The organism is Idiomarina sp. Sol25 (assembly GCF_033052775.1).
Classification (GTDB): Bacteria; Pseudomonadota; Gammaproteobacteria; order Enterobacterales; family Alteromonadaceae; genus Idiomarina.
Window position 1 is genome coordinate 170,549 of sequence record NZ_JAUPEW010000003.1, and the last position, 56,906, is coordinate 227,454.

Consider the following 56,906-nt stretch of genomic DNA (forward strand, 5'->3'; position numbering starts at 1 on the left):
TTCAATAGCATATTTAACCCGGCCTTGCTTGAGCGATAGGCATACCAGCCGCCTAAATAGTTATCCTCAATACTGCCGACTTTTGCTGACAACTGTACCCAGAAGCGGGTTTTCTTTCTGTCAAGAATTGGTAGAAAGGCCTTAAGAGCCAGCATGGGTTTCACTGCGTTAACGGAAAATAACTTATTCAAATTGTCTGCCGTTATATCGGTGAGTTTTTTCTCCGGAAACGTTTCTTCGTCATGTAACATGCCTATAGTTGAGATAACGCCACTGAGCTGTTCATCCTTATTTTTAAACTCACGAACCCAGTCACCAAGCGTTTTCTCATCATAGTCTTCTATTTGGCAATACGTTACGTCTGTCGATTCCGATTCCGACACTTCAGCCCGCCGCGACAGCGCGAATATGGTCTCATCGGGATATTGCTTGCTTAATTCCAGTGTGATTGCCCGGCCTAATCCTCCGCCGGCACCTAATACCACCATTGCCATTTGCACTACTCTCTATCATGATAGTTATTACTTCCCTACGTGAATAAAACTGGATTAGCTCAATACACCATGAAGCAAATTGAATGGAAATCGTATTTCAACCACACCTTAGGCTTTCTAAAGTACTTTGGAAAAAGGTTTAACAGCGACAATACCAATATCACCGCAGGCCACCTGACCTACGTCAGCATGCTGTCGTTGGTACCCCTTTTAGTTGTTATGTTCACGGTTTTTTCTGCTTTCCCCATGTTTGAAGAGTTACAGGAAAATCTGGAACAGGCAATATTTGCTAACTTACTCCCCACCTCGGGTGAACAGCTGGAGCAATACCTTAACGAGTTTGTGACCAATGCCTCTAAAATGACAGCCATTGGTGTCGGTTTCCTGTTTATTGTCGCCATTATGCTCATGTCGGCCATTGATAAAGCGCTGAATAATATCTGGCGGGATTCAAGCAAACGCCATTGGTTGGTGTCTTTTGCCGTTTACTGGATGCTGCTGACATTAGGTCCGGTTCTGATAGGCTCAGGACTCGCCGCAACATCTTATTTTATTTCACTCAGTCAGTTCGCCGACGAATACGTATCCGGCGTGCAGAATTTTGTTCTGTGGTTTGTACCAATTGTTACTTCGTTTGTGTTCTTTGTTTTGATGTATCAACTGGTACCAAATCGTCAGGTTAAATTTCGCTATGCGGCCTTTGGTGCGGTTATTGCGGCACTTCTGTTCGAACTGAGTAAGCAGTTATTCTCCCTGTACATTACTTTTTTCCCGACTTATCAGGCTATTTATGGTGCACTGGCAACCATTCCGATTCTTATCGTATGGATATATCTGTCATGGTTAATCGTACTTATTGGTGCCGTTTTAACAGTGAGTTTAGAGGAATACCAGTTAAAGCAAGCTGAACCGAAGTCTGATTGACCTGTTCAGAGTTTTCACCGACCATAGCCGTTCTGTTTCTGAAAGGTATATATTCATGATCGGACTCATTCAGCGGGTTAGCCGTGCCAAAGTCACTGTTGCCGATGAACTGACCGGTTCTATCGGGCCGGGGCTGTTAATATTATTAGGTGTTGAACACAAAGACGACGAAGCCAGTGCTGCCAAATTAGCTCAGCGCATAGCCAATTATCGCGTATTCAGTGACGCTGAAGACAAAATGAATAATAGTGTTATCGATGCGCAGGGTGAAGTCTTAGTGGTTTCTCAATTCACCTTAGCGGCCGATACTCGTAAAGGTCGGCGTCCCAGCTTTTCTTCAGCAGCGACGCCCGACCAGGCACAGCATTTATATCAGGTTTTTTGTGAACAACTGTCTGCGCAAGGCTTGCCAGTAGAAACCGGACGCTTTGCAGCAGATATGCAGGTTGAGTTGGTCAATGACGGCCCGGTCACATTTGAATTGAAGGTGTAACACCTATGTATCGCGTTATGACTCCGGAAACAGACGAGCAGATTGAACGATATTACTATCTTCGGTGGCGGGTTCTTCGCGAGCCTTTTCAACGGCCACTGGGCTCTGAACAAGACGAATACGATCAAGTGGGTCATCACCGAATGGTCGTGAATGAAGCTGAGGAAGCCGTTGCAGTTGGCCGTCTTCACTTTAACAGTCCGGAAGAAGCTCAAATTCGCTTTATGGCAGTTGCTCCCGAATACCGAGGGGAAGGGCACGGGGTCGCTATTATCTACGCTCTTGAGCTTGCTGCGCGCAAAGAAGGCGCAACGCATGTGGTTATCAACTCACGCGACAACACCATTGGCTTTTATAAGAAGTGTGGCTACGAGGTGGCGGAAGAAGCCGATACCGTAAATAACCCGATGGCAGAACATCATTTACGTAAGTCCTTTACTGAGTACAACCGCATTATTTACCGGCCAGAATGGTGCGCCGAGCTACAAAAAACCTGGCAGGAAGACATTCCTATTTCCGATGCCATGGGCATTAAAATCCATCAGTACACGGGCCGTGTATTCGAAACCCGCGCAGTACTCTCGCGCAACATTAATGTACACGGCACCATGTTTGCCGGCAGCATTTACTCACTGGGTACTTTAACCTGCTGGGGACTGTTGCATTTACAGTTGTTAGAGCGGGAACTGGAAGGAGCCGTGGTATTAGGCGATGGCAACATTCATTATCACAAGCCGGTTACCCAGGAACCTCGGGCAATAGCGCGTTTGAGCGATGTGACCGGTGACTTTTCCGCGTTAAAACAAGGGAAAAATGCGCGTTTGACGATTAAAGCTCAGATACTGGATGAAGAGCAGCCGGTAGCAGAATTTACCGGCCGCTTTGTGGTCCTGGCAAAACGGGACTAGCCCGCATAATCAGGCTTCAGACAAAATATGCGGTAGTTTCATCACTGCCGCTAAATCACCATTTTGAATCAGGTCACTGGCGGCTTTAATGTCCGGCGCAAAGAAACGATCCTCAGCATAGTAAGCTACTTGCTCACGTAAACAGTTAAATGCCGTTTCAACTGCTGCTGCACCTTTTAAAGGGCGACGGAAATCCAGTCCCTGTGCCGCTTCTAACCATTCAATGGCAATAATATCGCTGACGTTTTTAGCAATGTCCGTTAACCGGCGTGCTGCAAAAGTTGCCATCGACACATGGTCTTCCTGATTTGCTGAAGTTGGCAGGCTATCTACCGACGCAGGATGAGCCAGGGTTTTATTTTCTGAAGCCAGTGCGGCTGCGGTAACCTGCGCCAGCATAAAGCCCGAGTTAACCCCACCGTCGTTTACCAGAAATGCTGGCAACTTGCTCAAGTGACTGTCTATCAGAAGGGCACTACGACGCTCTGACAAAGCACCAATTTCGCTGGCAGCAATAGCCAGAATGTCTGCTGCCATAGCGACTGGCTCTGCGTGGAAGTTACCACCGGAAATAATGTCCTGCTCTTCGCTGAACACCAGTGGGTTGTCAGTAACACCGTTAGCTTCGCGCACCAAAATACCCGAGGCATGCTCAATCTGGTCTAAAACCGCACCCATAACCTGAGGCTGACAACGCAGAGAATACGGATCCTGCACTTTCTCGCAGTCTTCGTGGTCTTTGGCAATTTCAGAACTGTCAGTCAGCACATGACGCAGCATTTCGGCTGCTTTAATTTGCCCGGGTTGTCCGCGTACCGCGTGAACACGTTCATCAAACGGCGCCCGCGAGCCCATAGCGGCTTCAACAGAGGTCGCACCCACCACAATGGCGGCATGGAAGTTACGTTCAATGCGGAACAAACCTGCTAAGGCCAGCGCGGTTGATGCCTGAGTGCCGTTCAGCAAAGCCAGACCTTCTTTCGGCGCCAGCTCAAAGGGCTCAATACCCGCTATTTTCAGACCTTCTTCAGCGTTTAGTACCTCGCCGTTATGGCGCACCTTACCTTCGCCTACTAGCGGCAATACCATGTGAGCTAACGGGGCTAAATCGCCCGATGCGCCTACGGAACCTTTTTCCGGAATGCAGGGGTACACTTCGGCGTTCAATAGCTTGATCAGCGCATCAACGAGCACCGGACGCACGCCCGAAAAGCCGCGCGACAAGGAATTTACTTTCAGCAGCAGCATTAAGCGTACAACCGCGTCTTCCATTAAGTCACCGGTGCCGGCGGCGTGCGATAACACAATACGGCGCTGAAGATCGGTCAGACGCTCCGGAGGAATACGAGTATTAGCCAGTAGCCCAAAGCCGGTATTAATACCGTAAACTACACGGCCCTGCTCCAGCACATCCGCAACGGTTTTCGCCGAAGTCGCAATGTTGTCTTTCGCTTCATCAGACAGCTTTAACGTCTGGTGCTGATAAAACCAGTTGCGCAGTTCACTTAACTGCAACTGTCCTGGCTGTAATTCAAAATGACTCATGCAACCTCCTTACTTCGTATCCAGCATAGGTAAATCAAGCCCTTGTTCACGGGCGCAGTTTTTCGCAATATCGTATCCGGCATCGGCATGACGCATAACGCCCGTACCTGGGTCATTCCACAGCACGCGACTTAAGCGCTTGTCGGCTTCTTCGGTGCCGTCGGCTACAATGACCACACCGGCGTGCTGTGAGTAACCCATACCCACGCCGCCGCCATGATGCAGGCTAACCCAGGTCGCGCCGCCAGCGGTATTCAGCAACGCATTCAGCAACGGCCAGTCCGATACTGCATCAGAGCCGTCCTGCATAGCTTCGGTTTCACGGTTAGGGCTGGCAACGGATCCAGAATCCAAGTGATCACGGCCAATAACGACCGGTGCTTTTAGCTCACCACTTTTGACCATGTCGTTAAACGCACGGGCAATGCGGGCACGGTCTTTGAGGCCAATCCAGCAAATACGTGACGGCAGACCCTGGAAGCTAATGCGTTCTTTGGCCATATCCAGCCAGTTGTGCAAATGCTCGTTATCCGGAATCAGTTCTTTGACCTTCTGGTCGGTTTTGTAAATGTCTTCCGGATCACCGGAAAGCGCTACCCAACGGAATGGGCCAATACCTTCACAAAACAGCGGACGAATATAAGCGGGTACAAAGCCCGGAAAGTCAAAGGCGTTATCAACACCAACGTCTTTGGCCATCTGGCGAATGTTGTTACCGTAATCCAGTACTGCCGCGCCTTCTTTCTGGAAATGGAGCATAGCGCGCACCTGTACCGCCATAGATTCTTTCGCGGCAGTTACCGTGCTGGTGGCATCGCTTTCCTGCTTGGCTTTGTATTGTTCCAGTGTCCAGCCCTGTGGCAAGTAACCATGCAGAGGGTCATGGGCTGAGGTCTGGTCAGTCACTACGTCCGGCGTTACACCGCGCTGTTGCAAGTCCGCATAAACATCAGCAGCGTTACCCAGTAAGCCGACCGAAATCGCTTCGTCTTTTGCCATAGCGTCATGAATCAGTTTTAACGCATCGTCTAAGTTAGTGGCTTTATGATCCACATAGCCGGTGCGCAAACGGAAGTCGATACGTGACTCGTCACATTCAACCGCCAGCATACAGAAACCGGCCATGGTTGCCGCCAATGGCTGAGCACCACCCATGCCGCCAAGGCCACCAGTAAGTACCCACTTACCTTTTGCGTCACCGTTAAAGTGCTGACGCGAGACCGAACCAAAGGTTTCGTAAGTGCCCTGCACAATGCCTTGTGAGCCAATGTAAATCCACGAGCCCGCGGTCATCTGCCCGTACATCATCAGGCCTTTTTTATCGAGCTCGTTAAAGTGCTCCCAGTTTGCCCATTCAGGCACCAGGTTAGAGTTCGCAATCAATACACGCGGCGCGTCTTCATGAGTCGGAAATACACCCACCGGTTTACCCGACTGAATCAGGAGAGATTCGTTTGGTTTCAGGCGCTCTAAAGTTTCAATAATTTTGTCATAGCATTCCCAGCTGCGCGCAGCACGCCCGATACCACCATAAACGACCAGCGCCTGTGGGTGTTCGGCAACTTCGTCATCAAGGTTGTTCATCAGCATCCGCTTTGCAGCTTCTACCTGCCAGTTGCAGGTGGTTAGCTCGGTTCCATGAGGTGCGCTTATCTTGCGACTTTTATCCAAACGGGTGAATGACATGACTTACTCCTTAAAGGTTAAATGGCCGCCTAACTTAAAACGGGAGCCGGGGTGAGTCAGCGTGGCGAAAGTCACCACGCCACCTGAGCTCCAGGTGCGGCGCAAAATTCTGAGACAAGGTTCGTGACGGTCGATACTTAAGTATTGGCACAGAGTATTGACCGGCAGAATAGCTTCAATTTGATGACTGGCTTCGGTAAGCGGGCTGACCACGCATAAATATTCGTGCGGAGTCACCTTGCTGTAGTCCTGCTTTAGATAGTCGGGAACCAGTTTCGGGTTAACAAAACGCTCTTCCAGCTGCACCGGCAGGTCGTTTTCGAAATGGGTGATTAACGAATGAAACACCGGGCTGCCTTCTTCCAGTTCCAGCGCTTCAGCTACCTGAGTTGAGGCTGGTTGTTCTTTCAGCATATGCACTTTGGCGCGGTAGTCGTGACCACGTGAACGCACTTCATCGGCAATATTGCGAATGGCCATAAATGAGGTTTGCGACTTAATTGGTGCAACGTAGGTACCAGAGCCCTGGGTACGAATGACCAGACCTTCGTCGGCCAGTTCCTGTAGCGCGCGTCTTGCCGTCATTCGACTGACAGAAAACTGCGCCGACAAGGCGTTTTCTGAACTGACAGGGTGGTTTTCAGGCCACTCACCGGATTCTATCTTCAGATAAATATGCTGTTTTATCTTTAAGAATTTATTCATTCCGATCCCAACATGTAAATGACATGACTCGATATTTTTGAGGTTAAAAGTCTAGTTCAGAATAATTGTATATACAAGCAGCTTTTGCTACTCTTTTATCAGAACCAACCTTAAAGGACTGTTATGCAACGCATAGAAAATATCAACGCAGCGACAATGACGGATGATAAGGGTTATGGCCTTATCCAGGGCGCTACAGTCATTATTAATAAGGGCAAAATTGAATTTGTGGGTGCTGCTTTTGACGCCCCCGCTACCCCGACTGCGGAAGTGATTGACGGTAACGGCGGCCTGCTGACTCCCGGGTTAATTGATTGTCACACTCACCTGGTTTGGGCCGGGTCCCGCGCCAACGAATTCGCACAACGTCTGCATGGTGCCAGCTATCAGGAAATTGCCGAGCAGGGCGGTGGTATCAAAAGCACCGTAAAAGCCACTCGGGAGGCATCAGCAGAAGAGTTACTGACACTGGCTCTAGAGCGCGCAGAAACACTTATGTCGCAAGGGGTGACGACCATAGAAGTGAAGTCCGGTTATGGTCTGGACTTAGAGAACGAGCGCAAACAATTAACCGTGGCGCGTCAGTTAGCCGAGCAGTTACCGGTGAACATCAAAACCACCCTGCTGGCGGCTCATGCGATACCACCAGAGTTCAATGAGAACGCCGACGGCTATATTGAAGAAATTATTCAAAACATTTTACCGACGCTGGCTAATGAAGGCCTGGTCGACGCCGTTGACGCCTTTTGTGAAAGCATTGGGTTTAGCCCTGCACAAACCGAAAAAGTGTTTAAAGCAGCAAAAGAGTTAGGGCTACCAATTAAGCTTCACGCCGAGCAAATCACCAATCAGAAAGGTGCTAAACTGGCCGCAAACTATCAGGCTTTATCGGCTGATCATCTTGAACAACTGGATGAAGAGGGTGTGAAAGCCATGGCTGAAAATGGCACTGTGGCGGTGTTATTGCCCGGAGCATTTTACTTCCTGCGTGACACGCAAAAGCCGCCGGTTGAGTTACTGCGAAAACATTCTGTACCCATGGCCATTGCCACCGATGCAAACCCGGGTTCATCGCCAATTCACAACCTACCTTTAATGCTGCAAATGGCTGCGACCTTTTTCCACATGACCCCGGAAGAGTGTTTGCGCGGAGTAACGGTTAATGCTGCCAAGGCCCTAGGCGAGACAAAACGCGGCGTTATTGCAGAAGGCTGTTACGCAGATTTAGCACTATGGAATAGCAAAGACGCCGCTGAGCTCACTTACCAGTTTGGCGTGAACCCGCTAAAAACCTTGTGGTTTAACGGCGTCGCTCACGACCGTGTAAGTAAGCCGTGGTCAGCTCGCTAAGCAACTGTCCGCATATTTTCATACCTTCGTCGAAGCCTGCACTGCACAATGACGGCGCGGCTTCGGCAAGGTGTAAATAACGCGCTTCGTTCACCTCAGCTAAACGCTTAACGTACTGAAAACCCTGGCCCAGACTTAAGCCAACATAGTTTACAGCACTAGCCGGTACGGCATTTAAGGCATCAACATCAACTTCAATACCCAGCGGTCGCTGCCAGGACATGGCTTTCGCGACCACTTCGTCCATTACCTCGACAAATGACCGCTCATATAAGCGGTGCAGGGTATGGTAACGCATACCGGCATCCTGCAGTTGCCTTAGGCTGCTGGCGGAGTTTTTGCCCTGATGCAGGCCAACAATATGGTAAAACTCCAATGCACCTTCCATGTAAGCGTAACTAAAGCCATTGCCCGAGTGGCGGCCTTCGCGCGGACGGAAGTCTGCATGAGGGTCTAAATTGACCGCACCACAAGCTTCCTCTGTCACTTTATGCAAACTCTTCAGCAGCGGATACGCATTATTGTGCCCCCCGCCGATAACAATGACCTCAAAACCCTGCTCGAACAACGGTGTCAGAATGTTCTCGACGCGGGCATCAACCTGCGCACACAGCTCCCGTAAAGTAGCAAGATCATGAGCGTCTGTAGCATCGAGTTCAGCGGCCTTTTCGTTTAAGTCGTCACAATTAACCGCTCCAACCAACAACAGTTCGTGCGTAGAAAGTAGCCCCGTTTTCTGCAAGTTAAGGAAGCTTTTCAAAAAAGCCTGCCAGCCGTCATCGGCACCAGCGCGACCAAGGTTGGCTCGCACACCGATACTCTCGGGAATACCCACTAGCGCTACACGCTGTCCGTCGCCCCAGGCTGCCGCCAGACTCTCTTCGTAAGTACCCTCTTCAGAGAGCCCCCGAATAGCCTGACCAATTTTAGTTTCCTGCTCACGTACCGTGACCCATTTTGCCGGGTCAGTCAGTTCTAAGTAAGAGATGTCACTCATCATTCAATATCTAATGGTTCCGGAGACAAGATAACGCCAGTAGTATCAACATACAGGTGGTCTTCCGGCAAAAAGGTTACGCCGCCAAAATTTACCGGTACGTTCAGCTCACCCACGCCCTCGCTAATAGCGCCAACCGGAATAGAAGCAACACCCAGAATACCAATATCCAGCTCTTCCAACGCGTCAACTTCGCGCACGGCGCCGTAACAGACAATACCTTCCCAGTCATTATCCATGGCTTGCTCAGCAATGGCAGCATCAATAAGAGCGCGGCGTGATGAGCCACCACCATCAATCAATAAAATCTTACCACCACCGTCGGCAGCAAGGGTTTCCTCAATTAGCCCTTTATCTTCGTGACACTTGATAATAACCAAGCTTCCGCCAAAAGAGCTGCGGCCTCCGTAAGACTCAAACATGGGTTCAACCACATCGACCATATCGGGGTATAAATCGCAAAGTTCTGAAGTGTTGTATTCCATGATTGCATTCCTGACGTTGCTGTAGCAGTAGCTGGCAGTATACCTTCTATCCAGTGCAGACAAAAGTAACCTGATAGCGACAACGAAACCCTTGAATTATAGAGTAAAAACCCGTTTAATCTAACCAACCATAATAATAATAAAGTGAATTGCTATTTTCATGCCCCAGCTTGACCTCATGACCAGTCTGGCTATAGAGACCTTTGCGCATTCAATACAGGCAGTTTTCCTGCTCGGATTTGCCGCCTTACTGATGTATTACCATAGATACTATCAGCGCGATTATCTAGGCTACTGGGCTTTCGCCTGCTGTGCATTCGGTCCTGGCGAAATCATCAGAGCCTTCCTGGCCGGTAGCGCCATGGTTGCGCCCGAGTCTGCGCTTAGCTGGTCCAATGGTTTACAGGGGGTTGCTTTAACCTTTCAGTACCTCGCCATTTCTTTTGTTGCCTTAGGAGCCTCTTGCGCCGTTTTTAATAAAAAACCACAAAACTACTGGCAATACATAGCTTATGCAGTATCTCTACTGGGCGGCGTTATTTCGTACTTTTGGCTGGAACCAACCATCAGCTACGCTGGTAGCACGCCTAATGCCGGGTTTATGAGGTTTCTGGTCACAGGCTCCGTTTTAGTAGCGGTCAGCTTGTTTATGTGGCGCAAGCTAGGGAACGGTCTCGGGCCAAAACTGGTATCCGGTGGTTTCTTCAGCATTGGTTTTAAAAACTTTATTGTACTCGGCGCTATTTTCTTCTTGCCCGGCAACGCCATTGACTGGCTCCTCAGCTTTCAGGCGCTGTTCACCGTTATACTTGTTGCAGCCGTCATTGTCGGCATCATTATTTGGCTACTGGAGTCTGAACGTAATACCGCCGTGCACGCCATTCAAAGAGCCGAGTATCTGCACACCCATGACGCACTGACGGGAGTTTCTAATCGCGATCAGCTAGTCAGTAAAATTCCGTTATTCATCGAGTATTGCCGCAGCAACAACCGCCAGTTAACCATCATGCTTATTGGCATCAGTCGCTTTAAGGTGGTTAACGAGACTATTGGTATTCGCGGTGGAGACCAGGTTTTAAAAGAAATTGCGCGACGCCTGCAAAACTTTAGCAAACAGCCTCTGGCGGTATCCCGCATTAGCGGCGATGTCTTTGCTCTTGCCTTTGATCACTTAAAAAGCCGAAGTCTTATAAAAGATTTGGCTGCAGAGCTTCAGGACACACTGAGTAAGCCCATTGAGGTGGGTGAGAAAACGCTAAATGTTGCTGCTGGTATTGGTATTTCTCGTTACCCTCAGCACGGCAGTCGCTCAGAAGCTCTGCTTAACAAAGCAACCATTGCGTTGACTCAGGCAAAGCAGTCACATCAACCCAGTGTTACCGTTTATGAACGGGGTATGGATGAGATGTACTCCTATCTGGTTGATATGGAACCAACTTTGCGACGCGCGATGCGGGAAAATGAATTCACTCTGTACCTTCAGCCTCAGTTTGATTTTGACCATCAACAACTTTGCGGCTTTGAAGCCCTTATCCGTTGGCAACATCCAGAGCGCGGCCTGCTGAGTCCGGCAGAGTTTCTCCCATATATTGAGCAATTGGGGCTTTCCACTGAACTGGATGACTGGGTTCTTAATAATGCGGCGGCTATCCTTGCCTCCTGGAAACAAAGGTTTGGTCTCTGCTGGCCCATAGCGGTGAATTTATCCGCGCCGCAATTTCAGCATTTTCAGTTAATAGAAAAAATGCAGCAACTACTGGAAGACTACAGTATTTCTCCCGATTGGCTGGAACTTGAAATTACCGAAAATGTTGCCATGTCCGATTTACACAATGGCATGAGCGTTATCCAGCGCTTGCGGGAAATGGGGTTTGGTATTTCTATTGATGACTTTGGTACCGGCCATTCCTCACTGGCTTACCTTCGCTCCTTACCAATTAACAAAATTAAAATAGACCGCAGCTTTGTCAACGAACTGCAGCAAAACAATAACGATGTCACCATTCTGAAAGCCATGATCCGCCTGTCTCACGGTCTGGGTAAACGCGTTATTGCCGAAGGAATTGAAACCGAAGAACAACAGGACATGTTGCAAATGCTGGGTTGCGACATGATGCAGGGCTATTTCTATTCACCGCCAATGCGTCTGCAATTTGCCGAGCAATTTATTGAACGCCAAATTCAGGGCAACAAAAAGCCGTTGCCACCCGGAGAGTTTGCAACGGCTTTCTAGCTCTACAATTTCTGCAGAGTCTTTTTACAGGATGAAGCGGCTTAGGTCTTCGTCCTGTGACAACTCACCAACATGTTGATTCACGTAGTCGGCATCAATAACCAGCTTTTCACCGCTGTGGTCAGTTGCATGGAACGAAATTTCTTCCATTAAGCGCTCAAGCACCGTATGCAAGCGACGCGCACCGATATTTTCTGTGGTTTCGTTTACATGGAATGCCACTTCAGCAATGCGCTGGATACCTTCCTCAGTAAAGCTCACCTCAACGCCTTCAGTGTTCAGCAGAGCATGATACTGAGTGGTTAGCGACGCGCTTGGTTCGGTCAGAATACGCACGAAGTCGCCACTGGTCAGAGCTTCCAGCTCAACCCGAATAGGCAAGCGCCCCTGTAATTCAGGAATAAGGTCTGACGGCTTGCTCATCTGGAATGCACCAGAGGCAATAAACAGAATATGATCGGTTTTTATCATACCATGCTTGGTATTGACTGTAGTCCCCTCAACTAGCGGCAGTAAGTCGCGCTGCACACCTTCGCGGGAAACATCTGGCCCGCTGGTATCACCGCGTTTACAAATTTTGTCAATTTCATCTAAAAAGACAATGCCGTTCTGCTCAACAGACTCAATAGCGGCCTCTTTAACGTCGTCAGGATTCAGCAGCTTCGCAGCTTCCTCATCAACCAACTGTTTGTAAGCGTCTTTAATGCGCATTTTGCGCGCCTTGGTCTTGTCGTTGCCCATGTTCTGGAACATGTTCTGCAATTGCGACGTCATTTCTTCCATGCCCGGCGGTGCCATAATTTCAACACCCATTTGTGGCATAGCTAAATCAATTTCTATTTCTTTGTCATCCAGCTGGCCTTCACGCAATTTCTTACGGAATACCTGGCGCGTGCCACGTTGGTCATCGTTTTCCGGTGTCTCTTCCTGTTGCTGAGCCCAACCAGAAGAAGACTTCTTCGCCGGTGGCAGCAGTACATCAAGAATGCGCTCTTCCGCCGCTTCTTCAGCACGGTAACGTACCTTTTGCATCATTTCTTCGCGCGTTTGTTTCACAGCAACGTCAGTTAAATCCTTAATAATGGATTCAATTTCTTTACCCACATAACCCACTTCTGTGAACTTAGTCGCTTCAACTTTAATGAAAGGCGCTCTCGCTAATTTAGCCAGACGACGGGCAATTTCCGTCTTGCCCACACCGGTAGGGCCTATCATTAAGATATTCTTGGGCGTTACTTCCTGACGCAGCTCGTCGTCCAGCTGCATCCGGCGCCAGCGGTTACGCAGGGCAACGGCGACAGCACGTTTGGCTTTATCCTGACCAATAATATGTCGGTTTAATTCGTCTACAATTTCTCTTGGGGTCATCTCAGACATCTTATTTTTTCCCCTGCTTCGTTTTGTCTTCAGCAATTGACTCTTCTTCTTCAATGGTCTGGTTGCCGTTGGTATACACGCAAATATCGCCTGCAATGGTCAGTGCTTTTTGCACAATGTCGCGGGCATTTAAGTCAGTATTTTCCAGCAAAGCTCTTGCTGCCGACTGCGCAAACGGCCCACCGGAGCCAATCGCAATCAAGTCATTTTCCGGCTGCACAACATCGCCATTACCGGTAATAATTAATGACGTTTCTTTATCCGCAACTGCAAGCAATGCCTCCAGTCGGCGCAAAGCACGGTCGGTACGCCAGTCTTTTGCCAGCTCCACAGCCGCCCGCATCAGGTTCCCCTGATGTTGCTCAAGTTTGGATTCAAAGCGTTCGAACAGTGTGAAAGCGTCAGCAGTGCCGCCGGCAAAGCCTGCCAGCACTTTATCGTGGTAGAGGCGACGCACTTTGCGCGCGTTGCCTTTCATTACGGTATTACCCAGAGAAACCTGGCCATCACCGCCAATAACAACTTTATCGCCGCGGCGAACAGATACGATAGTAGTCAAATCAAGACCCTCTTTTTTGTCTTAGTGACGTCGATGACAAGTATTTGAGGGTCTATATCGTATTTTTCAATGGTGAATATCGACTAATCGATATTCCAGTTCCAGATTGCGCAGCCAAACACCTGGTTACGCTGCAATTTATGGCGATCACGTTCGGCATCGCGTTTGGTTTCATAAGGACCCAGAATAACCCGGTACCAAAGCCCGTTACTGCCTTCAGTCGAGCGCACCTGAGATTCAAGCCCCGCCATCGCAATTTGTGCACGCAACCTTTCGGCGTCCTCCTGCTGACGGAAAGAGCCACATTGCATGAGTTTCGGTGGACCCACTTCACGTTCCGGCACATCCACTTCTACTTCTTTACTTCTTAACTCTTCAATATAACGCCAGCGCTCAGCCGATTTTTTCGGCAATAAGTCCGCCGGAGGTGGTTGCACCTGCGGCTGTTCAACCTGTTCAGACTTACCGCTAATTTGCACCAGAATATAGGCAAAGAAAGCAATGAGACCAATGGCAACAGCGACCACAAACCAGGGCACCGGTTTTCGCTCAGCAACCGGTTTTGCGCCGCGTTGCTGTTTTTTATTGGTTCCTTTTTTCTTAGTCGGCTTACGTTTCGGCGACTTTGGCTTACGATTCGCGTAATCCATAGTGCGTTACATTTTCTCCAGAGTTGGAATGCCCAGCAATTCCAGACCTTGCTTCAGCACATTAGCCGTTAACATCGACAATTTCAGGCGGCTGTTACGAAGCGCTTCGTCTTCCTGATTCAAAATTGGGCAGGCTTCGTAAAAACTGGAGAAGCGACCGGCCAAATCAAACAGAAAACCACATAAGAAATGCGGCATCGCTTTATCCTGAACCTGATGCAGTACTTCGTTAAAACGAACCAGCTGATTGGCCAGCGCCAGCTCACGTTCATCACTCAGAATAATGTCTGCGCCACGATCAAAAGCGGTGTCACCCAAGCGATCAAAAATACTGTTCACACGGGTGTAAGCATAAAGCAGGTAAGGTGCCGTGTTGCCTTCAAAGGTCAGCATGTGGTTCCAGTCGAAAATGTAGTCGCTGGTACGGTTTTTCGATAAGTCCGCGTATTTAACCGAGCTAATCCCCACCACTTCAGCAACTCGTTTCTGCTGCTCTTCGGTAAGGTCGGTAGTTTTTTGCTGCAATAACTCCAGCGCACGACGTTCGGCTTCATCTAATAAGTCAGCCAGTTTGGTCACACCGCCGTCGCGACTTTTGTAAGGTTTACCGTCCTTACCCATCACGGTACCAAAGCCGTAATGGTTCAGCTGTATATCGCCTTCCACAAAACCGGCTTTGCGAGCCAGCGTGAATATTTGATCGAAATGCAGCGACTGACGGGCGTCCACAAAGTACATCAAATGATCACCGCCCAGTTCTTTCTGACGGTATTCAATGGCGGCTAAGTCGGTAGTGGCATAAAGATACCCTCCGCCTTTTTTCTGCACAATAATAGGCAGCGGCTCGCCTTCTTTGCCTTTGTATTCTTCAAGGAACACGCACTGCGCGCCCTGATCTTCAGTCAACAGGCCTTTCTCGCGAAGGTGCTCAATAACGCCCGGCAATTTGTCGTTGTAGGCACTTTCTGCCATTACATCGTCACGAGTCAGCTTAACACCCAGGCGGTCGTAAACGTCCTGACAGTGGCTCAATGACACATCAATAAACTGATTCCACAGCTTCAGACAATACTCGTCGCCCGACTGCAGTTTAACCACCAGCTGACGTGCACGGTCAGCGAATTCTTCGCTTTCGTCAAAACGCTGCTTGGCGGCTTTATAAAAGGTTTCCAGGTTGCTCAGCTCATATTCTGCCGACTGGTTATCCAGCGCTTCCATGTACGCTAAAAGCATACCGAACTGCGTACCCCAGTCACCCACGTGGTTCTGGCGAACGACTTTATGACCTAAAAACTCGCACACGCGTGACACGGCATCACCAATAATGGCTGAACGTAAATGGCCCACGTGCATTTCTTTCGCCAGGTTAGGCGAAGAGTAGTCAATAACAATAGTTTTGCTTTCGTCAGCCACATCCACGTTCAGGCTGTCGCTGTTCAGCATAGCGGTTAGCTGGTCTTTCAGCTGGTCCTGCGAAATAGTGAAGTTAATAAAACCCGGACCCGCAATGTCCATTTTCGACAGCAGAGTGTTTTCCGGAACCGCAGCAACAATGGCTTCTGCCAACTGTCGCGGATTCGATTTCGCCGGCTTTGCCAGCATTAATGCCAGATTCGTCGCAAAGTCACCGTGCGACTTATCGCGGGGTCGGTCCAACTGAATGTTTACTGAGTGATCCGCCGGAATTGTGCCCTGTGCTTTAAGTTGACCAATGGCTTCGGCCAGTAACTGTTCAAGTTGTTCTTTCATTAATGCGACTACCTGTATGAAAAATCGAAGAGGAAATTCAAAGCGCTTAGTTTAATCGCTACGCTCGATAAAAAAAACCGCTTAGTTGTTAATCAGCTGAAGTCTTGTGGATCAATATCCAGCGACCAGCGCACTTTTTTCAATAACGGCAAGGCGTTAATTTGCGGCAACAAATGTTCAATAAGCTGAAAACGCAATTTTCGCGACTGACAATGTAACAGCAATTGATAGCGGTAACGACCCGCTTTACGCTCCATTAAGGCTGGCATCGGCCCCAGTAAAAATGCACCGTCCACCTGCGGCATTAGCTGTTGAATCTGAGTCATGGCCTGTACCACTGAATCTCTGTCGGTTGCTTCGCCACGGAACAGCGCCAAATAAGAGAATGGCGGCAGCTCGCTTTGCTGGCGTTCGGCAAGCGCGGTCAGGGCAAAGTGTGAATAGCCGTTGTTGAGTAAGTCCTGAATTAAGTCGTGTTCGGGATGATGGGTTTGCAATACCACCTTTCCGGCTTTGTGCTCCCGCCCGGCGCGACCCGCCACCTGAGTATAAAGCTGGCCCAGGCGCTCTGCTGCCCTGAAATCCGCACTGTACAGCGCACCATCGACATCCAGCAGCGCCACCAGAGTGACATGCGGAAAATGATGGCCTTTGGCCAACATCTGCGTGCCTACCAACAAGGGGTACTCGTTATTTGTGGCTTTTTGCAGGTAATCATCCAGTTGGCCTTTGCGGCGGGTGGAGTCCCGGTCAATGCGTAACACGCCGCGCCCGGGAAACATCTCTTTCAGGCTGTGCTCTAACTGCTCGGTACCCACGCCGTGCGAAATTAAGTGCGTGGAACCACAGGAACCGCACTGCTTAGGTATGCGCTGCTGGCTACCGCAATGGTGACACTGCAACTGGTGATGAGCTTTATGTACGGTGTAATAAGCGTCACAACGATGGCACTGCGCCAGCCAGCCACATTCGTGACACATTAACGCCGGTGCAAAACCACGACGGTTAAGGAACAGCAGTACCTGGTTACCGCGTTCAATTTCTACCTGAATTTGTTCCTGCAATGCTTTAGAAACGCCGGCTTTAATGGGCTGCTGTTTCAGGTCAATAAGTTCGTGTTTAACCATTTGTGCGCCACCAGCTCGCTGCCCCAGCTTAAGCCAGTGAAAACGCTTACTAACCGCGTTATTCAAAGTTTCCAGCGAGGCCGTTGCACTACCCAGCACCAGCGGAATATTCAGCAACGACGCCCGTTTAATGGCAATGTCCCGGGCATGGTAACGAAAGCCGTCCTGTTGTTTGTAGGACAAGTCATGTTCTTCATCGACCACAATAAGCCCGAGTTTCTGACAGGGTGTAAACACCGCCGACCGGGTACCGATAATAATTGCCGCATGACCGTGTTTTGCATCCAGCCAGGTATTTAAACGTTCTCTGTCACTCATACCTGAGTGCAGCATGACCACCGGCGCGTCAAAGCGTTCTTTAAAGCGCTGCAAAGTCTGTGGGGTCAGGCCTATTTCCGGTACCAGCACCAACACCTGCTCTCCGCGCTCCAGCATCGGCTCCATAGCCTGCAAATACACTTCGGTTTTACCACTACCGGTAACCCCTTCCAGCAGCAGCGCACTGTGCTTTTGCTGTTGGTTAATGGTTGAAACCGCGACTGCCTGCTCGGTATTTAGCGCATGACCCTGCTCTTTTAGCACCGATGATTGTTCTTGCCAGCCCTGATTCTTAATCGGAGCCTGCTCGCGCACGTCAATCCAGCCTTTATCCTGCAAGGTACGAAGCACGGCTGAGGTTACGCCCATGTCGGTTAAATCACTACGCCTGAGCGGCTGATTCTTGAGCGCCGCCAGCACCTGCTGTTGTCTTGCAGCCCCTTTTAAATCATTAATGGATTGAGCCCGGCCTAAATCGGTCAACGCATAAAAAGTTTCGGTCAGGTATTCCGCCGCATCGCCTTTACGCAATAAAACTGGCAGGCTATTGGCAGCAACGTCACCCAACGAGTGGTGATAATAATCAGCTGACCAGCGAACCAGTTGCCAGATATCACGCGGCCACAGTCGCTGCTCATCCAATACCGAAACAACCGCTTTCAGTGCAAATTCTGGCGGTTCGTCAGTGGCTTCGGCCACCACATACCCCACTAACTGACGCTGGCCAAAAGGCACACGCACGCGGACTCCCTGCGGCAGTGGCTCGACACTTTTGCACAGATAGTCATAGGTTTGTCGAAGAGGTAGCGGCAGTGCGACTTTATAACGTCGTTCGCTGCCGGTGTTGGCTTGCTTCATGGCTCTATTCTGGAACGCTGCCGCGCAGAATACAAGGCAGCAGATTCTGCTTGATCACAGACGCAGGATCACATAAAATGCGCGGCTCTTAATTCATTGATGTTTTTTTGCGCATGGTGTTCGGCTTTGGATCGAATGGCGATGCGGCCCATAACTGAGGTAACCCCATGAAACAAGGTATTCATCCTAAGTACGAGACTTTAAAAGTCAGCTGTTCTTGCGGTCACACGTTCGAAACGCGTTCAACCCGCTCAGAAGATCTTCACCTGGACGTCTGTTCAGAGTGCCACCCGTTCTACACTGGTAAGCAGCGTGTAATGGACACTGGCGGTCGTGTTGATAAGTTTAAGAAACGTTTTGGCGCTCTGGGCAAGAAATAAGCCTGAGAAAACCTATAGAAAACGTTGCTTAACAGCAGATGTTAAGAGAAAGGCGCTAAACAGCGCCTTTTTTTGTGTCCGCTCGCCTAAACCTCCCGTTGTTAAAGAAAAGTTAACTGGTGTACTTTTAAACACTCGTTAAATTTAGTTAGCCTTATTAAGAGCATAAAGACGCAGGTAAGATTTGTTTCTTAGCCTAAAAGCGATAGACTAATTAGCATTCTGATAACCAGACTCAGGTATCACCGCATGACAGATTTTCGCCAACAAGCACTGGATTACCACGAATACCCGACTCCGGGTAAAATCTCGGTTGAACTGACCACTCCTGCTGAAACCAGCAAAGATCTAGCTCTCGCCTACAGCCCGGGCGTAGCAGAACCGGTTCGGGAAATTGCTCAGGACCCGGACGCTGCTTACCGTTATACTGCCAAGGGCAACATGGTGGCGGTTATTACCAACGGAACGGCTATTCTTGGTTTGGGAAATTTGGGACCACTGGCGTCAAAACCGGTAATGGAAGGTAAGGCTCTATTATTCAAGCGCTTTGCCGGACTGGACTCTATTGATATTGAAGTGAGTCACCGTACCACGCAAGACTTTATCAATACCGTTGCTAACATTGCCGACACTTTTGGTGGTATTAATTTAGAAGACATAAAAGCGCCCGAATGCTTTGAAATTGAACAAGCTTTAATAGAGCGTTGCAATGTTCCGGTGTTTCACGATGATCAGCATGGTACTGCTATTGTGACTGCCGCCGGTATGCTGAATGCACTGGAAATTCAGGGCAAAACGCTATCGGAATCTCGCATTGTGTGTCTTGGTGCCGGTGCTGCCGCCATCGCCTGTATGGAACTTTTAATTAAATGTGGCGCGCAACGTGAGCACATTTATATGCTCGACTCAAAAGGCGTTATTCACACCCGTCGTGACGATTTAAACGAATACAAAGAGCTGTTTGCCAACAATACCGATAAACGCACGCTAAGAGATGTTATCGAAGGTGCCGATATCTTCGTGGGTGTTTCAGGGCCAAACTTACTCAGCGCAGAAGAGTTGAAACTTATGGCGCCAAACCCCGTTCTATTTGCCTGCTCTAACCCCGACCCGGAGATTAAACCAGAAACCGCTATGGCGGCACGTGATGACCTGATTATGGGAACCGGGCGCTCGGACTACCCGAACCAGGTGAACAACGTTTTATGCTTCCCGTTTATGTTTCGCGGCGCGTTAGATGTGCGAGCTACAGCGATTAATGACGAAATGAAGGTTGCCTCAGTAGAGGCCATTCGCCAGCTGGCGAAAGAGCCAGTGCCGGAATCAGTATTAAAAGCAGCCGGCGTCAAAGAATTAACCTTCGGTCGTGATTATATTATTCCTAAGCCAATTGACCCGCGCTTGTGCTCACGGGTCTCGCGTGCCGTTGCGGAAGCTGCGGTGAAGTCCGGCGCAGCTAAAATCGATTTACCGAAAAATTATATGCAGGATTAATCGTCGAGCTCTTCGTCGGTCGGAATAGGTAATCCCCGGGCTTCCAGCTCTTCGCGCACGGCCTTGGGGATTTTATTCGGATTGGACTTTTGTAAGTCTTTATCTTCCGGCAGTGGCTGACCGGTAAAAGCATGTAAAAACGCCTCGCAAAGCAGTTCGCTGTTGGTAGCATGGCGAAGATTATTAACTTGGCGACGGGTTCGTTCATCGGTCAGTACCTTTAATACACGCGTGGGTATTGAGACCGTAACTTTTTTCACCTGCTGACTCTTACGACCGTGTTCAGCATAAGGGTAAATATATTCGCCGTTCCATTTCATTGTTACTATCCCACTATATAACAAAACCACATAAGTTATAATGAATTGTACCCGAATGAGCGACCCCGTCAAATTTTATCCGTCTAGATGGCTAAAAGTTACTGACATTTGCCTGACAATATTTTAGCCTTAGTAGCAGTTACCTAATTTAAGCGAGTAGTTAAGGAAGGCGGAATGACAACAACTCAGCTCACAGAAGAGCAAAAGCAAGCCGTTGCCGACAGCGTTCAGGTGCATAAGTTTGGTGGCAGCAGTCTTGCCGATGCGTTCTGCTATCGCCGCGTTGCCCGTATTGTAACCGAGTACGCCGGTGCCAGCGACCTAGTCGTCGTTTCCGCAGCCGGAGACACAACCAACCGCATTCTTGCCATTATTAATGCCAAAGCACAGCCGGGCGACACCGCCAGCATTCTGCTCGATCAATTAGAGAGTTTTCAGCAAGGGCTGATCACCGAATTATTAAGCGGTAACTTACAGCAGCAACTGCTGCAACAATCTCAGCAAGACTTCATCCGCTGGCGTCAATGGTTAGAGGGCGACGAAATCATTAACCATAATGCCGAGTTACTGTCCTACGGTGAGCTTTGGTCCGCCCGCTTGTTATCAGCTTTACTGCAAAAACAGGGCACCCGCGCCGACCACATTGATGCCCGGGACTTTTTACTCGCCGCAGATGCCCCTGAGCCCGTTATTCAGGTAGAACACTCTCGTGAAAAGCTATTACAAAGAGTAGCTCCTCACTCGGGCACCCGCTTTATTGTTACTGGCTTTATCGCCCGCGGTTTAAACGGCGAGAGCTTAACTCTGGGGCGTAACGGCAGTGACTATTCAGCGACCTTAGTCGGCAGTCTGCTGGATACACGCCAGGTTACTATCTGGAAAGACGTGGCCGGCGTTTATTCGGCAGACCCGCGTAAAGTTGAGCGCGTAGTCAGCTTACCGACATTAGACTGGACCGAAGCCGAAGAACTAGCGCGTCTTGGCAGCCCGGTTTTGCATCCAAGAACCTTTCAGCCGGTCGACCGCCAGCGCATGGTCATTTCCGTTCGCTCCAGTTTGAAAGTAGAAAATCAGCAAACGCGTATTGGTCAGTTCCAGAATACCCAGCCTCGCGGAAAAGTCTTCACTTCACTGTCTGAGGTGGTGCTCTTTAAGGTTGAGCTGCACGATAAAGCCTTAGTAAAACGTCTGGACGAACTGGAGTTAGAGCCGCTGGTCAGCTGGACCGAGCCGGAGAATCATCAGCAATATCTGGTGTTTCATCAAAACCACTTAGACTACCTGACCGGCTGGTTAGACAGTCTGGGGGCCGGTGACGCCATAACTCAAATTCGCGGATACTCTATGCTGGCCATTGTCGGTAACCGCATTCAGGAAACCGACCAGTTCTCGACCTTTAAACTGCAACTTTCCGAACAAAAAGTACGACGCTTTGCTCTGACGCAGAGCGGTGACTCTGCTGTTGCTATTCTGGAGCAAAAGCTTGATAACCGTTTACTCAATCGTCTGCACAGCCAATTATTTAACTACCGTCGCAGCCTGGGCGTGCTGGTTATTGGTCGCGGCAACATTGGGACAGCCTGGCTGGAACTGTTCCGCCAGCAGCGTGACCGTATTAATCAAGTGATGGACGTTCGGGTTATGGGCATCGCTAACTCCCGGCGTTTATGGCTGGATTACAATGGCGTAGAGCTCACTCAGTGGGCCGAAGACTTCGACCGCCTGGCACGACCCTATGTACTCACGGAACTGCTGCGCGAGCTCCCCAATGCGCCATACGACGAACTGGTGGTGATTGATTTAACCGACGCCCAACAAGTCGCGCAGCTGTATCCCAGCTTGTTCGCAAACGGCCTGCATATTATCAGCGCCAATAAGCGCGCGGGCTCTGCCGACGAGGCGCTGTACCGGGAAATTCGTACCATTCAGCACGAGTACAAGCGCGAATGGCTGTACAACACCACGGTGGGTGCCGGATTACCGCTGAATTATGCCATAAACGACTTGCGTAATTCCGGCGACGAAATTCGCAGCATCTCCGGCATTTTCTCAGGCACCATGTCCTGGCTGTTTGAGAATTTCACCAAAGGAGTCACGTTCAGTTCACTGGTAAAAGAAGCCAAAGAGCGGGGTTACAGCGAGCCTGACCCCCGTGAAGATTTGTCCTGTCAGGACTTGGTGCGTAAGTTACTGATTCTGGCACGCGAAATTGGCTTAAAACTGGACTGGCAGGACATTGAAGTAAAAAGTCTGGTGCCGGAACATTTACGTGACTTGCCACTTAGCGAGTTTATGCAGCGCTTATCGGAACTTGATGAGCCTATGACAGCCATGCTGGACGAAGCGGCTAAAGACGGCAAAGTACCGCGACTGCTGGCCAGCTTTACCGTCAGTGACGAACAAAGAGTTACTGCTCAGGTTGGTATTGAGTACATTCCGGAAGGAGACATGCTGGCTAACTTAATACCCGGTGAAAACATCTTTGTTATCTACACCGACTGGTATTCAGAAATGCCATTAGTTATTAGCGGGCCTGGCGCGGGTAAACACGTTACCGCCGGTGGCGTGCAGTCGGACCTAAATCAGTTACTGAGTAAACTGGCAGTGGGAGCTTAACGCTCCCACTAATTTGTTATTACACAGATTTTATCTGGCTAGAATAAGTCGTCATCATCTTCTTGAAAGATATCGCCATTAGACTGACCGTTATCACGACTGTACTCCGTTGGTTCTGTACCACGTATAAAGTATTCAAACCGCGTGGTGTAGTCACTTTTGTGTGATAACTTTCCACTTTCTAAGTCAATACGGACATTCACCACTCCCGGCGGAATGCCAAAGTCACTCGACGGAAACAATGGCAGTGCTTTTTCCATAAACAAGATCCAGCCCGGCAACGCGGTTTTCGCACCCGCTTCACCGCCGGTGATTGCCTGCTGACTGGAATCAACTTCAGGGTGCTTCGACGTGCGTCCCAGTTTACGGGAAACGTCATCAAACCCCACCCACACAGTTGTCGCAAGGTTTGATGTAAAACCTGAGAACCAAGTATCACGGACATCGTTAGTGGTACCGGTTTTACCGGCAATGTTGCGACCAACAGCTTCATTAATGGGTTTAGAACGCTGAATACGCCAGGACGTACCGTTCCAGCCTGTGCCATTCGCCCAGCTGCCACCGCCCCATACTGCTGAGTTCATTGCCTGCTCAACCAAAAACGCATTTTGCTCGCTAATGATCTGCGGAGCTGGCTTGTCACAGTCAAAACAGGCGCGCAGCGGGTCGGTTTCCTCAATCACGTTGCCGTCGGCGCCTTCAATGCGTTTGATAAAGTAGGGTTCTACCAGAAAACCGCCGTTAGAAAACGCCGCATAAGCACGAGCTACTTGCATGGGGGTCATTGACAAAGAACCCAGAGAAAGCGATTCGTTTTCAGGGATTTTTGAGCGATCGAGACCAAACTTAGCCAAATGATCCGCCACTTTTTTAACCCCCAATTCGCGAATTAAACGCACCGAAACTACGTTCTTGGACTTAGCCAGAGCTTTACGCAAACGGATAGGGCCTTCATAGACTTCCGGCGAGTTTTTCGGTCGCCAGGCTACGCCAGAGCCAGGGTTCCACTGATTAATGGGTGCATCGTTCACCAGCGTAGCCAGGGTTAAACCTTCTTCAAACGCGGCTGAGTAAATCAAAGGTTTAATATTAGAACCTACCTGACGCTCTGCCTGCAACGCACGGTTGTATTGGCTCAGCTGGAAACTGTAACCACCCACAACAGCGGCAACAGCGCCATCGTCCGGGCGCAAAGATACCACTGCAGAACTTGGCTCAGGAATTTGCGCCAGTCGCCATTCGCTGTCGTCATTCACCCGGCGCAGCCAAATAACATGACCCGGTTGCATAATTTCATCTGCGGTTTCCGGTGGCGGTCCCTGGCGTTCCTCGTTCAGATACTCTCGAGCCCAGTGCATCGCTTTCCATGGCAGGGTTAACTTGCCCTCACCCTTAACTAATACCTCAGCCGACTGCTCTCCGACTGCGGTCACAACCGCCGGCGTTACTGCACCAATAACACGCAACTGCTCCAGATACTGTCGTATAGCAGGTTCTTTAACAGGCTCTTCGTTTTTCTCTGCAGACCACAATATGCTGACGGGACCGCGGTAGCCGTGTCGCTCATCATAACTGTGCAGGTTATCCCAGATAGACTGACGTGCAGCCAGCTGTACGTCACTTCTTATGGTTGTGTAAACTTTGTAGCCTTCGTTATAGGCTTTGTCTTCACCATAACGATCCACCATTTCCTGACGCACCATTTCCGCCAGATAAGGCGCATTAACTGTCACTTCGGCACCGTGTCGACGGGCTGTAACGGGTGCATTAGCAGCTTCTTCAAACTCTGCGCGCGTAATTTTCTTTTCATCGAGCATGCGCAATAGCACAACGCGGCGACGCGCTTTAGAGGCGATGGGGTTTGAGATGGGGTTCAGGTTAGATGGCGCTTTAGGCAAACCGGCAATAGTTGCCATTTGCGCCAGCGTCAGTTCGCTTAGCGGCTTACCGTAATACACTTGGGCGGCAGCACCAACACCATGGGCACGGTGGCCAAAGGTAATTTTATTCAGATAAAGCTCAAGAATTTCATCTTTACTCAGCAGCTGTTCAATGTGAACCGCAATAAAAGATTCTTTCACCTTGCGCATCCAGGCCCGATCAAAGCTCAGGAAAAAGTTTCGCGCCAGCTGCATGGTAATGGTACTGGCACCTTCCTGAATTTCACCGGTGGTGAGCAATACGCTAAAGGCACGGGCAACACCAATTGGGTCAACACCGAAATGTTGATAAAAGCGACTGTCTTCGGTTGCCAGAAAAGCATCAATAAGAGGTTGGGGGACGTCTTCTAAGTCCACCGGAATGCGACGTTTTTCACCAAACTGCGAAATCAACTCACCGTCTGCGGTAAACACCTGCATAGGTGTTTGCAAACGCACGTCCCGTAGGGTTTCCACACTGGGTAGCTCGGGCTTAACATATAAGTAAAGGCTACCAACCGTTACCCCGCCAAGAAGAATACACACCAGCAAGGTGTAGATTAGCCGCTTAAACCACTTCAATTATCTGCTCCATGACTTCATTTTATTACGCAAGAACTTAAACCAAAAATTACACCTGAGTGTTGAAACCGAAATTGCCGACATAAATTAGCTCATAAGTCTTACTGACTATTATGGAGGATTTTTGTTCACAACACTACGCTTGCATCTGGCTTTTCTACAATAAGGATATTGTCTAATGTCATTACTTCGGCAACAACCACTTGCTGTGCAAATTAATCGTGAAAACTGTCTGGTTTTACAATTGTCCCGCAGGGGGCGGCATTTTGTTGTCGAACATTTTTCGCAGCAGCACCAGAGCAGTTTAACCGACAAGGGCTTAAAACCAGACAGCATTGTCTCGGCACTGGACTACAGCGCAACCCACTATCAGAAAATTTCGTTAGACAATAACCAGCAAGTTGAAGAGCAATTACTAGAGAAATTACCACCACAATTAAAACGCAATACCGGCATAAGCTACGACTACTGCACTCATAGCCACGGGCAAGAAGCAGAAGCGATTATTGGCCAGCGCTCGGCACTGGAGAATTTATTGGCATTACTGGCACCACTGAAAATGCCGGTGCAGGTGATTGAACCCGTATATCAGTCAGTAGTACGGGCAGCTAATGCGGTATTGCCTTACCTTTGGCCTGACAATACCAAGTTCGAGACCAACATGAAGTGGGTAGTCGTTGATCTCCGTCAGCAACAATCCACTTTGCTTTATTGTAAAAACGGCGTCTTTCAGCGGCTGGACTCTGTCGACACCAACAATTTAGTGAGCTTTTTGCTTAAGGCTCAGCTTTCTCATCAATTCAGCTGGGTAATGAGTTTTGGCGATAAAGCCATTCAGTCGCAACTTGAACGACAACTTTCTAATCAGCAACAACTGAAGCATCTGGCGCTTTCTACGGCTCCCTTTTTCCAGAACAACGTCGCCCCCATTATTTCAGCCCTGGACAACGAGCTAGTACTACTGGGTTTAGCTTTGCGGGGGTTCAGTCAATGGCATCGCTAAACCTGTTGCAGTGGCGGGAACAAAGCGTATGGCTGCGCTACCGCGCACTGCATTGTCTGGGTATTCTCCTGCTGCTTATTATCAGCATTTTATCTGTACAGTGGATCATTTCTTATGAGAGCTACCTGAGCAACTTAAATCACCAGCTGGCGGAGCAAAAGCTGGTACTGGAAAAGCAGAACGCTCAACGAAAACGCTGGCAGCTTTACCAAAAACAGCAACAGTTGCAAAAGGCCTTTATCCACCGAAAGCATACTAGCCACGAGATGCTCAACGCATTTTACGCTCTGCTTGAGCGAACACGGCACCAATTCCAGCAGCGCGAGCTTTCCTTAAGCCAATCACAAATGAAGCTCACCGCCATCTACCGGCAGATACAGCAGGTTAATGAACAGTATCTATGGCTGGAAAAGCAGTTAGTAAAACCCGGACTAAGACAGCAACTACTGCCTCAGCAAGGTGTGGTGTTCTCCTACACAAGTCCTCAGAAAAACGTGGACAGCGGAGCTGAACAGAATGGCTGAATCATTTAAAAAACCCCTATGGTTATGGGGCAGCGCTGTTCTGCTTTTCACGGTAGCGGCTATTAGTGTCAGCTACTTTCTTACCGGCTATCAGGCAAGCCAGCTGAATGAGCAGCTTAGGACGCAACAGAAACAACTACAGCAGTCCGTTCCTGAGGTTCCCCAACAAACCGAGCCAGTTTTGAAGGAGCATCCAGAGACGGATGTCTCCACTTTATTAACGCAGGCGGCAAGGCAAAACAATGTCGATCTTTATTATCAACAAAGCCCGGAAAACGCTGAGCAGTGGCTGGTTGGTGCTAACGGAACTTACCAGAACGCTTTGCGGTTGGTCGCTTCTATCATGCAGGCGCAGCAGGAAATGCGACAGCCGTTCCCGTTTACGCAAACATTAAAGTGGCGTGACACCGGGGAAAACAGCGGCAAATTAAGCTGGCAATTTCTCTGGTTATCGGCTGGCAGCCCAGCGCCCTCAGAACCTAGCGCCCATTCGTTGTTTAAATCAGACTTCCCGGACGTTATCGCAGAGCCTATCGAGTGTTTGGGCAAACCTGAAATGCAAAGTGATATTCACATTAGCGACTGGTCGCTGGTGCAGTTAATTGCTACTCAAACCTCTCCGGTTAAAAAAGCTCTGCTGAAAATACCGAATCAACCACCGCTGACACTCACGGAGAGTAGCTGGATAGCTGACCCACTCATACAGCTGCAAGACGTTAACGGCGAATACGCCGAATTTAAGCATTGGCAAAAGCAAGCGGGATGCTGGTCAGCAAAGCCGCTGAAACTCCATTTAACTAAGGACAGTTCCTCACAATGATACCAACACGACTCTCTTTTTATGTCTTTTTACTGCTGGCTACTCTGAGTTTGCAGTTTGTGTCGCCTGTCTATGCAACTGAGAAGAACTGGCAAAGCCTGCTTAGCGAACAGCAGCGCTTACAACCAGTGTCACTCAACACTCGCAAAATGCCACTGCGGGAACTCATACAATTATTAGCGGATCAGCATCAGCTGAACATATTGATGACGGACAACGTGATAGGTGAGTCCAGCCTGAAACTCAATGGTGTCGCGTGGCAGGACGCGTTTGCAACGTTAATTGAGAGCCATGATCTCGCTATTCGTTTGCAGGGCTCTATGCTGCGCATTGATGTTGCGGGTGAACACCCCACAGATAGCAGCGAGTATCGTTCTATTTTACTCAGCGTTAACTTTGCAAAAGCCAGCGACTTAGCCAAGCTGTTAAAGAACGAGGAGCAGAGCTTTCTCTCACCAAACGGTGCGGTAAGCGTCGACGAACGTACCAACACCCTCATAGTAAGGGACACACCAGAACAGCTGAACTCCATACGTCAGTTAGTTAATGACCTGGACGTGCCGGTTAAGCAGGTGCTGATTGAAGCCCGCATGGTCACCGTAAAAGCGAATGTCAGTAAAGAGCTAGGCATTCGCTGGGGCGTTTCGGAATACGGTCTGGCGATACCCGAGGACGCAGGCAGTTTTGTTAAAGGCATGCAGGTAGACCTGCCTACCGCCGCACCCGCCGGTACTTTTTCTGCCAATTTGGCGCGGCTGAGTGACGATATTCTGCTGGATCTCGAACTCACTGCGCTGGAGCAGGAGAACAAAGCAGAAATTATTACCAGCCCAAAAATTTTCACGTCGAACCAACAGCCCGCTTACATAGAGCAAGGCACCGAAATACCTTATGTTGAAACCGCCGCACATGGTGCTACCGCCGTGCAGTTTAAAAAAGCGGTTATGGGCTTAAGCGTTACGCCGCAAATTACCCCCAATAACCATGTTTTAATGGAATTGACCATTACTCAGAACACGCGCGGCGATACCGTTGCCACCCCAACCGGCCCCGCTGTTGCTATCGACACTCAGGAAATGTCGACTCGGGTGCTGGCAAAAAATGGAGAAACTATCGTTCTGGGCGGAATCTTTCAGGAACATAACTTGAATGATGACAGTCGCGTCCCCATCTTAGGGACGCTGCCATTAATCGGGAAATTGTTCTCTCATCAGCAGCAACGCGATGAAAAGCGGGAACTTATGATTTTTGTAACACCAACGATATTGCCACAAAGTTAGTCCAAAAGCCGATTACTATTGCTAAAGTGGGCTCAAGTTGCGATAATCGCGCTTCTTTTCGTTGGGTTGGGGGACGTCTCCAGACACTCCGGATTCGTGAGTTACAGCTAATTTTAACCAATGATGTAAGCAGGAATATGGCTGAGAAACGTAATATTTTTCTTGTTGGGCCCATGGGGGCTGGCAAAAGTACGATTGGCCGTCAAATCGCCAGACAATTACATTTAGAGTTCTACGACTCAGATTCTGAAATTGAGCGCCGTACCGGTGCCGAAATCAGTTGGGTGTTCGAGCTCGAAGGTGAAGAAGGCTTTCGTGCACGCGAAGAAAAAGTGATCGAAGAGCTTACCGAAAATATGGGCATCGTCTTAGCGACAGGTGGCGGCTCGGTCATGAGCAAAGAAAGCCGTAATCGGTTATCGGCTCGGGGTGTGGTAGTGTATTTAAAAACCCCTATCGAGAAGCAGTTGGCTCGTACTCAGCGTGATAAGCGCCGGCCTCTAATTGCCGAAGCTGAAGACCCACGCAAAGTGCTTGAAGAGCTGGCACAAGAGCGCGATCCTTTGTACGAAGAAATTGCCGATATCACGGTGCAAACCGATGAGCAAAGTGCAAAATTCGTCGTCAACGACATTATCGATCAACTCGAATCTATTACCGGTCTCGGGTAAGATTAGGAGCTGCGTTCATGGCTGAGGTTAACGTCTCTTTAGGTGAACGCAGCTACACTATCTACATTGGTAACGCCCTGTTACCCAACTATGTAGAGCGCCTTCCGCACAATCTTAATCAACAGCTGCTGGTCATCACCAACCCGACCATTAGTCAGTACTACCTTAAGCCGTTATTAAAAAGCCTTGCCGGTCACCAGGTGAAAGTGTTTGAAATGCGCGACGGCGAGCAGTTCAAAAGCCTGGACAGCTACGCCGAGGCCATGGATATTCTGATAGACGCAGGCTTTAACCGCGACTGTGGCATCATCGCCTTAGGCGGCGGTGTGGTAGGTGATTTAGCCGGCTTTGTGGCGTCAACGTTTCAACGCGGTGTCGATTTTTACCAAATTCCGACCACGTTATTGTCGCAAGTTGACTCTTCCGTGGGTGGGAAAACGGCGGTTAATCACCCTCAGGGCAAAAACCTGATTGGCGCTTTTTATCAGCCTAAGTCTGTGGTTATCGACATTGACTGCCTGCAAACCCTTACCGAACGTGACTACCGTAGCGGTTTAGCCGAAATCGTAAAATACGGCGTTATCTACGACGCCGACTTTTTCCAATGGCTGGAACAACATACCGAAGAATTAAATCAACAAGACCCGGCCGCACTGACCTACGCTATTCAACGCAGTTGCGAAATTAAAGCCGACGTTGTGGCGATAGACGAGCGCGAGAAAGGCCTGCGGGCATTGCTGAATTTAGGCCACACCTTTGGCCACGCCATTGAAGCCGCCACCGAATACGGCGCCTGGACACACGGCGAGGCTGTAGCTTCTGGCATTATAATTGCATCTAAGCTGTCAGAAGTGACACAGCGGCTCAATTCGTCAGATTTTCGACGCATTAAAGATTTACTGCTGGCACTTAGCTTGCCAACAAAGGGGCCACAAATGCCCTGGCAGGACTGGTTAGATTACATGCAGCGCGATAAGAAAGTAAAAGACGGTCAGCTGCATTTTGTTCTTCCGGTTGCTATTGGTCAGGCTGAAGTCGTCAGTACTGTAGAACACAATACCGTTGCTGCTGTGATCACTGAATGTTGCTAACGCCAACGCGTTATCTCTATTCGGCTGACAGACAGGAACAGACAGATGCAAGCACTTGCAAGCCCACAACATATTGTTGCCGCGCCGGTAAAAACCAAGCCGAGCCAACAGCAGGTTATTGACCAGCTGCACGAGCAGTGCCAGCAGAGCGTGTCGCTTATTATGCTGCACGGTAAAGAAGGCAGCGGCAAAACCACCATTGCTGAAGTCTTTCTTGAACAAGCGTCAGAATACGCTGAAGTCGCTTTTATCAGCGCCAACGAGCGTTCCACCAATGACCGGCTCCGCGCCCAAATTCTGAACCAACTGTTCGGTACTATCAGCATTAACGACGAGTCGTTAAGTCGCCAAATTCAACGCCAGCGCCCGCTAAAGCACGCCATTGTTGTTATTGATAACGGTGAACAGCTGTCCGAAAGCTTTATGGCCGAATGCATTTCTACCGTTACCCAACTGAGTGCCATTGGTCAGCGCACCAGCATTATTATTACCGGCGACAGTCGCTGGGCTCAGCAGCAGCGTCCGGCACCACACCTGCGTGTGCAGGGACCAACTATGATAGAAGTTCAGCCGCTTAGCCATGACGAGCAAATTCGCTTTGTGCAGGCTTTATTGCCAGAAAAACAACGCAGCTTCTGGAATCTGGAACGCATTCAGCAATTTTTAAATTCCATTCATGGGTTTCCCGGTGAAATTCAGCAACGTCTGCAATTTACTCTGACCACTCAAGCTGCCCGTTATCGGGACACTCACACAGATGAGAATGCGGACGATAAAGACGCTAGCGAACAAAGCACAGCGAAACATAGCCCGGAACAAAACAACCGTCGGAAAATGCGCCTTTGGCCCATTATTTTAGTTACAGTAGTTATTAGTCTGGCTTTTGCCGGCTTTTTGAATAAAGAACAGTTAACCGCCTATTGGCAGCAAGTGAATCCTGAATCAGCGGCACCGGCAGAAACGACCGCAGGAGACGCTGCAAACAACACGACAGAGCGCGCAGCTGAAACAACAGCAGAAGCAACAGAGCAAGCCACCAGCCTGCCAAGTTTTGAGCCTTTAACCGAGCGCTCTTTAGAACTGGTTCCTGCAGAATTAGCGGCGTCTTACCGCAATGCGTTAGGTACATTAAACACCGTCGCGGCCTCTGAAATTACAGAGGGCGAAATTTCGCTGGGCTTTATTAAAAAACAACAGCCACAGGAAGCCGAGCCCGTTGGTTCATCTGACCAACCGTCCGCAGCTGAGTCGGGCATTGATACCGTTGTAGCCGAGCCGGAACCGGAAATTCAAGCAGAACAACCTAAGCCGCAACCGCAGCAGCCCCAACGTGCGCTACCGTTCCAGACCCAATGGGCGCTGGATCAGAGCTCCGGTAACTATACGCTGCAAATCAGCATTATCAGCGACCCGCAGCTACTGCGCGATTTCCGTAACGACTACGACATAGCCGGAAATACCCAGGTTTACCAGCGTGCCGACCAACGTTATGTGGTTATCTTTGGCAGCTACCCCAGCATTGAGCAAGCACGTGCAGCCGCCACGCAGTTGCCAGCTGAAGTGCAGCAAATGGAACCCTGGGCTAAGTCGTTTGCCAGTGTACAAAGCGACATTAATAGCCAGTAGCGGGACGAATCACGCAGTCAGCAATTTTCATCCCCCGGCCTTTGGGTTACAATCCGCAAAGGATAAACCAACGGCCGGCGCATGAAGAAGAATCGGGCATTTTTAAAATGGGCAGGCGGTAAGTACTCACTTATCGAGCCGATAACAGCACGCTTGCCGCAAGGTAAAAAGCTCATCGAGCCTTTTGTGGGCGCCGGTTCAGTCTTTCTGAATACCGACTACGACAGCTACCTGCTTAACGACATTAATCAGGACCTCATTACCCTGTATCAGTTTGTGAAGCGCCGTCCGAAAACTTTTATTCAGGACGCCCGCAAACTCTTCGTTGATCGTAACAACCAGGCCGACGCTTATTACGCCCTGCGCGCCGCCTTTAATGCCAGCAGCGACCCTTACTTTCGCTCTTTGCTTTTTTTGTATATGAACCGGCACGGTTACAACGGTTTGTGTCGCTATAACAGCAAAGGCATTTTTAACGTGCCCTTTGGTGACTACCGCAAACCGTATTTCCCGGAAAAAGAACTTGAACACTTTGCCGAGAAGGCGCGCAAAGCTAAGTTTATTTGCCGCCCGTTTGAGCAGGTGTTTCGACGTGCGCGACAAGGCGATGTAATTTACTGCGACCCACCCTATGCACCGCTGGACCAGACCTCTAACTTTACCAGCTACGCCACCGGTGGCTTTGGCCTGACTGACCAGGACGAATTAGCTCGCCGCGCGGTGCAGGTTGCGAAAAAACGCCATATTCCGGTACTGATAAGCAACCACGACACCGACCTCACCCGCGCCTTGTACAAGCATGCCGATATCAGCAGCTTGTCGGTTTCGCGCAGCATCAGTCAAAAAGGCGACGGTCGCAAACCCGTAGCCGAGCTGCTCGCCTTATATGATAGCGAAGTCAATAAAAGTAACGTGGTTTCTCTTAGCAACTCATTGAAGAAAGTAGGCACATGAACTGGCATTTAAAAGCATTTAACGACCTTTCACTGCACGATCTCTACGACTTACTGAAACTTCGGCAGGAAGTTTTTGTGGTGGAGCAAGCCTGTCCTTACCTGGACGCTGACGGCGCCGATGAGCAGGCCTTACATTTGTACGCCCGCAATGAGGCTGACGAGATGATCGCCTACGCCCGGCTATACCTGGCCACCGCGGACACCGGCTATTCACGTATTGGCCGAGTGATAACGCACGAAAAAGTGCGAGGTCAGAAGCTGGGTGTTGAAGTTATGCAGCGCAGCATCGACTATCTTGAAGAGTATGCCCCCAAAGCCCCAATTCGGGTAGGCGCACAGGTTTATCTGCTGAAGTTCTACCAAAGCTTTGGCTTTGACGCCATCAGCGAAGAGTATCTGGAAGACGATATTCCACACATTGATATGCAACGCAAGGCTGCGCAGTGACAACTACGGCTCGGGTTCCCATTCTTGCAGACAGCGATGCTGAAACCGTTGAGGTAAAAGCCATTGCGGAGCGCTGGGGACTGCCGTTTGAAACCACGGATAATGACGTTTTTCAGCTTTGGCTGATCGACGGGGTACTGGCACTACACTGGCTGCAAAGCCCACAGAAAATGTCGCCTTTAATCGTCGATTTTCATCAGGGTAAAGCCGCCTACCGCGCTCAGAACACACAGTTAAAAAACGAAGCTATTGCTAAAGCAGTTGGTGTCACCGGGCAGTTTAAACCATCGGTTGTCGACGGCACCGCCGGCCTGGGGCGGGACGCTTTTGTTCTGGCAGGCTTAGGTTGTAATGTGCAGCTTATTGAACGGCATCCGGTTGTCGCAGCGCTGCTCGATAACGGCCTGCACAGAGCCCAACAAGAAGCCGACTTCATTGGTGAAACCTGCCAGCGAATGCATTTAATCGGTACTGACAATTTATATACGGGTAAAGGCTTCACCCATGAGCCTGACGTGGTTTATTTAGACCCCATGTACCCAAAAACCGGCAAGCAAAAGGCCCAGGTAAAAAAAGACATGCAAATGTTCCAGCAGTTGGTGGGCAGTGACGAAGACTCTGATACTTTGCTGGAACCCGCCCTCGCCCTGGCCAAGTTCCGGGTGGTGGTTAAGCGCTCGAACAGCGCACCTTTCCTGGCCGGGCGTGAACCAAACAGTCAAATTAAGAGTAAAAAGCATCGCTTTGATGTTTACATAAAACGAGGTTTTCATGAGTCAGCAAATTAAAGAAGGCGATAAAATTCCATCAGGTTCACTGACCAGCAAAGGTGATCTTGGCATTCAGAACTATGACCCGGCAGAGATATTTGCCAAAGGCAAACACGTACTGTTTTCAGTCCCTGGCGCCTTTACTCCGACCTGTTCGGAGAAACATCTGCCCGGCTACGTAGAACACGCCGAAGCATTAAAAGAAGCAGGCGTTCTGAGCATTAATTGTGTGGCTGTAAACGACGCCTTTGTTATGAAGGCCTGGGGCGAGTCGCTAGGGATCGGAGAAAAGGTTCGGTTATTGTCCGACGGCAATGGCGCGTACAACCAGATAATGGGCCTTAGCATGGACACCGGCAACTTCGGTGGTATACGTTCTAAGCGCTACGCGATGATCATCACCGACGGCAAAGTCAAAGGCGTGTTTGTAGAAGAGGACAAGTCCTTTGAAGTAAGCAAAGCCGAGTACATACTGAAGCAGTTGCAAAAATAATGTCGAAGTGGGATGTGATTATTATTGGTGCCGGCGCGGCGGGGCTGCATTGCGCCGCCCATGCCGCACAGAGCGGTAAGTCGGTGCTGGTATTGGATCACGCCAAGCAGGCAGGTAAGAAAATTCTGATTTCCGGTGGCGGTCGCTGCAATTTCACCAATATCTACACCGGCCCCGAGAATTTTCTGTCTTCCAACCCGCATTTTTGCAAGTCGGCACTCAGCCGCTATACCCAATGGGACTTTATTGGCCTGGTGGCTGAATACGGCATTGCCTACCACGAAAAAACCTTAGGCCAGTTGTTTTGCGACGACTCCGCCAAAGACATTGTGCGCATGCTGATGAGCGAATGCGACCGACACGGCGCCAAAGTTCAGTTACGCACCGAGATTGTGTCGGTAGACTACGACGACAACTACCGCATTGAAACCAACCGCGGCGACTATAGCTGCGACAAACTGGTTATTGCCTGTGGTGGGTTATCTATGCCCAAATTGGGCGCCACCCCGTTGGGGTATCAAATTGCCGAACAGTTTGGGCATTCCATTGTGCCGGTACGCGCCGGTTTAGTGCCTTTTACTCTGCAGGACGACGAAAAGGCCCGCTTTGCCGAGCTTTCAGGTGTGGCCGTACCCGTAAGCGCAGAAGCCCACGACGGCTATTTCCGCGAAGCCATGCTGTTTACCCACCGTGGCGTCAGCGGACCGGCCATTTTGCAAGTGTCTTCCTACTGGCAACCCGGCGAAGCCGTTACTATTAACCTGCTACCCGACTTAGACGCCTTTGAGTGGCTGAAAACACAACAGCAGCAACAACCCAAAACCCAGCTTAATACCGTATTACAGCAACACTTCCCCAAACGAGTGGTGACCGCATTAGCAGAGCACCACCAATGGCCGCTGAACAACAAACTGGCCGACACCTCGAACGCACAGTTTCAGGTTATAGCCGACAACCTTAACCGCTGGCAGCTAAAACCCAACGGCACAGAAGGCTACCGCACCGCCGAAGTCACCTTAGGTGGCGTAAACGTCGACGAAGTCAGCTCCAAAACCATGGAAAGCCAGAAACAACCCGGCCTGTACTTTATTGGCGAAGTGCTGGACGTAACCGGCTGGTTGGGAGGCTTTAATTTCCAGTGGGCCTGGAGTAGTGGTTATGCTTGTGGGTCGGAGTTGTAGGTGGTCCTTAATATTCAGATAGAAAACCCGAACTGTGTTACACTCTCAACATAGCTTTTTTAGGTTCACAAGCTCCAGTTTTCTCGCATTTACAATCAAAACCTATTCTCCACATCAAAGTACCTGCACATTTCATTCTCGCTTGCAGTAAGAATTGCCAACCACTGTTGGTTCAAACGCTCAAGCACAAGGCAATACCATGAATATGACTTCACTAGGCGTTATTGGCAGCTCTAAAAAGGAAGATGAACGGCGCGTGCCGATACATCCGGAACATTTATCGAGGATCCCCGAAAAAATACGTAAGCAACTCATTTTTGAAACAGGCTATGGCGAACGCTTTGGTATTGATGATGCTGAACTTGCCGCTCAGGTGGGAGGATTAGCACCAAGAGACGAGTTGTTAGAAACCATGAACACGGTTGTTATCGCCAAACCAGTACTTGCCGATTTTGAGCAATTGCGGATCGGCGGCGTACTCTGGGGTTATCCTCATTGCACACAGCAACGGGAAGTCACCCAGATTGCCATTGATAGAAAACAGACTTTAATCGCTTTTGAAGATATGTATGTCTGGGGCCCCCAAGGCCAGGTTGGCCGCCATACATTCTATAAAAATAATGAAATGGCGGGATATTGCGGGGTTATCCATGCGCTCCAGCTTAAGGGCATAGACGGCCATTATGGTAATCAGCGTAAAGCTCTTATCTTCAGTTTTGGTGCTGTCAGTCGTGGGGCTATTTATGCACTCAAAGCCCATGGCTTTCGCGATATTACTATCTGCATTCAGCGACCTGATCATGAGGTCCGTGAAGAAGTCCTCGATTGTCATTATGTTTGGTTAAGAGCAGGCGCTGCCGATCAAGCAAGAATGATGGTGGTTGAACATGACGGTACAGAAAGGCCACTGTGTGATTTGATCAGCGAATCGGGGCTCATTATCAATGGCATCTATCAAGACACCAATAACCCTATCGACTTTGTCATCGAACAAGAAAAAGCTTGTCTCAAACCGGGCTGTTTGATTATTGATGTCAGTTGTGACGAAGGTATGGGTTTTTATTTTGCTAAACCAACCACCTTTAAAAATCCCATGTTTCAAGTTGAAAAAGTGGATTACTACGCCGTTGATCATACGCCCAGCTATTTTTGGGAAAGTGCCTCACGCTCCATTTCCGCTGCATTGGTTTTCCATTTACCGGCCATAGCCGCAGGACCGGATGGATGGCAGCAAAATGAAACCATACGTCGGGCCATCAATATTGATAAAGGCGTCATTCAAAAACCAGATATTCTGGCTTATCAAAACCGCCAACAGGCTTACCCACACCTGCCAATTTAGTGGCTCCAAGCCCATTTATTTGGGCTTCCAAATGGAGCTGTTTTGATGATCCGTTTTTCGCTCATAGCGGACGAGTATAGACGATACCAACTTATGAGCTCTTCGATACTTCAGCAGCGGTGGTAGCGTCGCACCCTTTAACCGGCAAAGAGAAAATAGAGGAAGCTAAAAATAGCGACTGAACCTACAAAAAACATTACAGTTAAAAATTTTGACTGGGTTATTGATCTGAAAAAAGCAATGACAGTCGAGGCTCCGGTTACTCCAAGAGTATAATTAACAGCGTCTTCATGGTCTCTTCGTTTCATCTATTTCTCGTGTTAAATATCCTCAATACTTTTAATAATACTAGCGCCATCTTAACGACTTTCTAACTCTGATAGACAGTCAGAAAAACTGAAGACCGGACAATGTCAAAGCCGAAATATTTCTTAATTATTCTCCGCTTCAAGTGCTTTCCGTTTTCTATAAGGCATAATTAAAAGCCGCCAGACCCAATAGCCAGTTGCTAGCGCATACAGCACATTTTTGCCAAGAAACATCAAGTCAAAACCGGTATCTAACCAGTAACGAGCAATGTCAATAATTGCCACTACAAAAAGCACTGAGCAAACAACAGCAAGTAATAAGAGAATTGATTCTTTCAAATAAGACACTGCGGCACACCTAGGTTACTTACAAAATATTAACTACGATAATTTCCCTAACACAGAAAGGCAAATCAGCGCGTAGCAATATTTTGGGGAAGGTCAAAGTCTATAAATTAGGTATTAACGTCCGCTCTTGGCATCAAAAAGTTAGTCCAGTTTGAGCGAAGTTAAAGATGCAAGACGACTCAAATCAGCAATATTAGACGTTTCATTATTGTGTTTTTTACATTAATCTTTTAATGTCAATGACATAGTAAAATTTGATATTGCGCGTCCACTCGATTCCTGCGTTTGGTTAACTACTGGAGACTGATGAGTTTTACTTCGTAGTGATGTCAGGTTTTGTGTATTAAAAACGCCATTGCAAAGACAGTGGCTCAAAAGGATCCCCCTTATGTTAGAAGTGATATTACTAACGGCCTTTGTCATAGCTTCGGTGTTTGTATCCTATTTTTTTATGTTCGATAAAACACCTTTCAAACAGAAGAAAAAGTAGAACTGAATATTTAGCGTCCTAAATAAAATCTAACTTTCACCAGACGAAGCCTTTTTTAATGCTCCGCCCATTGAAGCGGACATTATTCCAAATACGACAGCTTCATTAGAAATAAACCTAAGAGCTGGAAAACTATCCAACAAAAAAGTCACAACCAGAGAAAGTACCAAGCCCAAGGCTGAGTACGTTAACCAAATTTTCTTAGTATTGCTCATAGCTAGATTCCTTTTCCACTAATTTTTTCAACAGCATTTTTTATTTGTCGAGATCGTCTCTTGCTTTCTTCATTTCTTCATCAATAATGCCGACCTTTTCGTCTTCGAATAGTGTAATCACACCAAAAGTAATTAGAAAGTTTCCAGCCACAACCGTCCAAGTAGGTGATTCACAAATACTAAAAAATTTTTCCATTCACCATCTAAAAAATCAAGGCACATGCTACAACCCCGTTACATAATAAAGTTTTTGAAAATTAGTACTTTAAACCAACTCCAGGATGTCGCTGTGCACACCGGCTGCAGTAACAACGCGACCTGCTCCTGGTCCCTGAATGACTAATGGGTTATCTAAGTATTGCTGGCTCTTAATCGTAAAACTGGCATTTCCAGGCGGTAAGTTAGCGTAAGAGCTGGAACTCTTAATCTCCTGAAGGCCGGCACTACCCTCAATATCGCCATTTTTTCGGATAACAACGCGTCCTAAGTAATGGTAACGCGGCGCGTCACCAACCAAATCATCAAGCAGGTTCACCTCTTGCCAAAATTCATCCAGTGACACTTCACGTAATGCGGGAGGAACTAGATTTTGTACTTTGATGTCAGCCAGTTCCAGCTTCCAGCCAGCTTCACGCGCCAGAATAAGTAGCTTCCGGGCAACATCAATCCCGCTTAAATCAACCCGAGGATCAGGTTCTGTCATACCTGCGTCAGATGCCTTCTTAAGCCACTCAGAGAATCTGTCGCCACGCTTAAACTGTTGAAATATCCAAGACAAAGAACCTGAAAGGTTTCCCTCTAGATGTAAAATTTGATCATGGCAAGCTCGCCGTTCACGGATAGCTTTTTGCACGGGTAACCCTGCACCTACTGTCGTATTATAAAGCCACCGCCGATCATACTTTCGTAGCGACTCCAGTAAAACGTCATAAGAGCTCTGAGTGCTGGATCCCGCGTACTTATTTGCACTAATAATATCAGCGCCCATCGCGACCCAATTTGGGTAATAGCCGCTTACCGCTTCAGAAGCAGTAACATCAACCACCGCGACTGAATCCCCCGTAGCAAGCACCTTGCTAATGGACTCAGTAACTTCTTCTAACCCCTTACCCGAATCCTCCTGGGGTATCTGATCTAACAGTGAAACACCTTCTCGCACGCTCTGCATTCCTTTCGAGTTAGTCAGGGCGTGCACAGAAACCGATAAAGGAAGATGAGGTGCAAATTGCTCAAGCCAACATTTTCCAATGTTGCCAGTACCAACAAAAATAAGTTTAAGCATATAAGTTCTCCTGGAGAAGTCTTTATGCGAGCTTAACACTAGGATATTTAGATTTCTAGACGTCCAAACGTCCTTTTTTATTTTGTGGGGTAGGCGAGCGCCCGACAACGAGCAGCCGCCTTTTTGTCCTTCCGATGGGGCCTATGAATACGATATAACCCAGTACAACCTAGTGGTCTTTCGGCTAATTTATCCATTGTTCGTAATTTTTTAATTTATTCAGGCTCTACTTTGTAAACGTGTGATCTATAATCGCCTAGTAAGCTATAATACAAAGATTGTTAATAAAGGAAGCTTGCGCTTATGAAAAAATGGATCTGGATAATTGCATCGGGAATTACCGCACTAGCAGCGGTTAATGTCCAGGCGCAAGAACTGTCTGATATGCAGCAATGTCTGCTGGATGAAATGAACAATACGAAGGCTGACACCACTATTGCCGACGTAAGGTCTGAATGCGAGCAGAAACTTCGCTCTGCTGACGACGAAGACATTGTTGAAGTGGATGCTGTAGCAGAACCTGGCGCGTTAACTAGCCGAATGAGAAGCGAAGAAGTCACCCAGTTTGACCCTTACGTATTAACGCCGCATCGTCGTAATTATTTATTGCCTGTTATTACGACTAATAATATTAACCGAAAGGAATACGCAGATGTGGATGGGTACGAACAAAGCCTCGAAGACTACGAAGCGAAATTCCAGATCAGTTTTAAAATACCATTTAACGAAGAAAGCCTGCTGTTTGAAGAGGATAAACTGTTCTTCGGCTTAACCGTGCAATCCTGGTGGCAAGTTTATTCTGATAATATTTCCAAACCATTCCGCGAAACCAACTACATGCCCGAAATATTTTATGCCACACCAACAGGTTGGCATCCTTTTGGTACTAATACAGCACTGGTTTTTGGTTTAGAGCATTTGTCCAACGGGCGCAGCCAGCCGCTGTCACGAAGCTGGAACCGCGGTTATATGCAATTTGTGGTAGAAAAAGGTCGCTTTGTTTTCTCGCTAAAACCCTGGCTACGGTTTCAGGAAGACCCAAAAACAGAGCCTATGCAATCTAGTGGTGACGACAACCCGAATATTACCGACTACGTGGGTGACTATGAATTCACCACCGCCTATAACGATGGTGACTTCGAGTACATTCTCAGGCTTCGTCATGCCATAGATACCGGAAGAGGGTCAGCAGAACTTAACTGGACCTTCCCCATAGGCGGGAAGTTTATTGGCTATACCTCAATTTTCACCGGTTACGGAGAAAGCTTGGTTGATTACAATCACAAACAGACTCGTTTTGGTATCGGTATAGCCTTAAACAACATTCTATAAGAACTTAGAAGCTGTAGGCGGCTGACAACCATAAGCGTCGGCCGTCTTCAACATAGCCGTATTCTTCTACGCCAATTTCTTTGTCGAACAAGTTGTAAACACCCGCAGCCAGCTTTAAGTCACGCGTAACAAAGTAGTTCACACCAAAATCCGCCAGTGTGTAAGACGGCGCGACAAGAGAACGCTGTGAAGGTCCGGTTGTCGGTTGACTCTCTTCACCACGATAATGAACACGCAACCAGCTGTTCCAACGCTTACTTGGCTTCCAGTTCAGTGAGGTTTGTACTAAGTGCTTCGGTAGCTGGTTTAATGGCTCGCCTTTATACTCACCGGATTTCTGCTCAGAGTCGGTGTAAGTGTAGTTACCTTTCAGTGACCACTCCCGGCTGAAATGAGTGCTTAAGGTCATTTCAATACCTCGAGTAACAGCTTCATCAATGTTAATCCGGGTGGTTGGCATAGAGCCAAACTGATTAGGTCCGTCGGTACAGATAGCTTCAGGACAATCTACACGAGTAATTTTGTCATCAAACTCGTTGTAGAACACGGTTATTGAGGTTGAACTACGGCGTCCCCAATCGGTGTATAAACCTAACTCGTAGTTAGTCGAGGTTTCGGCTTTCAATTCCGGGTTGCCGTAAATATTACCACCACGACTGACCTGCCCCCAGTCGGCTGTTGTTTCTCGCAAACCCGGGGCACGGAACCCAGTGGAAACACCACCTTTAACGGTTGTTGCCCGGCTTAATGTATAAACGCCGTAAACTCGGGGGCTCCAGTGCCCACCAAAGATATCGTCGTCATCGTAACGGACACCCGTCGTCAGCTTAAAGTCAGTAAAGACTGGCCAGGCTGTTTCTGCAAATGCCGACCATTGTGAGCCTTCGATATTGGTGCGGTCGCTTACCTGGTTACTGGTTAAATCTTCCAGCTCTTCTTCCTGATACGCAACACCTAGGTTCATAGAGCTTTCTTCAAGCAGTGGTAAGTTCCAGTGACTCTGAAAGTCAGTATTAGTAATGGTCATAAGACGCGCTTTGTTTTCAAATTCATCGCGCTTTAAATAACTGCGGGCGCCAACCAAGCCCCACTGGCCGTTGTGGGCAATGGATACGCTATTACTGTCGTACTCAGTCGTCGATGATTCAGGGCATCCTCGGCGACCACATTCCTCGCCCGGTGCCAGCGGCTCAATAGTTTTGCCCACAGAAGCGTCAATGCTTTGCTTAGCGGTACCTACTTCAAACAAGATTTCGTGGTCACGGTTTGGTGTGTAAGCCAATTTTAAGTCGGCATCTTCTGCGGTTTTATCCCGGTAGCCAGAAACGATGTCATCTTCCAAACGACGTGTATAACCGGCGGACAGTTGAATTCCCAAAGTGTCTTTAATGAGCGAGCCAGAGGTGAACAAGTTAGTCTGGTAGCTATTGCCTGACTCTGAACGTTCCTGCAGGGTGCCGTCAACGCGAATTTCCGAGCGCCATTCTTCCGGCGTTTTACGGGTAATAATATTGATAACGCCGCCTATTGCGTCTGAACCGTAAAGTGATGACATAGGCCCCCGAATAACCTCTATGCGATCAATTGCCGCCAGTGGTGGTGTCCAGGCTCCTTCAACCCCGGGGCCGTCACTGTTTGGGCGGGTTTCACGCGAGCTCTGGCGCTGACCATCGACTAAAATCAATGTGTAGTCGGCCCCCATACCGCGCAGACTAATGTCCTGCCGGTCACCGCCGCCGGTCACAATAACGCCCGGGGCGTCGGTCATAGCATCGGTTAAATCTTTATAAAAACGCTGAGAAAGGTCTTTTCTGTCAATAACGGAGATTGAAGCGGGAGCTTCTTTTAAATGCTGAGCAACACCCGACGCCGTTACCACCATAACTTCCATGTCTTTATGCTTATGATGTTTTCTTTTTGGCTTATCCTGTTCCTGCGCCTGAGCAACGCCTACAGCTGATGCTACAGTTAATGCTAGAATGCTCAATTTTAAGCCGCTGATACTGCAATTCATGTTCATCCCCTAATGAAATATAAATGCGAATTATTTTCATTAAAGATTTTAACTGGTACTATGGGATCAGCAATTTCAAAAATATTGAAAGCTTCTTTAGCAGGACTTAAAACATGAATCCGAAAATGATTCGATCATTAAAAGCCTTTAGCCGTACGGTGGAACTTAACAGTATGAGTGCCGCTGCAAATGAACTGCACATGACAGTGTCCGCCATTAGCCAGCAGTTGCAGCGACTGGAAAACGACAACGGAATTTCGCTTTTTCACCGCAATACACGTTCACTTTCACTTACCGAAGCCGGTCAGGTTTTTTATCAGTCGTGCCTCGACATGTTGTCTATTGCAGCTAAAAACCAGGAGCGCTGGGATCAATTAACGAATCACCCGCAAGGGCAAATAAAAATTATTGCGCCCGTGGGTTTTGGCGGAGGTTTGTTGAGCGAGCCCTTAAAACAGCTGCAGCAAGAATTTACTAACGTAAGCTTTCAACTGCATATGACCGATGAGCCTATCGATCTCATTACCGCGGGGGCAGATTTGGCTATTCGCATTGGTCCGCTGGCCGACTCGGCCTTATACGCCAGGCATTTGGCTGACTGGCACATGGTTCCCTGCATTGCTGCTGAGCACCCTGCGGCTGAGCATTCGATAAAAAGCTTTGACGACTTACCCGAAGGTTGTTTTATTGGGCACTTACCCAGTTTACCCAATAAAGATTTTCCCAAGCCTAAAGTGCTACTGAACAACATGCAGACGGTGGTGCAGTTGACTCTCGATGGTGTTGGGTATGCGATACTTCCAGAGCCGGAAATTAAGCATTACATTGAGAGTGGGCGTTTATTGCGCTTGTTGCCAGAATGGGAAGGCAGTCCGTACAGCGTGTACGCCGTGCTGCCTATTAAAGACAACATACCGGCGAAAACTGAACGGACGATTGAAGTGCTAAGCCATTTCTTTCATAGACTGCAGTGAGTGCTCTACTTCACTGTCACCCGACATTAAGTCGAAAGCTCTAAGCTCGGTACCGGTTTCATCCAGACACCGGCGTAAAACACTGGCAACATCTTCACGTGGCACTGAACCTGGTGCCAACGATTCACCAACAACCACTTTGCCGGTTGCTTCTTCGTCGGTTAATGCTCCAGGACGCACAATGGTCCAGTTAAGTTTAGTGCGCATTAACTCGCGGTCTGCATAATGCTTAGCAGCATAGTAAGGAAGCAGGGCTTCGGCCCAGTTCTCACGATTGTTCGACTGCCATGCGCTGACCATAACAAAGCGTCTTACACCAACAGATTCAGCCGCTTCCATTGTTTTCACTGCGCCGTCTAAGTCGACTAATAAGGTTTTATCGTCACCGGTGCTGCCACCTGAACCTGCCGTAAATACCACAGCATCAACACCCTGAAGCAGCTCTTCCAATTTTGACACGGAGCCTTCCAAATCACCTAATTTCGCCGTAACCCCTCGGTCTTCCCAAGCTTTTTGCTGCTCTTCCTTGCGCACCACCGCAATCACTTCGTGCGTTTTTGCGTGTTGCATCTGTTCAACTAAATGCTGACCAATTTTTCCATTTGCGCCTATAACTGCTACTTTCATCATCGACCTCCTTAAGTATTTCATTGTCTGAGCTTACGTAACATAAGCTTAGTTTAGATCGCTCACTAGCGCCGATTTACAGGCACAAAAAAAGGCAACCCGAGGGTTGCCCTTTTAGACTTCGAGGCGCGTAATTACAGCGCTACGATGTTCTCAGCCTGAGGACCTTTAGGGCCTTGAGTTACTGCGAACTCAACGCGCTGGCCTTCAGTTAAGGTTTTAAAACCGTCGCTAGAAATAGCGCTGAAATGTGCGAAAACGTCTGCGCCGTTCTCACGTTCGATGAAACCGAAGCCTTTTGCTTCGTTAAACCATTTTACTGAACCAGTAATTTTATCAGACATAATATATCTTCCTGTAAATTTTAAGTATTTGGTCATTCAGACCGATGATGCGGGTAAAAATAAGAACTTAGAACTACAGGACGATGGTATTAATAATAATAGGTCAACGAAGTGGAGTATTTTAACTAACTGTCTTTCTATCTATCCGACCCAATGGAGTCTACGCTTATTCCACTGTGAGTCAAACGATTTATCAAGTTATTTTCATAATACATTCAAGCACCATTTTCTTCAGCCCAGACAATACGGTTGCGACCTTCTCGCTTAGCCTTATACAGCGCTTGATCCGCTCTTCTGTAGATACTAGAAACATCATCTTCTGGTCGGCTTTCTGACGCACCAACACTTACCGTTGGATTAATAATTTCACCCGAGTCCAGGGTAATTACCGTTTCCTCAACCGCCGAGCGCACCCTTTCCAGTACTTGCGCGGCACTTTCATGGTCAGCATAAGCAAGCACAACCATAAATTCTTCACCACCTACCCGAACGACACTATCACTGCTACGAACCGCCGCTGACATGGCTTCAGAGCCAGTAATCAATACCCTGTCACCAATATCGTGACCATAAGTATCGTTAATCGTTTTAAAGTGATCGAAGTCGATAACTGAAACAACAAAACCCTGCTCACCATTTTGCCGGGTTAAACCCTGCTCCAGTATTTCCATACCAGCCGAGCGATTTTTTAACCCAGTTAATGCATCAGTATAAGCAATTAAAGCCATATCGTCCCGCTGCCGGATTAAATCTGAACGCACTTTCTGTTCGGCAATAACAGTTTCCAGGGCGGTGCCCATCATTCGTACAATTTCAACCTCAAGCTCAGTAAAAGGTTCAGCTCTTTTGCTTTTTCGGGCGAAACCTAGCACTCCCCAAACCTGATCATCGATAATTAGCGGCGCACCGATATAACTCTCCAGACCGTAAGTTTGATAACTTGCGTGCTCTTTGAAACGTGAATCTCTTGAGGCATCGTTAGTGAATATTAAATGGTTTGCCTTAAGCACAACGGAGCAATAGGTGGTTGCCAGCGGTAGCTGCGCTCCGGCGGAGAAGTCCATTTTCGCGCTTTGCACCCATTCAATGGTATAGATACCGTTTTGTATGGAACTCGCTGTACCTATATCAACTCCTAAATACTCAACACCCACTTTTAATAGTTCATCAATAGAGGCTGGGTCAATGCGCCGCCCCCGCTTGTGAATGACTTCATGGAGAGTACGCATAACATCAACTGAAGCATAATAGCTACTGACATCCTCAATAAGCTCATAAATTCCAATAACACGACCTTGCTCATCTGTTTCAGGTAGGTAACGAATATCTAAAAAGTTCTTGCGGCCGTTACGAAAAGTGACAGAATCTGAAAATTCCATTTTTTTGCCGGTAGCAAAAACATAGTCGTGATTCGGTTTTATGCGTTGATAAGACTCTTCGCTCAGTACATCGGTTAATGGCTTGCCTAGCATTTCCTCTGGAGTCAGGTCAAAAAACCCTGCATAGGACCCATTTACAAAACGGAAAAGTCTTGCTCTGTCGATATAAGCCACCATTGTTGGCAGCTGTTCAATAATTCTATGGGTAATATGATGCTTTTTCATAAGGCCTCATTACTTTCAGTTCGACAGAAGACGCAGCTTTAAGTAATTCACTATCAGTAATAGTTTAGCAACAACTTAGACTTTAAGTTGTCAAGATTCCTTTAAAAAATTCAGCACCTTTACGTCGGGCAAATTCAATATTGCGCTCAGGAATCGATTCAGGGTCGTCATAATTTTCCAGCGCCTCTTCAATGCTGGCCTCGCGCAGTAAATGTAGCGTTGGATACGGAGCACGGTTGGTATAATTTGCCGGATCATCCTGGGCCTCTCCCTCAAAACAGTAATCGGGGTGAAAATGCGCCAGCTGGTACACCCCTTCGTAACCTTCCTCAATAAGCAAAGCATCGGCAATATCAACCAGGTTCAAAAATTCGTAAAAGCCTTCAAACCCCGACGGAAGAATTAGCAGTGTGGTCTCGGTTTCAGCTGCGGTATCCAGGTGTTTAGCTTCATCCAGCAACTGCTGTAAAACAGCTTGTGGCTTGCGATTTTCGGCTACACTATAGCGAATACTCTTGCGCTCAACTTCGCGGCGTGCAAACGGACAGATGTTATACTTTACAATCAGCTGTTGCACCCAGTGCCGAGTTTGCTCAATAATTTGATGGGTATCGGTCGTCATATTTCTTGTCTTCGCTAAAAGGGGCGCCACTTTGCCATGAAATCACTTGAACTCAAAATACCACCGTTGCTGGTTGTTGCCATAGTCGCCGGTTTAATGTGGTTAACGGCTCACTATACGCAGGCCTTTAACCAATTTTATGTCGGTCAGCGCGCCGCTGCTATTTTTCTCTTGGTATTAGGAGTCTTGCTGCCTTTGCTTGGCGTTATTGGTTTTCGCAGAGCACAAACCACAGTAGACCCACGCGCTCCGAACAAAAGCACCGAACTTGTTACTACCGGAATATACCAAAGAACACGTAACCCCATGTATTTAGGCTTCTTCTTTTTGCTTATGGCCTGGGGTGTTTTTCTGGGAAGTGTCTTTTCTTTGTGGGGGCTGGCGTTATATGTGGCCTATATGCAGCGCTTTCAAATTCTGCCGGAAGAACGTATTTTAACCGAAACTTTTGGTGAAGCTTACAAAAGCTATTGTCGTAAAATAGGACGCTGGTGGTAGCCACCAGCTCTAGAGTAACTGCCGGTGTTTTAAACTGCGACCAAGTAAAATTAAGCCTGACAAACTAAACCATAGCGCGATGGTAGCGGCAATAATGTTCAGTAAGCTGTTAAAGTCGCGCTCGCCACTGTAATCCATAAAGTGTAAACGAAACATCCAGTCACTTAGCCACCAACTATTATTGCGGTGATCAACCACTTCACCGGAACCAGCGTCAACATACACTCGCGTACGAGTCTCGTCGGTAAAAGTGACTCTGTAACCGGGTTTGTTCCAGTCAATAATTTCCTCACTGCCCGTTACGGCCTGTACTTCTTTAACCGAGCCCGGCCCGTTATAGCTTTGTCGTGCCAGTTTTGCCGCCAGCGGTGCGGAGGTTTGCCAGCGCTCGCCAGTCTGGGCATTCACATAATGTCTGGAGCCATCAATTGTCAAAACGACGTACTGAGCCATCTGCGAAATTGAGCGTATTTCCACACTTTTAACGTTATCAAAACGCTCAATTAAGGCATTTTCAGGGTAAAAAACAGACCCTACCGGCGCTTTCGCAGCGCTTTGAAAGTAGTCATGGGCAGCCAGACTCTGGTGACCCACCCAGCCGAAGTACAGGCCACTAACCAGCCAGATAAGCACTTGTATAAGAATGACCAGACTCAGCCAGCGATGCAGCTTACGCACAAACCTCATGCCGCTCGCCTGCTTTTTCTACGCGGCCGCAAATGGAAGTAAAGCAGAGCCGTACCGGTCATTACAAAAAGTATATTCGCGATGCTAAATGCCTTTAACCACCAGGTTTCGATATCCGACCGGTCTTGGTAATCCATTATGTGGAGCATCCAGAAAAAGTCGAACAGTCGCCAGAAGTTATGTCGTTTGGTTACGAGCTCCCCGGTTGTCGCCGAGAAATATAAGGTAGCACCGGCCAAATCATTAAAATCTACTCGCCATACGGGTAACAAAGCAGGGTTAAGTTCACCAGGTGCCCGGTCTTCAATATAGCTAACCTGAGCTTTTGTCTTTTCGTTACCGGTGGAGTGTTGACGCGCAATATAGCCAATATCCATGCGGTCAAGCTTCACCGGCTCCAAAGATTCGGCGCTCAGCAATTGCGTACTGGTTTGGCTTTCAACACGATAAACCGTCCGCAGCGAGCCGTCTATCCACTGGTGCATAAGGCGCACCGACGTGGCTTGTGGATGTTGTTCTAATACCCAGCTTACCGGAGAAATTAACGTATTCTTCGCTATAGGCTGTTCAAGCTTTTTCACTAGATGGTCGCCATGAATGAAGCTTAAATCAAAGAACACCATATAGGCGCCACTGATGCTCCATACCACTAGCTGCAGGCCAAAAAGAAGAGATAACCAGCGGTGCCAGATTCGCCATTTTCTGGGGTTCATAAATGCGACAGTTAATAACCGCCGTTCATTGATCCAGCCATGCCAAGCATGCCGAAAAACATAAAGATATTAATCACAATAACGATAGCGACCCAGATAAGTGCAGCTCTGGCCCAGTTTCTCTTGTTTAAATTGGTGCCATCTGAAAAGCCCCAGACAAACAACATTATAATACCAATAAGCGGAATAGCCGTAATTAGAAGGGTAACGAACCAGTTGCCGGTAGAGATAACGTCATTATTATTGCTTTGGTTTTCCATATTAGTATTTTGATTTTCCATAATACGCCTCAATTGTTATAAGTTATTGTTATGAAGTGCTTCACAAAACTATACAGAACCCCTACAAAAGTCAAAGCAGTTCTCTCACCCGTTGTTTTAACTCCGGAATGACTTCGGCTTCAAACCAAGGGTTCCGGCGTAACCATAAATTGTTTCTAGGGCTTGGATGCGGCATAGGTAACAGGCTCGGCCAATAATTACGCCAATCTTTTACGCGCTCGGTCAGGCTTCTTTTGGGCTCCTGTAAATGCCACTGCTGAGCATACTGACCTATGGCTAATGTAAGCTCCAGATTAGGCAACTGCTCCAGTACTTTATTTCGCCAGGTAGGCGCACACTCTGGCCGTGGCGGAAGATCACCAGACTTACCGGTGCCCGGATAGCAAAAACCCATAGGAATAATCGCCAGCTCTTCGGCATTGTAAAAAGTGTCTTTATCAATGCCCATCCACTGACGAAGCCTGTCGCCGCTAGGGTCATCGAAAGGCTTACCTGAGGCATGAACGCGCTTTCCGGGGGCTTGTCCGGCAACTAGAATTCTGGCTTTAGGGTGCAACTGAACAACAGGACGAGCACCAAGCAGCAGCTCTGGCTCACACAAGGTACACGCGCGGACATCACGCAGCAGTTGTTGCCAATGCGGCGGCTCTTCCCATTTCATAACCTTGCTCCAGCAGCTTTTTATCTTGAGTGAAACGCCCGACCGGAAACCCCTCCGGCGGAGCCAGAACGGTCACTTCACAGTCCGCAGGAGGGTTATCAATAAAGTTAATAGCGTCATTATAAACCTCCGAGCGCCTGGCGACGGCATCAAATAAAGCAGGATGGTGTTTAAAAAACCGTTTAGTAAACTTAGGTAAGGGTCTTACCTTCTTTCGGAAACCTCGCGGCCGGGACAAAATAACCGTTATATCCCGTGCACCCATTTCATAGGCTTTAATCACCGGTATGGAGTCCCCCAGTCCGCCATCAGTCATTGGCGCTCCACCAACGGATGGAAACTCGCGGTAGGCCAGTGGAATAGCACAGGAAGCAGGAAACAGTTCATGTAAGTTGTCAGCTGTGACCCTGGTATACACCGGAAGCCCCGTATCAACATTGGTCGTTACAACGTATAAAGGCCGGTTCTGCTCCAGGTAATGACGGGTGTTCAGCGGCACTTGTTCAAATGAAGCGTGCCAAAGCCAGCTTACATCGCAAAAGTGCCCACCTTTTAAAAAGCGCCGCCAGTTCAAAAACTCTGGTTGTAGCGCGTGCTGCAAGAGAATTTTACGGTTACGTCCGTGGTCGCCGGCAAGAAAACCAATCAGGTTGGTTGAACCTGCCGACACCCCAATTGCGAAATCAAAGTCGGTTTGTCCGGTTTCAAGAAAACCGTCCAGCACACCAGCGGCGAAGATACCGCGCATGGCACCACCTTCTGCCACTAATGCTTTTTTACTTTGTTTCTGGGTCATACACCTGCTTATTTTTCAATACTCTCTACTTCTCAATGCTCTTTATTTTTCAATAAAGGCCTGCTCAATCACGTAGCTGCCTTGCTTACGTGACGTTGCTTTACTAAAACCTCGTTCATTGAGAATAACCATCAGATCTTGAAGCATAGCGTCATTACCGCACAACATAAAGCGATCGTGCTCCGGATTAATATCCGGTAGCCCAATGGTTTTGGTTAAAGTTCCTGACTCGAGCAAATCGGTAATACGTTGCTGATGCGCTCCGTCACGAAAGGGCTCACGGGTAACAGTCGGGTAATAAATGAGTTTTTCCCGCACCCAGTCACCAAAGTATTCGTTGTTTGGCAAAATTTCACAGATTTCTTTTTGATACGCCAACTCAGAAACCCAGCGCACACCGTGAACCAAAATGACTTTATCGTACTGTTCGTAAATGTCGGGGTCTTTAATAACGCTCATAAAAGGCGCTAACCCGGTGCCGGTGCTGAGCAGGTACAAGTTTTTGCCTGGTAGTAAGTGCCCGGGTACTAACGTCCCTGTAGGGCGTGTCGACAACACCACTTCGTCACCCACCTTAATATGTTGCAAGCGTGACGTTAAAGCACCGTCCGGCACTTTAATACTGAAGAACTCAAGCTCTTCTTCGTGGTTTGCACTGGCAATGCTGTAAGCCCTGAGCAAAGGCTTATCTTCCAGTTGCAGTCCCATCATTATAAACTGGCCATTTTCGAAGGTAAAGCTTGGCTGACGCGTGGTTCTGAAGCTAAACAGGGTATCGTTCCAGTGACGTACCTGAGTCACTTTTTCCGCAATGATACTTCTCATAACTGTTCCTCATTGGCGATTTTGTGCACATCATAACATAACCGCATTAAATCTAAATGAGAATTTTTATCATTAAGTATTGCAAATGAGAACGGTTTTTATATAAGATACATTCACTCTTGTTTGTAAAGGAAGAAAAGTTAATGGCTCGACGCTCGGGTGGCCGCAGAGGGTGGTCTTTAAAAGACTGGCATTGGATAAGCTCTGCCGTTTGCCTCATTGGCATGTTGTTGTTTTCCGTCACCGGTATAACGCTGAACCATGCTGGCTGGATAGAATCCGCACCCAGCGTCGAAAGCCATGAAAGCTCTCTCCCACAAACGGAATTGGACCGGTTGGCGAATGCTTCAGGGAATGACGCTCTACCAACTTTTTTCCACCGCTGGTACGAAGATACGACGCAAAACAGCATCAGTTCAAATGCCGAAATCGAATGGAGTGACTACGAGTTGTACGTCGCCATGCCCCGTCCCGGCGGGGACAGCTGGTTCAGCGTCGATTTAACCAGTGGTGCTTTTTATTCTGAAACCACCGATCGCGGCTGGATAGCCTACTTCAATGATCTCCATAAAGCCCGCAACACCGGTTTTCTCTGGAGCCTGTTCATTGACGTATTTGCCATTGCCAGCATTTTATTCACAATTACGGGGTTATTACTTTTGAAAAAATACAGTAAAGGGCGCAAATCCACCTGGCCACTGGTTCTGGCTGGCTTCATCATTCCTTTGTTCGCCGTTATGGGATCAGCACACGCTGCTGAAAACGAACTCAATGTCGAAATTCCCCGCCTTTCAGTCGCCGAATATCACGCACCTTACCTAGCGGTATGGCTGGCCAATGAACGCAACCAACGGGTAGCTGATATTGCGGTCTGGTACGACGTTAACCTAAAAGATAACGAAGGCGAAAAATGGCTTAAAGACATGCGCCAGTGGTGGCGTCGTAGCGGTCGTATGGCCGAGATGCCAATAGACGGTGTATCGGGCGCAACTCGCCGGCCCGGCACTCACAAGGTGGACTTAACACCGTTATTAACCAAATTACCGGAACTAGAGCCCGGCCAGTACTACTTGTATGTAGAAGCCGCGCGCGAAGTCGGCGGTCGCGAAATGCTGCGCCTGCCATTGTCTTTACCTATTGATAGCTCAATATCCATCTCAGAAACCGGCGAGCACGAGCTTGGCCGAGTGTCATTAAAACTGGAGCCTTAATCATGAAACTATCTTCTGTACTTACGACCAGCCTGGCTGTGCTGACCTTATTTGCGAGCACCAGCAGTGAAGCTCACCGGGTCTGGATTAAACCAAGCGCCACCGTCGTCTCCGGCGACTCCGAATGGGTGACTTTTGATGCTGCTATCGCCAATGGCATTTTTTACCCAGATCATTATCCGCTTAGCTTAGATTACGTGAAAGCTATGGCACCAGATGGCTCCGATGTGACTCTGGAGAATGGCCATAAAGGCAAGTATCGCTCGGTGTTTGATATTGAACTGGAAAAAGAAGGTACTTACACCATTTATTCAGCCAGCTCAGGTTTATCTGCACGCTGGGTAGATGACGAAGGTGAACGTCAGTACTGGCCGCCACGTGGTGCGCAAAAAACCAATGAAGACTTCTACAAAGAAGTTCCTCAGGACGCTAAAGAGTTAGAGGTTAGTGAACGCTCACGTCGTGTTGAAACCTTTGTTACCTCTGGTGCGCCAACTTATGACACCCTGGGTCCAACCGGCAGCGGTCTGGAACTTGAACCAGTGACCCACCCGAACGATTTGTACACCGGTGAAAACATTACCTTTAAATTTAATATTAATGGTACCGCAGCTACCGGAACTGAAATTGTCTTAATAAAAGGTGGTGAGCGTTATCGTGACCAGGCACAACCAACCAAGTTAACGACCGACGAGAAAGGCGAAGTCACTTTCACTCTGGATGAACCTGGCATGTACTGGTTAGAAGCAGAATACGCCGACGACAACGGCGAAGCCCCGGCTACCAAACGCCAGGGTTCTTACGTTGCTGTATTAGAAGTGCTGCCCATGTAGGCCGGCTAGTTCCACCAGACAGCTAAAAGCCTGGCACAAAAACGTCAGGCTTTTAGCCGATTTATCAATTTAGACGCTATTGCTTCAAACCCAACACTGTGCAATCTTCAACCTTTAAAAATTAAAAGGTGCACACCGAATGCTGGATCAATGGCTCATTGGAATAATCTTAGTCGCCATGTTGGTGCTTTTCGTCATAGATAAGTGGCGTTACGACCTGGTTGCTATGATGGCGCTATTATCCGCAGCTATTCTTGGTCTGGTGCCAACCGCAGAAGTATTCAGTGGTTTTGGTAACGCCGCTGTCATTACCGTGGCTGCTGTACTAATAATCAGCCAGGCGCTGTGGCGCTCTGGTGTCGTCGACGCCCTTGCCTCAGCCATGAAAAACATTGGCGATAAACGCTGGGTACAGATGATAGCCCTGACCTCTGTCACTACGGTCTGCTCGGCTTTTATCAGCAATACCGGCACCATGGCGATAATGATCCCGGTCGCCCTTCAACTTGCCCGCAGCAGTGGCAACAACCCATCCAAATTGCTTATGCCTATGGCTTTTGGTTCATTACTGGGCGGCGCCATTACTATGGTGGGTACGCCACCAAACATTATTATTGCTGACATTCGTCGCGAGGCTATGGGCGAGTCCTTTGGTATTTTTGAATTTACTCCGGTTGGCCTCAGTATTGCCATAGCCGGTTTGCTTTTTATGTGGCTGTTAAGCCATTGGCTGGTTCCAGAAAAAGCCGGAAAGTCGAAATCGCAGTCGCTGTATGATGTCAGCAGCTACCTGACCGAACTCTATGTACCTGAAGGCTCCAATTTCGTTGGTGAAACTCTGTATGAGCTGGAAAACCGAAGCGAAGAAGACTTTGTGATTGTTGCACTACAACGTGGCGAAAAGCGTTGGTCCGCTCCGGCTCGTTATTTACGACTAAAAGCCGAGGACGTGCTGATAGTTGAAGCCAATGCGGAAACCATCCAGCAAGTCATTGACGGAACCGGACTGGAGCTCAATGCCGAAGAAGAAATTGATGACCGCTTTTTAAAATCCGACGACATTACTGTAATAGAAGGTATTGTCGGACATGACTCCCGGCTTATCGGCCGCTCGGCTGCCGACATTAAACTGCGCAGCCGCTACGGTATTAATGTATTGGGTGTTGCCCGCGAGGGTCAGAAATTGGGAACCGCACTGGCAAATATTCGCTTTAAACCGGGCGACGTTTTATTACTGCAGGGCGACGCTGAAATCCTCGATGATGTATTTCAGCGCTTTGGCTGCTTCCCGTTAGCACAGCGCAGCTTGCGCATAGGTTCCTCAAAGCGGTTAATGTTGCCGCTAGGTATTTTTGCTGCAACCATTTTATCGGCTGCGTTTGGCTTAATCTCGGTTCCTGTCGCTTTCTCACTGGCAGCAGGCCTTATGGTTATCACCAATATTTTGCCTCTGCGAGAGCTTTACGACGCCATAGACTGGCCTATTATTGTTCTGCTGGGCGCAACCATTCCACTGGGGTCTGCACTGGAGCGTAGCGGTGCTGCCGACACTATTGCCAATGCAGTGCTTTATGTCAGCGAGGGCTCGCCAGAATTTGTTGCGGTGGGTTTACTGCTAATAGTGACCATGTTGCTATCCAATATTGTTAACAATGCCGCGGCAGCAGTACTTATGGCCCCCATTGGCATTAGTATGGCGAACAGCTTTGGTGCCAGTATGGACCCGTTTTTAATGGCGGTTGCTATTGGTGCCGCAGTACCTTTCTTAACCCCTATAGGCCACCAGTCGAATATATTGGTTATGGGTCCGGGTGGTTACAACTTTAGCGACTACTGGCGGCTTGGCCTGCCGTTGTCCCTACTGGTTTCAGCGGTGGCGCTGGTGATGATACTGCTGGTATGGCCGTTGTATTAATCGCTGGTTTTATAAGGCAGATAGGTTTGCAGTGTTTTCAGGTGTTCGCGTAACGCACGGCTTTCATCCTGACAATACTGCTCAATGGCGTCGCTAAGAGGCGCCTCCATAAAACGGTAAAAGCCTTCGCGCAATACCGGTTCAAAACCGCGATGCAATTTATGCTCACCCTGAGCACCCGCGTCAAAATACTGTAGCCCGTGATTTATACAAAACTCAATTCCCTGGTAATAACAGGCCTCAAAGTGCAGGAATTCAAGCTCTTCCCGACAACCCCAGTAGCGTCCGTAAAGTGTATCTTCGCCTTTAAAGCACAAAGAAGCAGCCAGCATGTTGCCGTCTCTGTAGGCAGC

General features: G+C 48.6%; 56 protein-coding genes (2 of these 56 running past the window's edge). 27 read left to right on the forward strand and 29 right to left on the reverse strand.

Annotated features, from left to right (window positions below):
* A protein-coding gene (locus Q5L94_RS06760) for an SDR family NAD(P)-dependent oxidoreductase (RefSeq protein ID WP_317497687.1) crosses the window boundary here: on the reverse strand, positions 1-494 show its 5' portion. It extends 229 nt beyond the left edge of the window; 494 of the gene's 723 nt are visible here — the first part of the coding sequence; the start codon lies at positions 492-494; its stop codon lies beyond the left edge, outside the window.
* A gap of 69 nt (positions 495-563) precedes the next feature.
* On the opposite strand from Q5L94_RS06760, the gene Q5L94_RS06765 reads away from it, so the two are divergent.
* From Q5L94_RS06765 to Q5L94_RS06775, 3 genes are read left to right on the forward strand one after another with little or no spacing between them, the layout of a single operon-like run.
* On the forward strand, positions 564-1,418 hold the full coding sequence (locus tag Q5L94_RS06765) for a virulence factor BrkB family protein (protein ID WP_317497688.1): 855 nt from the start codon (positions 564-566) through the stop codon (positions 1,416-1,418).
* A gap of 55 nt (positions 1,419-1,473) precedes the next feature.
* Positions 1,474-1,911 (forward strand): D-aminoacyl-tRNA deacylase, encoded by a 438-nt coding sequence (dtd, locus tag Q5L94_RS06770; RefSeq protein WP_317497689.1) that lies wholly within the window; start codon positions 1,474-1,476, stop codon positions 1,909-1,911.
* 5 nt (positions 1,912-1,916) lie between these two features.
* Entirely contained in the window at positions 1,917-2,819 is a 903-nt protein-coding gene (locus Q5L94_RS06775) for a bifunctional GNAT family N-acetyltransferase/hotdog fold thioesterase (protein ID WP_317497690.1), read from the forward strand.
* A 9-nt stretch (positions 2,820-2,828) separates the two neighbouring features.
* Here the strand turns inward: Q5L94_RS06775 and hutH are convergent, their stop codons facing one another.
* From hutH to hutC, 3 genes are read right to left on the reverse strand one after another with little or no spacing between them, the layout of a single operon-like run.
* The gene (gene hutH, locus Q5L94_RS06780; protein ID WP_317497691.1) at positions 2,829-4,364 is read right to left on the reverse strand and encodes a histidine ammonia-lyase; all 1,536 of its coding nucleotides are present in this window, start codon (positions 4,362-4,364) and stop codon (positions 2,829-2,831) included.
* Positions 4,365-4,373: 9 nt separating this feature from the next.
* On the reverse strand, positions 4,374-6,050 hold the full coding sequence (gene hutU / locus Q5L94_RS06785; protein ID WP_317497692.1) for a urocanate hydratase: 1,677 nt from the start codon (positions 6,048-6,050) through the stop codon (positions 4,374-4,376).
* A gap of 3 nt (positions 6,051-6,053) precedes the next feature.
* Entirely contained in the window at positions 6,054-6,755 is a 702-nt protein-coding gene (hutC, locus tag Q5L94_RS06790; protein WP_317497693.1) for a histidine utilization repressor, read from the reverse strand.
* A gap of 123 nt (positions 6,756-6,878) precedes the next feature.
* Between hutC and hutI the strand changes: the two genes are divergently transcribed.
* Positions 6,879-8,105, forward strand: coding sequence for an imidazolonepropionase (gene hutI / locus Q5L94_RS06795; RefSeq protein WP_317497694.1), 1,227 nt, complete (start codon positions 6,879-6,881; stop codon positions 8,103-8,105).
* Here the strand turns inward: hutI and Q5L94_RS06800 are convergent.
* Positions 8,056-9,105, reverse strand: a complete 1,050-nt coding sequence (locus Q5L94_RS06800) for a formimidoylglutamase (protein WP_317497695.1) — start codon at positions 9,103-9,105, stop codon at positions 8,056-8,058. The two genes, hutI and Q5L94_RS06800, sit on opposite strands and share 50 nt — an antisense overlap.
* Positions 9,102-9,587 (reverse strand): ribonuclease E activity regulator RraA, encoded by a 486-nt coding sequence (rraA, locus tag Q5L94_RS06805; RefSeq protein WP_317497696.1) that lies wholly within the window; start codon positions 9,585-9,587, stop codon positions 9,102-9,104. Before rraA ends, Q5L94_RS06800 begins: the two co-directional genes overlap by 4 nt.
* Before the next feature lie 160 nt (positions 9,588-9,747).
* On the opposite strand from rraA, the gene Q5L94_RS06810 reads away from it, so the two are divergent.
* Positions 9,748-11,820, forward strand: a complete 2,073-nt coding sequence (locus tag Q5L94_RS06810; protein ID WP_317497697.1) for a bifunctional diguanylate cyclase/phosphodiesterase — start codon at positions 9,748-9,750, stop codon at positions 11,818-11,820.
* A 24-nt stretch (positions 11,821-11,844) separates the two neighbouring features.
* On the opposite strand, the gene hslU is transcribed toward Q5L94_RS06810, so the two are convergent.
* From hslU to priA, 5 genes are all read right to left on the reverse strand, one after another.
* Positions 11,845-13,197: an ATP-dependent protease ATPase subunit HslU gene (gene hslU, locus Q5L94_RS06815; protein WP_317497698.1), complete on the reverse strand. Its 1,353-nt coding sequence runs from the start codon at positions 13,195-13,197 to the stop codon at positions 11,845-11,847.
* A gap of 1 nt (position 13,198) precedes the next feature.
* Positions 13,199-13,756 (reverse strand): ATP-dependent protease subunit HslV, encoded by a 558-nt coding sequence (gene hslV / locus Q5L94_RS06820; RefSeq protein WP_011235683.1) that lies wholly within the window; start codon positions 13,754-13,756, stop codon positions 13,199-13,201.
* A gap of 83 nt (positions 13,757-13,839) precedes the next feature.
* The gene (locus tag Q5L94_RS06825) at positions 13,840-14,406 is read right to left on the reverse strand and encodes an SPOR domain-containing protein (RefSeq protein WP_317497699.1); all 567 of its coding nucleotides are present in this window, start codon (positions 14,404-14,406) and stop codon (positions 13,840-13,842) included.
* 6 nt (positions 14,407-14,412) lie between these two features.
* On the reverse strand, positions 14,413-16,155 hold the full coding sequence (gene argS, locus Q5L94_RS06830; RefSeq protein ID WP_317497700.1) for an arginine--tRNA ligase: 1,743 nt from the start codon (positions 16,153-16,155) through the stop codon (positions 14,413-14,415).
* Positions 16,156-16,247: 92 nt separating this feature from the next.
* Positions 16,248-18,458: a primosomal protein N' gene (gene priA / locus Q5L94_RS06835; protein WP_317497701.1), complete on the reverse strand. Its 2,211-nt coding sequence runs from the start codon at positions 18,456-18,458 to the stop codon at positions 16,248-16,250.
* Between the two features lie 167 nt (positions 18,459-18,625).
* Here priA and rpmE point away from each other — a divergent pair, with 167 nt between their 5' ends.
* Positions 18,626-18,838 carry a 50S ribosomal protein L31 gene (rpmE, locus tag Q5L94_RS06840; protein ID WP_054490333.1) on the forward strand — a complete coding sequence of 71 codons (213 nt, stop codon included), beginning with the start codon at positions 18,626-18,628 and terminating at the stop codon, positions 18,836-18,838.
* Positions 18,839-19,087: 249 nt separating this feature from the next.
* Positions 19,088-20,332 (forward strand): malic enzyme-like NAD(P)-binding protein, encoded by a 1,245-nt coding sequence (locus tag Q5L94_RS06845; RefSeq protein ID WP_317497702.1) that lies wholly within the window; start codon positions 19,088-19,090, stop codon positions 20,330-20,332.
* Here Q5L94_RS06845 and metJ read toward each other — a convergent pair.
* Positions 20,329-20,652: a met regulon transcriptional regulator MetJ gene (gene metJ / locus Q5L94_RS06850; protein WP_317497703.1), complete on the reverse strand. Its 324-nt coding sequence runs from the start codon at positions 20,650-20,652 to the stop codon at positions 20,329-20,331. The two genes, Q5L94_RS06845 and metJ, sit on opposite strands and share 4 nt — an antisense overlap.
* Before the next feature lie 174 nt (positions 20,653-20,826).
* On the opposite strand from metJ, the gene Q5L94_RS06855 reads away from it, so the two are divergent.
* Positions 20,827-23,268: a bifunctional aspartate kinase/homoserine dehydrogenase II gene (locus Q5L94_RS06855; protein ID WP_317497704.1), complete on the forward strand. Its 2,442-nt coding sequence runs from the start codon at positions 20,827-20,829 to the stop codon at positions 23,266-23,268.
* 38 nt (positions 23,269-23,306) lie between these two features.
* On the opposite strand, the gene Q5L94_RS06860 is transcribed toward Q5L94_RS06855, so the two are convergent.
* Entirely contained in the window at positions 23,307-25,769 is a 2,463-nt protein-coding gene (locus tag Q5L94_RS06860; RefSeq protein WP_317497705.1) for a PBP1A family penicillin-binding protein, read from the reverse strand.
* 178 nt (positions 25,770-25,947) lie between these two features.
* Between Q5L94_RS06860 and Q5L94_RS06865 the strand changes: the two genes are divergently transcribed.
* The 13 genes from Q5L94_RS06865 to Q5L94_RS06925 all read left to right on the forward strand — a co-directional run bounded on the left by Q5L94_RS06865 (position 25,948) and on the right by Q5L94_RS06925 (position 37,973).
* Positions 25,948-26,772 (forward strand): hypothetical protein, encoded by an 825-nt coding sequence (locus Q5L94_RS06865; RefSeq protein ID WP_317497706.1) that lies wholly within the window; start codon positions 25,948-25,950, stop codon positions 26,770-26,772.
* The gene (locus tag Q5L94_RS06870) at positions 26,760-27,296 is read left to right on the forward strand and encodes a hypothetical protein (protein WP_317497707.1); all 537 of its coding nucleotides are present in this window, start codon (positions 26,760-26,762) and stop codon (positions 27,294-27,296) included. The genes Q5L94_RS06865 and Q5L94_RS06870 overlap by 13 nt, the downstream gene beginning before the upstream one ends.
* Positions 27,289-28,116 carry a hypothetical protein gene (locus Q5L94_RS06875; RefSeq protein ID WP_317497708.1) on the forward strand — a complete coding sequence of 276 codons (828 nt, stop codon included), beginning with the start codon at positions 27,289-27,291 and terminating at the stop codon, positions 28,114-28,116. Before Q5L94_RS06870 ends, Q5L94_RS06875 begins: the two co-directional genes overlap by 8 nt.
* Positions 28,113-29,396: a type IV pilus secretin PilQ gene (locus tag Q5L94_RS06880; RefSeq protein ID WP_317497709.1), complete on the forward strand. Its 1,284-nt coding sequence runs from the start codon at positions 28,113-28,115 to the stop codon at positions 29,394-29,396. Before Q5L94_RS06875 ends, Q5L94_RS06880 begins: the two co-directional genes overlap by 4 nt.
* A 137-nt stretch (positions 29,397-29,533) precedes the next feature.
* Positions 29,534-30,067: a shikimate kinase AroK gene (gene aroK, locus Q5L94_RS06885; RefSeq protein ID WP_317497710.1), complete on the forward strand. Its 534-nt coding sequence runs from the start codon at positions 29,534-29,536 to the stop codon at positions 30,065-30,067.
* A 17-nt stretch (positions 30,068-30,084) separates the two neighbouring features.
* Complete coding sequence (gene aroB, locus Q5L94_RS06890; RefSeq protein ID WP_317497711.1) at positions 30,085-31,158, forward strand: 3-dehydroquinate synthase; 1,074 nt, start codon at positions 30,085-30,087, stop codon at positions 31,156-31,158.
* Positions 31,159-31,203: 45 nt separating this feature from the next.
* A complete protein-coding gene (locus Q5L94_RS06895) occupies positions 31,204-32,784 on the forward strand; it encodes an AAA family ATPase (protein WP_317497712.1) in 1,581 nt (526 codons plus the stop codon).
* Between the two features lie 81 nt (positions 32,785-32,865).
* On the forward strand, positions 32,866-33,738 hold the full coding sequence (locus Q5L94_RS06900; protein WP_011235699.1) for a Dam family site-specific DNA-(adenine-N6)-methyltransferase: 873 nt from the start codon (positions 32,866-32,868) through the stop codon (positions 33,736-33,738).
* Entirely contained in the window at positions 33,735-34,187 is a 453-nt protein-coding gene (locus Q5L94_RS06905; protein WP_317497713.1) for a GNAT family N-acetyltransferase, read from the forward strand. Before Q5L94_RS06900 ends, Q5L94_RS06905 begins: the two co-directional genes overlap by 4 nt.
* Positions 34,184-34,975 (forward strand): class I SAM-dependent methyltransferase, encoded by a 792-nt coding sequence (locus Q5L94_RS06910; protein WP_317497714.1) that lies wholly within the window; start codon positions 34,184-34,186, stop codon positions 34,973-34,975. Before Q5L94_RS06905 ends, Q5L94_RS06910 begins: the two co-directional genes overlap by 4 nt.
* A complete protein-coding gene (locus Q5L94_RS06915; RefSeq protein WP_317497715.1) occupies positions 34,959-35,450 on the forward strand; it encodes a peroxiredoxin in 492 nt (163 codons plus the stop codon). Before Q5L94_RS06910 ends, Q5L94_RS06915 begins: the two co-directional genes overlap by 17 nt.
* Positions 35,450-36,631: an NAD(P)/FAD-dependent oxidoreductase gene (locus Q5L94_RS06920; RefSeq protein ID WP_317497716.1), complete on the forward strand. Its 1,182-nt coding sequence runs from the start codon at positions 35,450-35,452 to the stop codon at positions 36,629-36,631. The genes Q5L94_RS06915 and Q5L94_RS06920 overlap by 1 nt, the downstream gene beginning before the upstream one ends.
* A 199-nt stretch (positions 36,632-36,830) precedes the next feature.
* Positions 36,831-37,973, forward strand: coding sequence for a N(5)-(carboxyethyl)ornithine synthase (locus Q5L94_RS06925; protein WP_317497717.1), 1,143 nt, complete (start codon positions 36,831-36,833; stop codon positions 37,971-37,973).
* A 431-nt stretch (positions 37,974-38,404) separates the two neighbouring features.
* On the opposite strand, the gene Q5L94_RS06930 is transcribed toward Q5L94_RS06925, so the two are convergent.
* The 4 genes from Q5L94_RS06930 to Q5L94_RS06945 form a co-directional block, all read right to left on the reverse strand.
* A complete protein-coding gene (locus tag Q5L94_RS06930; RefSeq protein WP_317497718.1) occupies positions 38,405-38,629 on the reverse strand; it encodes a hypothetical protein in 225 nt (74 codons plus the stop codon).
* Positions 38,630-39,148: 519 nt separating this feature from the next.
* On the reverse strand, positions 39,149-39,334 hold the full coding sequence (locus Q5L94_RS06935; RefSeq protein WP_317497719.1) for a hypothetical protein: 186 nt from the start codon (positions 39,332-39,334) through the stop codon (positions 39,149-39,151).
* A gap of 40 nt (positions 39,335-39,374) precedes the next feature.
* Positions 39,375-39,530 carry a hypothetical protein gene (locus Q5L94_RS06940; RefSeq protein WP_317497720.1) on the reverse strand — a complete coding sequence of 52 codons (156 nt, stop codon included), beginning with the start codon at positions 39,528-39,530 and terminating at the stop codon, positions 39,375-39,377.
* 69 nt (positions 39,531-39,599) lie between these two features.
* Complete coding sequence (locus Q5L94_RS06945; protein ID WP_317497721.1) at positions 39,600-40,616, reverse strand: hypothetical protein; 1,017 nt, start codon at positions 40,614-40,616, stop codon at positions 39,600-39,602.
* Positions 40,617-40,919: 303 nt separating this feature from the next.
* Here Q5L94_RS06945 and Q5L94_RS06950 point away from each other — a divergent pair, with 303 nt between their 5' ends.
* Positions 40,920-41,948, forward strand: a complete 1,029-nt coding sequence (locus Q5L94_RS06950) for a phospholipase A (protein ID WP_317497722.1) — start codon at positions 40,920-40,922, stop codon at positions 41,946-41,948.
* 4 nt (positions 41,949-41,952) lie between these two features.
* Here Q5L94_RS06950 and Q5L94_RS06955 read toward each other — a convergent pair whose 3' ends face one another.
* On the reverse strand, positions 41,953-43,962 hold the full coding sequence (locus Q5L94_RS06955) for a ligand-gated channel protein (RefSeq protein ID WP_317497723.1): 2,010 nt from the start codon (positions 43,960-43,962) through the stop codon (positions 41,953-41,955).
* Positions 43,963-44,087: 125 nt separating this feature from the next.
* Between Q5L94_RS06955 and Q5L94_RS06960 the strand changes: the two genes are divergently transcribed.
* A complete protein-coding gene (locus tag Q5L94_RS06960; RefSeq protein WP_317497724.1) occupies positions 44,088-44,936 on the forward strand; it encodes a LysR family transcriptional regulator in 849 nt (282 codons plus the stop codon).
* Here Q5L94_RS06960 and Q5L94_RS06965 read toward each other — a convergent pair.
* The 4 genes from Q5L94_RS06965 to Q5L94_RS06980 all read right to left on the reverse strand — a co-directional run bounded on the left by Q5L94_RS06965 (position 44,907) and on the right by Q5L94_RS06980 (position 48,133).
* Positions 44,907-45,566: an SDR family oxidoreductase gene (locus Q5L94_RS06965; RefSeq protein ID WP_317497725.1), complete on the reverse strand. Its 660-nt coding sequence runs from the start codon at positions 45,564-45,566 to the stop codon at positions 44,907-44,909. The two genes, Q5L94_RS06960 and Q5L94_RS06965, sit on opposite strands and share 30 nt — an antisense overlap.
* Positions 45,567-45,697: 131 nt before the next feature.
* Positions 45,698-45,907 (reverse strand): cold-shock protein, encoded by a 210-nt coding sequence (locus tag Q5L94_RS06970; RefSeq protein WP_054490368.1) that lies wholly within the window; start codon positions 45,905-45,907, stop codon positions 45,698-45,700.
* Between the two features lie 215 nt (positions 45,908-46,122).
* On the reverse strand, positions 46,123-47,511 hold the full coding sequence (locus Q5L94_RS06975) for a diguanylate cyclase (RefSeq protein ID WP_317497726.1): 1,389 nt from the start codon (positions 47,509-47,511) through the stop codon (positions 46,123-46,125).
* An 82-nt stretch (positions 47,512-47,593) separates the two neighbouring features.
* Complete coding sequence (locus Q5L94_RS06980; RefSeq protein ID WP_317497727.1) at positions 47,594-48,133, reverse strand: DUF1415 domain-containing protein; 540 nt, start codon at positions 48,131-48,133, stop codon at positions 47,594-47,596.
* Between the two features lie 36 nt (positions 48,134-48,169).
* Here Q5L94_RS06980 and Q5L94_RS06985 point away from each other — a divergent pair, with 36 nt between their 5' ends.
* Entirely contained in the window at positions 48,170-48,631 is a 462-nt protein-coding gene (locus Q5L94_RS06985) for an isoprenylcysteine carboxylmethyltransferase family protein (RefSeq protein ID WP_317497728.1), read from the forward strand.
* A gap of 9 nt (positions 48,632-48,640) precedes the next feature.
* Here the strand turns inward: Q5L94_RS06985 and Q5L94_RS06990 are convergent, their stop codons facing one another.
* The 6 genes from Q5L94_RS06990 to Q5L94_RS07015 form a co-directional block, all read right to left on the reverse strand.
* Positions 48,641-49,318 (reverse strand): PepSY domain-containing protein, encoded by a 678-nt coding sequence (locus Q5L94_RS06990; protein ID WP_317497729.1) that lies wholly within the window; start codon positions 49,316-49,318, stop codon positions 48,641-48,643.
* A complete protein-coding gene (locus Q5L94_RS06995) occupies positions 49,315-50,031 on the reverse strand; it encodes a PepSY domain-containing protein (protein WP_317497730.1) in 717 nt (238 codons plus the stop codon). Before Q5L94_RS06995 ends, Q5L94_RS06990 begins: the two co-directional genes overlap by 4 nt.
* Before the next feature lie 11 nt (positions 50,032-50,042).
* Positions 50,043-50,312: a hypothetical protein gene (locus Q5L94_RS07000; protein ID WP_317497731.1), complete on the reverse strand. Its 270-nt coding sequence runs from the start codon at positions 50,310-50,312 to the stop codon at positions 50,043-50,045.
* 70 nt (positions 50,313-50,382) lie between these two features.
* Positions 50,383-50,973: a uracil-DNA glycosylase family protein gene (locus Q5L94_RS07005; protein WP_317497732.1), complete on the reverse strand. Its 591-nt coding sequence runs from the start codon at positions 50,971-50,973 to the stop codon at positions 50,383-50,385.
* A complete protein-coding gene (locus tag Q5L94_RS07010; RefSeq protein ID WP_317497733.1) occupies positions 50,930-51,769 on the reverse strand; it encodes a patatin family protein in 840 nt (279 codons plus the stop codon). Before Q5L94_RS07010 ends, Q5L94_RS07005 begins: the two co-directional genes overlap by 44 nt.
* 42 nt (positions 51,770-51,811) lie before the next feature.
* Positions 51,812-52,594, reverse strand: coding sequence for a ferredoxin--NADP reductase (locus Q5L94_RS07015; protein ID WP_317497734.1), 783 nt, complete (start codon positions 52,592-52,594; stop codon positions 51,812-51,814).
* A gap of 143 nt (positions 52,595-52,737) precedes the next feature.
* Between Q5L94_RS07015 and Q5L94_RS07020 the strand changes: the two genes are divergently transcribed.
* From Q5L94_RS07020 to Q5L94_RS07030, 3 genes are all read left to right on the forward strand, one after another.
* Positions 52,738-53,805: a PepSY-associated TM helix domain-containing protein gene (locus tag Q5L94_RS07020; RefSeq protein WP_317497735.1), complete on the forward strand. Its 1,068-nt coding sequence runs from the start codon at positions 52,738-52,740 to the stop codon at positions 53,803-53,805.
* Between the two features lie 2 nt (positions 53,806-53,807).
* Positions 53,808-54,638 (forward strand): DUF4198 domain-containing protein, encoded by an 831-nt coding sequence (locus tag Q5L94_RS07025; protein ID WP_317497736.1) that lies wholly within the window; start codon positions 53,808-53,810, stop codon positions 54,636-54,638.
* A 139-nt stretch (positions 54,639-54,777) separates the two neighbouring features.
* Positions 54,778-56,553, forward strand: coding sequence for an SLC13 family permease (locus Q5L94_RS07030; protein ID WP_317497737.1), 1,776 nt, complete (start codon positions 54,778-54,780; stop codon positions 56,551-56,553).
* On the opposite strand, the gene Q5L94_RS07035 is transcribed toward Q5L94_RS07030, so the two are convergent.
* Positions 56,550-56,906, reverse strand: the final stretch of a protein-coding gene (locus Q5L94_RS07035) for a GNAT family N-acetyltransferase (protein WP_317497738.1). It continues 777 nt past the right edge of the window; 357 of the gene's 1,134 nt are visible here — the last part of the coding sequence; the start codon falls outside the window, past its right edge — the gene reads right to left on this strand; its stop codon occupies positions 56,550-56,552. The two genes, Q5L94_RS07030 and Q5L94_RS07035, sit on opposite strands and share 4 nt — an antisense overlap.

What these genes read in the sequence shown, in the direction of transcription:
- Q5L94_RS06995 (WP_317497730.1), bottom strand. Translation starts at nt 50,031, where the DNA reads ATGAACCCCAGAAAATGGCGAATCTGGCACCGCTGGTTATCTCTTCTT.
- Q5L94_RS07010 (WP_317497733.1), bottom strand. Translation starts at nt 51,769, where the DNA reads ATGACCCAGAAACAAAGTAAAAAAGCATTAGTGGCAGAAGGTGGTGCC.
- Q5L94_RS07025 (WP_317497736.1), top strand. Translation starts at nt 53,808, where the DNA reads ATGAAACTATCTTCTGTACTTACGACCAGCCTGGCTGTGCTGACCTTA.
- Q5L94_RS06825 (WP_317497699.1), bottom strand. Translation starts at nt 14,406, where the DNA reads ATGGATTACGCGAATCGTAAGCCAAAGTCGCCGAAACGTAAGCCGACT.
- Q5L94_RS06875 (WP_317497708.1), top strand. Translation starts at nt 27,289, where the DNA reads ATGGCTGAATCATTTAAAAAACCCCTATGGTTATGGGGCAGCGCTGTT.
- Q5L94_RS06960 (WP_317497724.1), top strand. Translation starts at nt 44,088, where the DNA reads ATGATTCGATCATTAAAAGCCTTTAGCCGTACGGTGGAACTTAACAGT.
- Q5L94_RS07020 (WP_317497735.1), top strand. Translation starts at nt 52,738, where the DNA reads ATGGCTCGACGCTCGGGTGGCCGCAGAGGGTGGTCTTTAAAAGACTGG.
- Q5L94_RS07005 (WP_317497732.1), bottom strand. Translation starts at nt 50,973, where the DNA reads ATGAAATGGGAAGAGCCGCCGCATTGGCAACAACTGCTGCGTGATGTC.
- rpmE (WP_054490333.1), top strand. Translation starts at nt 18,626, where the DNA reads ATGAAACAAGGTATTCATCCTAAGTACGAGACTTTAAAAGTCAGCTGT.
- hutI (WP_317497694.1), top strand. Translation starts at nt 6,879, where the DNA reads ATGCAACGCATAGAAAATATCAACGCAGCGACAATGACGGATGATAAG.
- Q5L94_RS06920 (WP_317497716.1), top strand. Translation starts at nt 35,450, where the DNA reads ATGTCGAAGTGGGATGTGATTATTATTGGTGCCGGCGCGGCGGGGCTG.
- Q5L94_RS06845 (WP_317497702.1), top strand. Translation starts at nt 19,088, where the DNA reads ATGACAGATTTTCGCCAACAAGCACTGGATTACCACGAATACCCGACT.
- Q5L94_RS07015 (WP_317497734.1), bottom strand. Translation starts at nt 52,594, where the DNA reads ATGAGAAGTATCATTGCGGAAAAAGTGACTCAGGTACGTCACTGGAAC.
- Q5L94_RS06870 (WP_317497707.1), top strand. Translation starts at nt 26,760, where the DNA reads ATGGCATCGCTAAACCTGTTGCAGTGGCGGGAACAAAGCGTATGGCTG.
- Q5L94_RS06935 (WP_317497719.1), bottom strand. Translation starts at nt 39,334, where the DNA reads ATGAGCAATACTAAGAAAATTTGGTTAACGTACTCAGCCTTGGGCTTG.
- Q5L94_RS06965 (WP_317497725.1), bottom strand. Translation starts at nt 45,566, where the DNA reads ATGATGAAAGTAGCAGTTATAGGCGCAAATGGAAAAATTGGTCAGCAT.
- Q5L94_RS06915 (WP_317497715.1), top strand. Translation starts at nt 34,959, where the DNA reads ATGAGTCAGCAAATTAAAGAAGGCGATAAAATTCCATCAGGTTCACTG.
- Q5L94_RS06925 (WP_317497717.1), top strand. Translation starts at nt 36,831, where the DNA reads ATGAATATGACTTCACTAGGCGTTATTGGCAGCTCTAAAAAGGAAGAT.
- Q5L94_RS06855 (WP_317497704.1), top strand. Translation starts at nt 20,827, where the DNA reads ATGACAACAACTCAGCTCACAGAAGAGCAAAAGCAAGCCGTTGCCGAC.
- argS (WP_317497700.1), bottom strand. Translation starts at nt 16,155, where the DNA reads ATGAAAGAACAACTTGAACAGTTACTGGCCGAAGCCATTGGTCAACTT.
- aroB (WP_317497711.1), top strand. Translation starts at nt 30,085, where the DNA reads ATGGCTGAGGTTAACGTCTCTTTAGGTGAACGCAGCTACACTATCTAC.
- hutU (WP_317497692.1), bottom strand. Translation starts at nt 6,050, where the DNA reads ATGTCATTCACCCGTTTGGATAAAAGTCGCAAGATAAGCGCACCTCAT.
- Q5L94_RS06985 (WP_317497728.1), top strand. Translation starts at nt 48,170, where the DNA reads ATGAAATCACTTGAACTCAAAATACCACCGTTGCTGGTTGTTGCCATA.
- Q5L94_RS06895 (WP_317497712.1), top strand. Translation starts at nt 31,204, where the DNA reads ATGCAAGCACTTGCAAGCCCACAACATATTGTTGCCGCGCCGGTAAAA.
- Q5L94_RS06945 (WP_317497721.1), bottom strand. Translation starts at nt 40,616, where the DNA reads ATGCTTAAACTTATTTTTGTTGGTACTGGCAACATTGGAAAATGTTGG.
- Q5L94_RS06990 (WP_317497729.1), bottom strand. Translation starts at nt 49,318, where the DNA reads ATGAGGTTTGTGCGTAAGCTGCATCGCTGGCTGAGTCTGGTCATTCTT.
- Q5L94_RS06970 (WP_054490368.1), bottom strand. Translation starts at nt 45,907, where the DNA reads ATGTCTGATAAAATTACTGGTTCAGTAAAATGGTTTAACGAAGCAAAA.
- metJ (WP_317497703.1), bottom strand. Translation starts at nt 20,652, where the DNA reads ATGAAATGGAACGGCGAATATATTTACCCTTATGCTGAACACGGTCGT.
- aroK (WP_317497710.1), top strand. Translation starts at nt 29,534, where the DNA reads ATGGCTGAGAAACGTAATATTTTTCTTGTTGGGCCCATGGGGGCTGGC.
- Q5L94_RS07030 (WP_317497737.1), top strand. Translation starts at nt 54,778, where the DNA reads ATGCTGGATCAATGGCTCATTGGAATAATCTTAGTCGCCATGTTGGTG.
- Q5L94_RS06775 (WP_317497690.1), top strand. Translation starts at nt 1,917, where the DNA reads ATGTATCGCGTTATGACTCCGGAAACAGACGAGCAGATTGAACGATAT.
- Q5L94_RS06900 (WP_011235699.1), top strand. Translation starts at nt 32,866, where the DNA reads ATGAAGAAGAATCGGGCATTTTTAAAATGGGCAGGCGGTAAGTACTCA.
- rraA (WP_317497696.1), bottom strand. Translation starts at nt 9,587, where the DNA reads ATGGAATACAACACTTCAGAACTTTGCGATTTATACCCCGATATGGTC.
- Q5L94_RS06950 (WP_317497722.1), top strand. Translation starts at nt 40,920, where the DNA reads ATGAAAAAATGGATCTGGATAATTGCATCGGGAATTACCGCACTAGCA.
- Q5L94_RS06880 (WP_317497709.1), top strand. Translation starts at nt 28,113, where the DNA reads ATGATACCAACACGACTCTCTTTTTATGTCTTTTTACTGCTGGCTACT.
- Q5L94_RS07000 (WP_317497731.1), bottom strand. Translation starts at nt 50,312, where the DNA reads ATGGAAAATCAAAATACTAATATGGAAAACCAAAGCAATAATAATGAC.
- Q5L94_RS06865 (WP_317497706.1), top strand. Translation starts at nt 25,948, where the DNA reads ATGTCATTACTTCGGCAACAACCACTTGCTGTGCAAATTAATCGTGAA.
- Q5L94_RS06810 (WP_317497697.1), top strand. Translation starts at nt 9,748, where the DNA reads ATGCCCCAGCTTGACCTCATGACCAGTCTGGCTATAGAGACCTTTGCG.
- Q5L94_RS06905 (WP_317497713.1), top strand. Translation starts at nt 33,735, where the DNA reads ATGAACTGGCATTTAAAAGCATTTAACGACCTTTCACTGCACGATCTC.
- hutC (WP_317497693.1), bottom strand. Translation starts at nt 6,755, where the DNA reads ATGAATAAATTCTTAAAGATAAAACAGCATATTTATCTGAAGATAGAA.
- Q5L94_RS06765 (WP_317497688.1), top strand. Translation starts at nt 564, where the DNA reads ATGAAGCAAATTGAATGGAAATCGTATTTCAACCACACCTTAGGCTTT.
- Q5L94_RS06980 (WP_317497727.1), bottom strand. Translation starts at nt 48,133, where the DNA reads ATGACGACCGATACCCATCAAATTATTGAGCAAACTCGGCACTGGGTG.
- Q5L94_RS06940 (WP_317497720.1), bottom strand. Translation starts at nt 39,530, where the DNA reads ATGGAAAAATTTTTTAGTATTTGTGAATCACCTACTTGGACGGTTGTG.
- Q5L94_RS06975 (WP_317497726.1), bottom strand. Translation starts at nt 47,511, where the DNA reads ATGAAAAAGCATCATATTACCCATAGAATTATTGAACAGCTGCCAACA.
- hutH (WP_317497691.1), bottom strand. Translation starts at nt 4,364, where the DNA reads ATGAGTCATTTTGAATTACAGCCAGGACAGTTGCAGTTAAGTGAACTG.
- Q5L94_RS06955 (WP_317497723.1), bottom strand. Translation starts at nt 43,962, where the DNA reads ATGAATTGCAGTATCAGCGGCTTAAAATTGAGCATTCTAGCATTAACT.
- Q5L94_RS06800 (WP_317497695.1), bottom strand. Translation starts at nt 9,105, where the DNA reads ATGATGAGTGACATCTCTTACTTAGAACTGACTGACCCGGCAAAATGG.
- dtd (WP_317497689.1), top strand. Translation starts at nt 1,474, where the DNA reads ATGATCGGACTCATTCAGCGGGTTAGCCGTGCCAAAGTCACTGTTGCC.
- priA (WP_317497701.1), bottom strand. Translation starts at nt 18,458, where the DNA reads ATGAAGCAAGCCAACACCGGCAGCGAACGACGTTATAAAGTCGCACTG.
- hslU (WP_317497698.1), bottom strand. Translation starts at nt 13,197, where the DNA reads ATGTCTGAGATGACCCCAAGAGAAATTGTAGACGAATTAAACCGACAT.